The organism is Actinokineospora pegani, from assembly GCF_009745975.1.
In the GTDB taxonomy this organism is placed as follows: Bacteria; Actinomycetota; Actinomycetes; order Mycobacteriales; family Pseudonocardiaceae; genus Actinokineospora; species Actinokineospora pegani.
Genome location: NZ_WHOL01000087.1, coordinates 1 through 55,221 on the forward strand (window position 1 = coordinate 1; position 55,221 = coordinate 55,221).

The 55,221-nt window shown below is 71.5% G+C and carries 57 protein-coding genes and 4 pseudogenes (1 of these 61 only partly in view); 24 read left to right on the plus strand and 37 right to left on the minus strand.

Annotation, left to right across the window (positions count from 1 at the left end; translation table 11 throughout):
- The 4 genes from GCL84_RS15085 to GCL84_RS15100 form a co-directional block, all read right to left on the minus strand.
- Nucleotides 1-738, minus strand: a 738-nt coding sequence (locus GCL84_RS15085; protein WP_235925905.1) for an IS30 family transposase, incomplete at its 3' end; no start/stop codon positions are given.
- Between the two features lie 265 nt (nucleotides 739-1,003).
- Nucleotides 1,004-2,548 carry a GMC oxidoreductase gene (locus GCL84_RS15090; protein WP_156756108.1) on the minus strand — a complete coding sequence of 515 codons (1,545 nt, stop codon included), beginning with the start codon at nucleotides 2,546-2,548 and terminating at the stop codon, nucleotides 1,004-1,006.
- A 45-nt stretch (nucleotides 2,549-2,593) separates the two neighbouring features.
- Entirely contained in the window at nucleotides 2,594-4,240 is a 1,647-nt protein-coding gene (locus GCL84_RS15095) for a PHA/PHB synthase family protein (RefSeq protein ID WP_156756109.1), read from the minus strand.
- Complete coding sequence (locus GCL84_RS15100) at nucleotides 4,221-5,144, minus strand: alpha/beta fold hydrolase (RefSeq protein ID WP_197523267.1); 924 nt, start codon at nucleotides 5,142-5,144, stop codon at nucleotides 4,221-4,223. Before GCL84_RS15100 ends, GCL84_RS15095 begins: the two co-directional genes overlap by 20 nt.
- Before the next feature lie 444 nt (nucleotides 5,145-5,588).
- On the opposite strand from GCL84_RS15100, the gene GCL84_RS15105 reads away from it, so the two are divergent.
- The 4 genes and pseudogenes from GCL84_RS15105 (at nucleotide 5,589) to GCL84_RS15120 (ending at nucleotide 8,362) form a co-directional block, all read left to right on the plus strand.
- Nucleotides 5,589-6,911: a hypothetical protein gene (locus GCL84_RS15105; protein WP_156756111.1), complete on the plus strand. Its 1,323-nt coding sequence runs from the start codon at nucleotides 5,589-5,591 to the stop codon at nucleotides 6,909-6,911.
- A 462-nt stretch (nucleotides 6,912-7,373) separates the two neighbouring features.
- Nucleotides 7,374-7,667, plus strand: a complete 294-nt coding sequence (locus tag GCL84_RS15110; protein ID WP_156756112.1) for a transposase — start codon at nucleotides 7,374-7,376, stop codon at nucleotides 7,665-7,667.
- 72 nt (nucleotides 7,668-7,739) lie between these two features.
- Nucleotides 7,740-7,964, plus strand: a pseudogene (locus GCL84_RS30970) (IS3 family transposase); the annotation flags it as partial.
- Between the two features lie 137 nt (nucleotides 7,965-8,101).
- Nucleotides 8,102-8,362 carry an integrase core domain-containing protein gene (locus tag GCL84_RS15120; protein ID WP_156756113.1) on the plus strand — a complete coding sequence of 87 codons (261 nt, stop codon included), beginning with the start codon at nucleotides 8,102-8,104 and terminating at the stop codon, nucleotides 8,360-8,362.
- Nucleotides 8,363-8,391: 29 nt separating this feature from the next.
- Here the strand turns inward: GCL84_RS15120 and uppS are convergent, their stop codons facing one another.
- From uppS to GCL84_RS15135, 3 genes are read right to left on the minus strand one after another with little or no spacing between them, the layout of a single operon-like run.
- Nucleotides 8,392-10,221 (minus strand): polyprenyl diphosphate synthase, encoded by a 1,830-nt coding sequence (uppS, locus tag GCL84_RS15125; RefSeq protein ID WP_156756172.1) that lies wholly within the window; start codon nucleotides 10,219-10,221, stop codon nucleotides 8,392-8,394.
- A gap of 16 nt (nucleotides 10,222-10,237) precedes the next feature.
- On the minus strand, nucleotides 10,238-11,107 hold the full coding sequence (locus GCL84_RS15130; protein ID WP_156756114.1) for an ABC transporter permease: 870 nt from the start codon (nucleotides 11,105-11,107) through the stop codon (nucleotides 10,238-10,240).
- Complete coding sequence (locus GCL84_RS15135; RefSeq protein ID WP_235926273.1) at nucleotides 11,104-11,670, minus strand: ATP-binding cassette domain-containing protein; 567 nt, start codon at nucleotides 11,668-11,670, stop codon at nucleotides 11,104-11,106. Before GCL84_RS15135 ends, GCL84_RS15130 begins: the two co-directional genes overlap by 4 nt.
- A 414-nt stretch (nucleotides 11,671-12,084) precedes the next feature.
- Between GCL84_RS15135 and GCL84_RS15140 the strand changes: the two are divergent.
- Nucleotides 12,085-12,929: pseudogene (locus GCL84_RS15140) on the plus strand (IS630 family transposase); the annotation flags it as partial.
- Between the two features lie 313 nt (nucleotides 12,930-13,242).
- Here the strand turns inward: GCL84_RS15140 and GCL84_RS30040 are convergent.
- Complete coding sequence (locus GCL84_RS30040; protein ID WP_235926275.1) at nucleotides 13,243-13,455, minus strand: hypothetical protein; 213 nt, start codon at nucleotides 13,453-13,455, stop codon at nucleotides 13,243-13,245.
- 158 nt (nucleotides 13,456-13,613) lie between these two features.
- Between GCL84_RS30040 and GCL84_RS30640 the strand changes: the two genes are divergently transcribed.
- Nucleotides 13,614-13,742 carry a hypothetical protein gene (locus tag GCL84_RS30640; RefSeq protein WP_268891352.1) on the plus strand — a complete coding sequence of 43 codons (129 nt, stop codon included), beginning with the start codon at nucleotides 13,614-13,616 and terminating at the stop codon, nucleotides 13,740-13,742.
- Here the strand turns inward: GCL84_RS30640 and GCL84_RS15150 are convergent.
- Complete coding sequence (locus GCL84_RS15150) at nucleotides 13,732-14,589, minus strand: GlxA family transcriptional regulator (protein ID WP_156756115.1); 858 nt, start codon at nucleotides 14,587-14,589, stop codon at nucleotides 13,732-13,734. The genes GCL84_RS30640 and GCL84_RS15150 overlap by 11 nt on opposite strands.
- A gap of 224 nt (nucleotides 14,590-14,813) precedes the next feature.
- Between GCL84_RS15150 and GCL84_RS15155 the strand changes: the two genes are divergently transcribed.
- Nucleotides 14,814-15,608 (plus strand): alpha/beta hydrolase, encoded by a 795-nt coding sequence (locus tag GCL84_RS15155; RefSeq protein ID WP_156756116.1) that lies wholly within the window; start codon nucleotides 14,814-14,816, stop codon nucleotides 15,606-15,608.
- A gap of 109 nt (nucleotides 15,609-15,717) precedes the next feature.
- Here the strand turns inward: GCL84_RS15155 and GCL84_RS15160 are convergent, their stop codons facing one another.
- Both GCL84_RS15160 and GCL84_RS15165 read right to left on the minus strand, forming a co-directional pair.
- On the minus strand, nucleotides 15,718-16,371 hold the full coding sequence (locus GCL84_RS15160) for a response regulator (protein ID WP_156756117.1): 654 nt from the start codon (nucleotides 16,369-16,371) through the stop codon (nucleotides 15,718-15,720).
- On the minus strand, nucleotides 16,368-17,414 hold the full coding sequence (locus GCL84_RS15165; RefSeq protein WP_156756118.1) for a sensor histidine kinase: 1,047 nt from the start codon (nucleotides 17,412-17,414) through the stop codon (nucleotides 16,368-16,370). Before GCL84_RS15165 ends, GCL84_RS15160 begins: the two co-directional genes overlap by 4 nt.
- Nucleotides 17,415-17,609: 195 nt before the next feature.
- Here GCL84_RS15165 and GCL84_RS30045 point away from each other — a divergent pair, with 195 nt between their 5' ends.
- A complete protein-coding gene (locus GCL84_RS30045) occupies nucleotides 17,610-18,245 on the plus strand; it encodes a DUF2306 domain-containing protein (RefSeq protein WP_235926277.1) in 636 nt (211 codons plus the stop codon).
- Nucleotides 18,246-18,541: 296 nt separating this feature from the next.
- Here GCL84_RS30045 and GCL84_RS30975 read toward each other — a convergent pair.
- Nucleotides 18,542-18,958, minus strand: a pseudogene (locus GCL84_RS30975) (aminoglycoside phosphotransferase family protein); the annotation flags it as partial.
- A complete protein-coding gene (locus GCL84_RS15180) occupies nucleotides 18,958-19,569 on the minus strand; it encodes a hypothetical protein (RefSeq protein ID WP_156756120.1) in 612 nt (203 codons plus the stop codon). The gene GCL84_RS15180 and the pseudogene GCL84_RS30975, both read right to left, overlap by 1 nt.
- A 535-nt stretch (nucleotides 19,570-20,104) precedes the next feature.
- On the opposite strand from GCL84_RS15180, the gene GCL84_RS15185 reads away from it, so the two are divergent.
- The gene (locus tag GCL84_RS15185) at nucleotides 20,105-20,698 is read left to right on the plus strand and encodes a metallophosphoesterase family protein (protein ID WP_156756121.1); all 594 of its coding nucleotides are present in this window, start codon (nucleotides 20,105-20,107) and stop codon (nucleotides 20,696-20,698) included.
- A 984-nt stretch (nucleotides 20,699-21,682) separates the two neighbouring features.
- On the opposite strand, the gene GCL84_RS15195 is transcribed toward GCL84_RS15185, so the two are convergent.
- Both GCL84_RS15195 and GCL84_RS15200 read right to left on the minus strand, forming a co-directional pair.
- Nucleotides 21,683-21,964 (minus strand): hypothetical protein, encoded by a 282-nt coding sequence (locus GCL84_RS15195; protein WP_156756123.1) that lies wholly within the window; start codon nucleotides 21,962-21,964, stop codon nucleotides 21,683-21,685.
- Between the two features lie 64 nt (nucleotides 21,965-22,028).
- On the minus strand, nucleotides 22,029-23,249 hold the full coding sequence (locus tag GCL84_RS15200; protein ID WP_156756124.1) for a hypothetical protein: 1,221 nt from the start codon (nucleotides 23,247-23,249) through the stop codon (nucleotides 22,029-22,031).
- A gap of 152 nt (nucleotides 23,250-23,401) precedes the next feature.
- Between GCL84_RS15200 and GCL84_RS15205 the strand changes: the two genes are divergently transcribed.
- Both GCL84_RS15205 and GCL84_RS15210 read left to right on the plus strand, forming a co-directional pair.
- Entirely contained in the window at nucleotides 23,402-23,695 is a 294-nt protein-coding gene (locus tag GCL84_RS15205) for a hypothetical protein (protein ID WP_156756125.1), read from the plus strand.
- Nucleotides 23,696-24,123: 428 nt separating this feature from the next.
- Nucleotides 24,124-25,062, plus strand: a complete 939-nt coding sequence (locus GCL84_RS15210; RefSeq protein ID WP_156756126.1) for a dioxygenase family protein — start codon at nucleotides 24,124-24,126, stop codon at nucleotides 25,060-25,062.
- Nucleotides 25,063-25,159: 97 nt separating this feature from the next.
- On the opposite strand, the gene GCL84_RS15215 is transcribed toward GCL84_RS15210, so the two are convergent.
- The 9 genes from GCL84_RS15215 to GCL84_RS29300 form a co-directional block, all read right to left on the minus strand.
- Entirely contained in the window at nucleotides 25,160-25,795 is a 636-nt protein-coding gene (locus GCL84_RS15215) for an NUDIX hydrolase (protein WP_156756127.1), read from the minus strand.
- A 19-nt stretch (nucleotides 25,796-25,814) separates the two neighbouring features.
- A complete protein-coding gene (locus tag GCL84_RS15220; RefSeq protein WP_156756128.1) occupies nucleotides 25,815-27,071 on the minus strand; it encodes an adenylosuccinate synthetase in 1,257 nt (418 codons plus the stop codon).
- 1 nt (nucleotide 27,072) lies between these two features.
- Nucleotides 27,073-28,059: a hypothetical protein gene (locus GCL84_RS15225; protein WP_156756129.1), complete on the minus strand. Its 987-nt coding sequence runs from the start codon at nucleotides 28,057-28,059 to the stop codon at nucleotides 27,073-27,075.
- Between the two features lie 2 nt (nucleotides 28,060-28,061).
- Nucleotides 28,062-29,072: a protein kinase family protein gene (locus GCL84_RS15230; RefSeq protein ID WP_156756130.1), complete on the minus strand. Its 1,011-nt coding sequence runs from the start codon at nucleotides 29,070-29,072 to the stop codon at nucleotides 28,062-28,064.
- A 183-nt stretch (nucleotides 29,073-29,255) separates the two neighbouring features.
- On the minus strand, nucleotides 29,256-29,501 hold the full coding sequence (locus tag GCL84_RS15235) for a hypothetical protein (protein WP_156756131.1): 246 nt from the start codon (nucleotides 29,499-29,501) through the stop codon (nucleotides 29,256-29,258).
- A 329-nt stretch (nucleotides 29,502-29,830) separates the two neighbouring features.
- Complete coding sequence (locus GCL84_RS15240) at nucleotides 29,831-30,757, minus strand: universal stress protein (protein ID WP_156756132.1); 927 nt, start codon at nucleotides 30,755-30,757, stop codon at nucleotides 29,831-29,833.
- Nucleotides 30,758-31,223: 466 nt separating this feature from the next.
- Nucleotides 31,224-33,017 carry a thiamine pyrophosphate-requiring protein gene (locus tag GCL84_RS15245; RefSeq protein WP_156756133.1) on the minus strand — a complete coding sequence of 598 codons (1,794 nt, stop codon included), beginning with the start codon at nucleotides 33,015-33,017 and terminating at the stop codon, nucleotides 31,224-31,226.
- 42 nt (nucleotides 33,018-33,059) lie between these two features.
- Nucleotides 33,060-33,293, minus strand: coding sequence for a hypothetical protein (locus GCL84_RS15250; protein WP_156756134.1), 234 nt, complete (start codon nucleotides 33,291-33,293; stop codon nucleotides 33,060-33,062).
- A 105-nt stretch (nucleotides 33,294-33,398) separates the two neighbouring features.
- On the minus strand, nucleotides 33,399-33,734 hold the full coding sequence (locus GCL84_RS29300) for a DUF3040 domain-containing protein (protein ID WP_197523271.1): 336 nt from the start codon (nucleotides 33,732-33,734) through the stop codon (nucleotides 33,399-33,401).
- 480 nt (nucleotides 33,735-34,214) lie between these two features.
- Here GCL84_RS29300 and GCL84_RS15260 point away from each other — a divergent pair, with 480 nt between their 5' ends.
- The 5 genes from GCL84_RS15260 to GCL84_RS15280 all read left to right on the plus strand — a co-directional run bounded on the left by GCL84_RS15260 (nucleotide 34,215) and on the right by GCL84_RS15280 (nucleotide 38,102).
- Nucleotides 34,215-35,396 carry a sensor histidine kinase gene (locus GCL84_RS15260; RefSeq protein ID WP_156756136.1) on the plus strand — a complete coding sequence of 394 codons (1,182 nt, stop codon included), beginning with the start codon at nucleotides 34,215-34,217 and terminating at the stop codon, nucleotides 35,394-35,396.
- Nucleotides 35,389-35,823 (plus strand): roadblock/LC7 domain-containing protein, encoded by a 435-nt coding sequence (locus GCL84_RS15265; RefSeq protein ID WP_156756137.1) that lies wholly within the window; start codon nucleotides 35,389-35,391, stop codon nucleotides 35,821-35,823. The genes GCL84_RS15260 and GCL84_RS15265 overlap by 8 nt, the downstream gene beginning before the upstream one ends.
- An 83-nt stretch (nucleotides 35,824-35,906) precedes the next feature.
- Nucleotides 35,907-36,242, plus strand: coding sequence for a DUF742 domain-containing protein (locus tag GCL84_RS15270; protein ID WP_156756138.1), 336 nt, complete (start codon nucleotides 35,907-35,909; stop codon nucleotides 36,240-36,242).
- Nucleotides 36,223-36,813, plus strand: coding sequence for a GTP-binding protein (locus tag GCL84_RS15275; protein WP_156756139.1), 591 nt, complete (start codon nucleotides 36,223-36,225; stop codon nucleotides 36,811-36,813). Before GCL84_RS15270 ends, GCL84_RS15275 begins: the two co-directional genes overlap by 20 nt.
- Before the next feature lie 32 nt (nucleotides 36,814-36,845).
- The gene (locus GCL84_RS15280) at nucleotides 36,846-38,102 is read left to right on the plus strand and encodes a styrene monooxygenase/indole monooxygenase family protein (RefSeq protein WP_156756140.1); all 1,257 of its coding nucleotides are present in this window, start codon (nucleotides 36,846-36,848) and stop codon (nucleotides 38,100-38,102) included.
- Here the strand turns inward: GCL84_RS15280 and GCL84_RS15285 are convergent.
- Nucleotides 38,066-38,575 carry a hypothetical protein gene (locus GCL84_RS15285; RefSeq protein ID WP_156756141.1) on the minus strand — a complete coding sequence of 170 codons (510 nt, stop codon included), beginning with the start codon at nucleotides 38,573-38,575 and terminating at the stop codon, nucleotides 38,066-38,068. The two genes, GCL84_RS15280 and GCL84_RS15285, sit on opposite strands and share 37 nt — an antisense overlap.
- Nucleotides 38,575-38,796, minus strand: a complete 222-nt coding sequence (locus tag GCL84_RS15290; protein ID WP_156756142.1) for a hypothetical protein — start codon at nucleotides 38,794-38,796, stop codon at nucleotides 38,575-38,577. Before GCL84_RS15290 ends, GCL84_RS15285 begins: the two co-directional genes overlap by 1 nt.
- A gap of 275 nt (nucleotides 38,797-39,071) precedes the next feature.
- Between GCL84_RS15290 and GCL84_RS15295 the strand changes: the two genes are divergently transcribed.
- Entirely contained in the window at nucleotides 39,072-39,320 is a 249-nt protein-coding gene (locus tag GCL84_RS15295) for a hypothetical protein (protein ID WP_156756143.1), read from the plus strand.
- Between the two features lie 42 nt (nucleotides 39,321-39,362).
- Here the strand turns inward: GCL84_RS15295 and GCL84_RS15300 are convergent, their stop codons facing one another.
- A complete protein-coding gene (locus tag GCL84_RS15300) occupies nucleotides 39,363-39,803 on the minus strand; it encodes a hypothetical protein (protein ID WP_156756144.1) in 441 nt (146 codons plus the stop codon).
- A 103-nt stretch (nucleotides 39,804-39,906) separates the two neighbouring features.
- Between GCL84_RS15300 and GCL84_RS15305 the strand changes: the two genes are divergently transcribed.
- Nucleotides 39,907-40,689 (plus strand): class I SAM-dependent methyltransferase, encoded by a 783-nt coding sequence (locus GCL84_RS15305; RefSeq protein WP_156756145.1) that lies wholly within the window; start codon nucleotides 39,907-39,909, stop codon nucleotides 40,687-40,689.
- Here GCL84_RS15305 and GCL84_RS15310 read toward each other — a convergent pair.
- The gene (locus GCL84_RS15310) at nucleotides 40,679-41,566 is read right to left on the minus strand and encodes a universal stress protein (RefSeq protein WP_156756146.1); all 888 of its coding nucleotides are present in this window, start codon (nucleotides 41,564-41,566) and stop codon (nucleotides 40,679-40,681) included. The two genes, GCL84_RS15305 and GCL84_RS15310, sit on opposite strands and share 11 nt — an antisense overlap.
- Before the next feature lie 19 nt (nucleotides 41,567-41,585).
- Nucleotides 41,586-41,921: a cupin domain-containing protein gene (locus GCL84_RS15315; protein ID WP_156756147.1), complete on the minus strand. Its 336-nt coding sequence runs from the start codon at nucleotides 41,919-41,921 to the stop codon at nucleotides 41,586-41,588.
- Nucleotides 41,922-42,297: 376 nt separating this feature from the next.
- On the opposite strand from GCL84_RS15315, the gene GCL84_RS15320 reads away from it, so the two are divergent.
- Nucleotides 42,298-43,203, plus strand: a complete 906-nt coding sequence (locus GCL84_RS15320; RefSeq protein ID WP_156756148.1) for a universal stress protein — start codon at nucleotides 42,298-42,300, stop codon at nucleotides 43,201-43,203.
- A 178-nt stretch (nucleotides 43,204-43,381) separates the two neighbouring features.
- The gene (locus GCL84_RS15325; protein ID WP_235926279.1) at nucleotides 43,382-44,323 is read left to right on the plus strand and encodes a Leg1-related protein; all 942 of its coding nucleotides are present in this window, start codon (nucleotides 43,382-43,384) and stop codon (nucleotides 44,321-44,323) included.
- On the opposite strand, the gene GCL84_RS15330 is transcribed toward GCL84_RS15325, so the two are convergent.
- From GCL84_RS15330 to GCL84_RS15350, 5 genes are all read right to left on the minus strand, one after another.
- Nucleotides 44,305-45,564, minus strand: a complete 1,260-nt coding sequence (locus GCL84_RS15330) for an ABC transporter permease (protein ID WP_197523272.1) — start codon at nucleotides 45,562-45,564, stop codon at nucleotides 44,305-44,307. The genes GCL84_RS15325 and GCL84_RS15330 overlap by 19 nt on opposite strands.
- Complete coding sequence (locus tag GCL84_RS15335; RefSeq protein ID WP_156756149.1) at nucleotides 45,557-46,231, minus strand: ABC transporter ATP-binding protein; 675 nt, start codon at nucleotides 46,229-46,231, stop codon at nucleotides 45,557-45,559. Before GCL84_RS15335 ends, GCL84_RS15330 begins: the two co-directional genes overlap by 8 nt.
- Nucleotides 46,228-47,520 (minus strand): peptidoglycan-binding protein, encoded by a 1,293-nt coding sequence (locus GCL84_RS15340; RefSeq protein WP_156756150.1) that lies wholly within the window; start codon nucleotides 47,518-47,520, stop codon nucleotides 46,228-46,230. The genes GCL84_RS15335 and GCL84_RS15340 overlap by 4 nt, the downstream gene beginning before the upstream one ends.
- A gap of 5 nt (nucleotides 47,521-47,525) precedes the next feature.
- On the minus strand, nucleotides 47,526-48,443 hold the full coding sequence (locus GCL84_RS15345) for a hypothetical protein (protein WP_156756151.1): 918 nt from the start codon (nucleotides 48,441-48,443) through the stop codon (nucleotides 47,526-47,528).
- Between the two features lie 336 nt (nucleotides 48,444-48,779).
- Complete coding sequence (locus GCL84_RS15350) at nucleotides 48,780-49,298, minus strand: hypothetical protein (protein ID WP_156756152.1); 519 nt, start codon at nucleotides 49,296-49,298, stop codon at nucleotides 48,780-48,782.
- Nucleotides 49,299-49,440: 142 nt separating this feature from the next.
- On the opposite strand from GCL84_RS15350, the gene GCL84_RS15355 reads away from it, so the two are divergent.
- Nucleotides 49,441-49,941, plus strand: a complete 501-nt coding sequence (locus GCL84_RS15355) for a hypothetical protein (RefSeq protein WP_156756153.1) — start codon at nucleotides 49,441-49,443, stop codon at nucleotides 49,939-49,941.
- Nucleotides 49,942-50,033: 92 nt separating this feature from the next.
- Here GCL84_RS15355 and GCL84_RS15360 read toward each other — a convergent pair whose 3' ends face one another.
- The gene (locus GCL84_RS15360; protein WP_156756154.1) at nucleotides 50,034-50,510 is read right to left on the minus strand and encodes a hypothetical protein; all 477 of its coding nucleotides are present in this window, start codon (nucleotides 50,508-50,510) and stop codon (nucleotides 50,034-50,036) included.
- A 365-nt stretch (nucleotides 50,511-50,875) separates the two neighbouring features.
- Here GCL84_RS15360 and GCL84_RS15365 point away from each other — a divergent pair, with 365 nt between their 5' ends.
- Together GCL84_RS15365 and GCL84_RS15370 are read left to right on the plus strand one after the other, a co-directional pair.
- On the plus strand, nucleotides 50,876-51,451 hold the full coding sequence (locus GCL84_RS15365; protein WP_156756155.1) for a dihydrofolate reductase family protein: 576 nt from the start codon (nucleotides 50,876-50,878) through the stop codon (nucleotides 51,449-51,451).
- Nucleotides 51,452-51,467: 16 nt separating this feature from the next.
- Nucleotides 51,468-52,576: pseudogene (locus GCL84_RS15370) on the plus strand (thiamine pyrophosphate-binding protein); the annotation flags it as partial.
- A gap of 352 nt (nucleotides 52,577-52,928) precedes the next feature.
- On the opposite strand, the gene GCL84_RS15375 reads toward GCL84_RS15370, so the two are convergent.
- Entirely contained in the window at nucleotides 52,929-53,552 is a 624-nt protein-coding gene (locus GCL84_RS15375; RefSeq protein WP_156756156.1) for a DUF3159 domain-containing protein, read from the minus strand.
- A 190-nt stretch (nucleotides 53,553-53,742) separates the two neighbouring features.
- Between GCL84_RS15375 and GCL84_RS15380 the strand changes: the two genes are divergently transcribed.
- Complete coding sequence (locus tag GCL84_RS15380; protein WP_156756157.1) at nucleotides 53,743-54,411, plus strand: MerR family transcriptional regulator; 669 nt, start codon at nucleotides 53,743-53,745, stop codon at nucleotides 54,409-54,411.
- 64 nt (nucleotides 54,412-54,475) lie between these two features.
- Here the strand turns inward: GCL84_RS15380 and GCL84_RS15385 are convergent, their stop codons facing one another.
- Nucleotides 54,476-55,221, minus strand: partial view of a hypothetical protein gene (locus GCL84_RS15385; RefSeq protein ID WP_156756158.1) — the 3' portion only. Its footprint extends 148 nt past the window's final position; 746 of the gene's 894 nt are visible here — the last part of the coding sequence; the start codon falls outside the window, past its right edge; the stop codon is at nucleotides 54,476-54,478.

Below are 55,221 nucleotides of genomic sequence, written 5' to 3' on the forward strand. Positions count from 1 at the left end.
CCCGGTCGCCGTGACATCCTTGTGCAGAGCCATTTCCGACCCGCAGTCCCACGTCAACGACCGGCGGATCGTGGCCGGGAGATCGCCGACGGCGGCGATGATCGCCTGGGTCACCGTCAGCGAGTCCCGCCCGGTCAGCGGGACCAGGATGAGGAACCTGCTGGTGCGCTCCACCAGGGTCGCCACCGCCGACTTCCCGCCCTTCCCGATCACCAGATCCCCCTCCCAATGACCAGGCACAGCACGCCCGGCGACCTCGTCGGGGCGCTCGTCGATGTAGTGGGGCTCGCGGATCCGCGGGGCCGGGGCCGGGCGAGGCCCGGTCCGCCGGGTGCGACCGGTGCGCAAAGCGATCAACTCCCGGCGCAACGTCGCGACGGGTTGGGCGTAGACCCACTGGTAGATCGCCTCGTGACTCACCCGGCAAGGGTCCCCGGACGCGTCATCGCGTGCCAACCGGCCCGCGATAGATCCCGGTGACCAGCCACGACGCAACAACGACCACACCCGCGACCGCGTCCGGGCACACCGGTCGACCGCCATCGCCTTCGGCCGGGAACGGGCCACCGTCGCCGCGGCATCGGCCGCCACCGCCCGATACCCGTCCCGGCCACCATGACGACCCACCTCACGCGACACCACAGAGGCATCCCGACCGATCCGAACAGCGATGTCCTTGAACTCCAACAACTCCACCAGGCCCCGGGAGATCTCCTCCCGATCAGCCAACGTCAACATCTCCCGCACGACAGGGAATCCTTCCCCACCGAACACCAAGATCACATGCTACGACCGTCTGAACCTGCCCGGTCGTGTCACCGCTGAGAAGCCGTTGGTCATCGTAGTTCGGGCGTCGATGTTCATGGAGCGGTGAAGTTCGTTCTCAGGGTGTTGCGAATTGATCAGGTGATTATTCGGAGCATTGGTCACTGATGTCGGTGTTGTTTTGTTCGTCGGCATCGGGTTGCGGGTGGAGGTCGTGCCTGCCGTGGCTCGATGATCGTCAGTCGGTGAAGTCGCCCATGATGTGGTCCAGGCAGCGTTCCACGATGGCGGCGATGGTCAGGACGGGGTTGACGGCGGCGGTGGAGCCGGGCATGAGGGCTGAGTCGAGGCAGTAGAGGCCGGGGTGGCCGTGCAATCGGCCGTGCAGGTCGGTGGCCTTACCGATGGCCGCGCCGCCGAGGGGGTGCAGGACGAGGGGGTGTGCGGCGAACGGGTCGAGGAGGGTGGCACCGTCGGGTCCGGTGTGCGGGGCTGTGCGGCGCATGAGGTCCAGGACGTTCCGGTGGGTGGTGGTGTCGCTGCCGCAGCTCCATTCCAGTCGTGCCTGGCCGATGTGGGCGCAGTGGCTCCACTGGCCGAAGCGGTCCGGGATGCCGATGCCCGGGCAGACCAGCACCCGGGTGCCCACCGGGCGGGAGAGCCCGCCGTGGGTGATCATGGCGGTGCCGTCGTGGTTGCGGGCGAAGTGGGAGGGCGGTCCGCCCTGGTGGGCACTCTCGGGGTGGGAGTTGTCGACGAGGACGGGCATCTGGTCGCCGTTGGTTCCCCACTGGGCGCCCACGAACTCGTTGAGCCGGGGGAGTGCCCCGGTGGCGCGGGCGGTGACCAGCAGCCTCGGGGTGTGGGTGCCCCCGGCGGCCAGCACGAGGCGTTCACACACCACGCGGATGCGCTCGAGCACCTCGCCGTGGACGTCGAGGCGGTCGACGGTGACGTGGTAGCGGCCGTCGCGGTGCTGGCCGATGCCGGTGACCTTGTGCAGTGGTCGCACCACCGTCCGGCCGGTGGCCTCCGCCTCGGCCAGGTAGGTGCGGTCCACGCTGAGCTTGGCGCCGCTGTCGCAACCGGTGAACAGGTACTGCCCGATCGTGGCCGAGGGCCGTTTGGTGCCGTCGAGTTCGGCGCGGATGACGTCGAAGTCGATGCTGCTGACAATCTTCTCGGCGGGCAGCCCCGCCTCGACCAGGGCGGCGTGCCAGGTCTTGTTGGTGCGGTAGCGGGGGTGGAAGAGCAGGTCGTCGGGGAACGGGGCCGCGCGCAGGCGGCGCCGGGCGCGGGGGTAGTGGGTGCGGTCGAGTTCCTCGTGATCGATTCCGGACGGGAAGACGCGGTGGAAGGCGCCGGGGCTCGGCTGCGGCAGGATCGCGCCGTAGACCAGGGTTCCGCCACCGACCCCGGCCCCGCACACGGTGGTCATGTTCCGGTGCACCGAGACGTCCAACAGCCCGGTGGAGCGCGGGAGGGTGGAGGCGGCGACGGAACCGAGGACCGACGCGGGCCAGGGCAGGCGGCCGAGCAGCGGCGCCGGTGACGTGCGGTCCAGCCAGAGCAGTCGCTTGTCCAGTGACGGGAACCAGGGGAAGGTGCCGCCGTCCGGGGTGATCGGCCACCGGCGCCCCCGCTCCAGCACGAGGTTGTCGATGCCCGCCTGGGCGAGGCGGAAGGCGGTGATGCTGCCGCCCACCCCGGAGCCGATGATGACGACGCGGTGGCTCTCCTCGCGGTCCACGCCACCGCGACCGGCCGGCGAGGTGCTTTTCACTGTGGTCCTCCTGTGGGGTTGTGGTGGCCCGCCGCGGAACCGCGCTCAGCTGTGGATGTAGGCACCGGGAGCGGGTTCTCCGGCGGGGTGCCGGGCGCTCCCGGTCGGCGGCGGCGTGCGCTGCTCGCCGGACCGCTCGCGCAGCCACTCCACCCAGGGGTGCCACCAGGTGTCCTTGTGCTCGGTGGCACCGGCCAGCCAGGTCCCCGGGTCCTGAGCGGGTTGCCGGTCGCCCGTCCAGTACCGGGCTTTGCGGTTCGGCGGTGCGATGGCGCCCGCGATGTGACCGCCGGAGACGAGGTGGAACCGCACGTCCCCCGGCAGCAGGGAGGTGGTGCGGTAGGCGAACTCCCACGGGATGATGTGGTCGTCGCGCGCGGAGGTGACGAACACGTCCTGCTCAACCCGCTCCGGCCGCAGCCGCCTGCCCGCGAGTTCGAGGCGACCGCCGGCGAAGTCGTTGTCCAGGCAGGACTGCCGCATGAAGAAGTCCTGGGCGCGGGGGGTGACGTTCATCGAGTCGCTGTTCCAGGCCAGGATGTCGAACGCGGGCGGCTTCTCGCCCCGGAGCCAGTTCGCCCCCACGTACCGCCACACCAGGTCGTTGGCCCGCAGGAACCGGAAGAAGGCATCGATGCCGCGACCGTCGACGTAGCCGCGCCGGTCTGCAGCGCGTCCGATGGCGGGGACGACGAACCGCCTGATCACCTTCCCGCTGACGCTGTTGTCGGCGAAGTCGGCCGAGTCGGTGAAGTCGGCGATGGTGTTGAGCAGCGAGATGCACCCGATGCGGGGTCGCTCGTCCTCGGCGACCCAGGCGGCCAGCATGAGCGCCAAGAGGCCGCCCAGGCACGCCCCGGCGAGGTTGACCTCCTCCGTGCCGGTGATGTCCGCGATCACCTTCAGCGCCGGTACGAGGCCGTCGCGCACGTAGTGGTCCGGGCCAACGTCCCGGGAGGTCGCGTCCGGGTTCCGGTAGCTGACCGTGAAGACGGTGTGCCCGTGCTCGACGAGCCACTCGATGACGCTGCGCTGCGGCGCGAGGTCCAGGACGTAGTACTTGTTGACCCACGGCGGGCTGACCAGCATGGGGACGGCGTGCACGGTCTCGGTGCGCGGCTCGTACTGGATCAGCTCCATGACCTCGTTGCGGAACACCACCTTCCCCGGTGTCGCGGCCAGGTCCCGCCCCTTCACGTAGGGGGCGGCGTCGACCGCCGCGGGCAGGCCGCGGTTGCTCGCCAGGTCGGAGTGGAAATTGGCTGTGCCCTGCAGCAGGCTGCGCCCGCGGGTCTCCCGCGCCGTGCGGATGGCGGCGGGGTTGCCCGGCAGGAAGTTCGTCGGCGCGGCGGCGTCGACGGCCAGCTGTGCCAGGAAACGGGCAGTGGTCCGATCGTGCTCGCCCAGTGGCAGGGCGTCCACGGATTCCTGCACCAACCGGGAGCCCAGCAGGTAGGTCTGCCGTACCAGGTGGAAGTAGGGGTTGGTGTCCCAGACGGGATCGTCGAAGCGCCGGTCGCCCGCGGCGGGCTCGACGCGGGTGGCTCCCGGGGCCCGCCGCAAGGTGCCCGCGGTGGCCCGGGCGAGGTCGGTCGCGAAGCGCCGGTGGGCGTGGGCGAGGCCCAGCGCGGTCGTCCACGGCGTCGGGACCCGGTGCGCGCGGGCGCCGGGGTCAGGACTGGTCTGCGGCACGGGGTTCTCCCTGGGGGACGGCGGGGACGGGGTCGGTCCCGCTCGTGTCGTCGCGGACGAAGGGGCCGAGGTGGTCGAGGAATTCCTCCGGGGTGTCCAGGTGGGGGATGTGCCCGGCGCCCCCGATGACCGCCAACTTCCCCTCGGGGAGCCGCCAGGCCGCGAACAGCGCCTGCCAGACCGGCACCACGTCGTCCGTCATGCCCCAGAGCACCAGGGTGGGGACGGCGATGTCCCGGAGGCGGTCGAGCACGACGAAGCGCTGTCCCCGCAGGTCGACGCCCCGGCGGACGACATCGAACGACGTGCGCAGGAAGGTCCGCGAGAACGACAGTCGCAGCTGGTCGCGCCAGACCTGCCACGGCACCCGCCACGGCTGCCGGAACTGCACGGCGCCCAAGGCCACTCTCAGCAGTGCCGGTCCCGGCAGTAGCAGGGCGGTGATCACCAGTTCGGCGAGCGGGCCCGGGATCAGTGATTGCGCGACCACCAGCGGGGTGATCGTCCGCCCGAGGCCGTTGGCGTCGACCAGCACCAGGCGCGTGACGCGCCCCGGGTGCGCCAGCGCGAACTCGGCCGCGAGCAGCCCACCGTAGGAGTGGCCGACCGCGATGACCTCGTCCACGCCGATCACGTCGAGGAAGGCGGCGATGAAGGACACCATCCGGGGTGGGGCGACGTCCCCCACGGGATCGGTTTCGCCGAATCCCGGCAGTGACACCACCACCACGCGGTGGGTCGACGCCAGGGCGCGCATGACGCCCTGCCAATCCCGCCCGTTGCTGGCGTTCCCGTGCACCAACAGGAGCACCGGTCCCTCACCCGCTTCGCGGTAGAGGGTGGAAACACCCTGGACGGACACCCGCCGCTCGGATTCCACGCGTTCGGATTCTCTGGTTGTCAACTCGCCGCTCCTCAGCACTCCGACAGGAGTTCGCCTTCGATGGGAGGTCCTTCGAGCCGCACGAGATCCTGCTGCCGGGCTTCCCCATCACGGAAAAAGTGACGGCGAGGCCGCAGGGTCAGGGCGGATCTCAAACCCAGTAGACGTCTCCGCGACTGCACCCGCCATCCCCCTCGGCGGCCGTTTCGGTTGAACATGTTGAATTCCTTATCCGTATGACAAAACGGGAGACTATGCGGCCAAAAGATTGCGGCACGAATTGGTCGGAACCGGTGGCCGTTGATCGGGAACCCCTTGCCGGGGTGAGATCCACCACGCGGCCGGTGAGGACGTCACCCTGTTGACGGGTTGTCAGGCAGTCGTCCTGACACTTGACTGGAAAGCGGTGGTCAAATTGCAATCTGCACCTTGTGGCTCCACATCACACGTGAGGTTGGGGAGGGTATGGCCGCGCGGAAACGCGGGAACAACGAGGTGCTCCGTGCTCTGCTCAAGGAGGCGCGGTGGACGAGCCACAATTTCTCCATCGCGGTCAACCGCGTCGCGGGCGAGGCGGGCGTGTTGCTGAGCTACGACCGGACCACCGTGTCGCACTGGTTGTCGGGAAGTCGTCCGCGCACGCCGGTCCCGTCGTTCGTGGCCGAGGCGTTCTCCCGTCGCCTGGGGCGTCCTGTGTCCGAGGTCGAGACCGGGATGGTGGGTCCGCGGACGGACCGCGCGGGCCTGCCACCCGAGGGGGTGGGGGTGCGGGAGCTGCGCGGGCTCGTGCTGGCCGACCTCGACCCGGTGCGCCGGGCGCTGCTGCGGGAGCAGCCGTTCCGCCTCGACTGGGCGGTCGCCCCCGAATGGTCGAGTTCCCCGGACCTGCCCCGGGGCGCGCTCGGACTGGCCGAACGCGGGATCCTGGCCGGGATCGGTGCGATGACCTCCGCGTTCATCACCGCCGACCGATCCTTCGGTGGTGGTCACGCCCGGTTCGCACTCACCGCCTACCTGGCCACCGACGTCGCGGTGTGGCTGCGGGCCCACCGGATGGAGTGCAGCGGAGGAGCACTGCTGAGCGCGGCGGCCACCCTCGTCCACCTGGCGGGCTTCATGTGCTTCGACGACCTGCACCACCACCTCGCCCAGCGCTACTTCCGGATGGCGCTGGAGTTGACCGCGCAAGCGAGCGACCCCCTCGGCCACGCCGTCGCCCTGCGCAGCATGAGCGCGCAAGCGTGGTTCCTGGGCCACCACAGGCAGGCGGTCCAGACGGCGGAGGCGGCGCTCGCCCGCGCGGGCGCGCACGCCCCGCCCAGCACGCGGGCGGAACTGCTCGGCCAAGCCGCCGTCGCCCACGCGGCGCTGTCCAATCGCGACGAAGCCCTGGCCCGGCTCACCGAGGCCGAGGAGCACCTCGACGGCGCGCGGCAGTCCGACGATCCCACCGCCCGAGCGAACCTGGCGCACCACGCGGGCCAGGTGCTCGCCCTCCTCGGTGACCGCTCCGCGGCCCAAGGCGCCTGGCGGGCCTCACTGCGTCACCGCCCCGCCGACCAACGCCGTTCTCGCATGATCACCACGCACCGGCTCGCCGAACTGCACCTGCGCCGAGACCGCGTCGAGCAGGCATGCGCCATCTGGCAGGGTTTCGTCGACGAATACCCCTACATCCACTCGGCCCGCATGGATTCCGCCCACCGTGGCTTCCTGCGACAGCTCCGCCCGTACCGCGGCCACACCTGCGCCCGGCGCATCCTCGACCAAGCGGGGACCGGCCCGTGATCGACGTCCTCGGCACCGGCGGGTGTCAGATTTCCGTCCACGTGGGATGGCTGTCTTCCGGCGACGGCCGAAGGCAGCCGCGCGCTTGTGCGTGGTCGCACGTATGGCCCAGGCATCGACCGACACCGTGGCGGACCTCGTTGGCAGCAGCCAACAAGGCCTCCAACCGTGCCCGAAGCGGCTGAGGTCGCAACCGCACGACGTCGAGGTCTCCACATCCAGCAATAGAACTCGGCTTAGTACGACAACGACAGTTCGTGATGCCCGCGTCTTCTGTGATGGTTGATCCGGGCACGGGTTTGCTTGTTCGTCGCCATGTCGACCAGCGCAGGACATGGTCGACGGTGTGAGTGATGCGAATGACGAGCCGGTTCCATAGTCGGCGGATCTCGTTGATGTGAGGTTGTCCCCTTGAACCGGACACCCTGATTCCAGACAGAGGTCTGGGATCAGGGTGTCCCCGTGTCAGGCAAGTCGAAGTATCCCGAGCAGTTCCGCAGGGACGCCGTTGTGTTGGTCCGTTCGTCGGGGCGGCCGTTGCGGCAGGTCGCCCGTGAGTTGGGTGTGAACCACGAGACCCTGCGTAACTGGGTCCGCACCGCCGAACAGGCCCAGGCCACTGCGCCGGTGGGTGGCGTGTCGGCCGAGGAGCGCCAGGAGCTGCGGGAACTGCGCGAGCGGGTGGCCGAACTGGAGCTCGAGAAGGACATCCTGCGCAAGGCCGCCGCGTATTTTGCCAAGGAGATGGGTCGTTGACCCGCAGCCACCGGTTCATCTGGCGAACACCGCGCCGCTTTCGGCGTCACCCGGCTGTGCAGGGTCCTGGGCGTGCGACGTCCGGGCTTCTACGAATGGCTCGCCGCCACCCCGACCAGAACGGGGCGGGCCGAGGACGACGAGCGCCTGGCCGCCGAGATCGGCGAGGTCCACGCCGGTCACCGGGGCGCGTACGGGCGTCCGCGGATCGTCGTCGCGCTGCGCCGCCGCGGCCGCCGGGTGAACCACAAACGGGTCGGCCAGGTCATGCGCGAACGCGGGATCATCGGTCTCACCCGCAGACGGCGACGGTCACTGACCAGGCCCGATATCGTCGCGGCACCGGTGCCGGACCCGATCGGTCGGGACTTCACCTCCCCGGCCCCGGGCCGTCGCCTGGTCGGAGACATCACCTACCTGCCCACGCGGGAGGGGTGGCTGCACCTGGCCACGGCATCCGGCCGTCGGTGGGGCGGACCGGGTCGTGCTTCGACAACGCCGTCGCGGAATCGTTCTTCGCCACCCTCAAGACCGAGATCGGCACCACCGTCTGGGACACCCGTGACGACGCCCGACGGGACGTTTTCGCCTACCTCGGCTACCACAACCACAACCGTCTACATTCGACACTCGGCTACCGCACGCCGCACGAAGTCCGCGTCGCCTATCGTCAAGGCCTCGCCCTCGTGGCATGAAATCCAGTGTCCGGTCCCCGGGGACAACCTCAGTCGGTGGTGTTCTGCGTTGGCGTGGCGGCGCCGTAGCGGCGTTGGCGTCGGCTGTACTTGGTGATGGCTTGCCACAGGTCGCGTCGGTCGACGTCGGGCCAGAAGTCAGGGGTGAAGTACAGCTCCGCGTAGGCGGCGTGCCAGGGCAGGAAATCGGATGTGCGCTGTTCGTTTCCGGTGCGCCACAGCAGGTCCACGTCCGGCATGTCGGGGTGGGGAAGATGGCGGGCGACGTCGTCCCGGCCGACGAGGAAGGGCACCACATCGCCGTCGCTGGCGGCTTGGGCGAGTGCGGCGGCGGTGCGGGTGATCTCGTCGCGGCCGCTGTAGTCGATGCACATGGTGAGGGTCAGTCCGGTGCGGTTGCGGGTGCGGCGCTCTTCGCGCACGAGGGCGTCGACGAGATCCTGCGGCAGCCTGTCCGGGCGGCCGGACCAGCGCTTGCGGATGTCTAGATCACGCAGGGGGCCTTCGACGAGTTCGTGGTGGATCATCTCCAGGATCGTTGCGACCTCCTCCGGGTCGCGTTTCCAGTTCTCGGTGGAGAACGCGTAAAGGGTCAGGTGGCGCAGACCGATCTCCAGGGCGCCGTGGATCACCTCGTGTGCGGCGGCGGCGCCGACGCGGTGGCCGTCCTGGCGGACCAGGCCGCGCTGCTGGGCCCAGCGGCCGTTGCCGTCCATGATGATCGCCACGTGGTCGGGCATCTTGGCGGCAGCGATGTGCGGGGGCCGGGCGCCGTCGCGGTGCGGGGGCGGGGGCCGCAGCGCGGTGTCGTCGGCCGTTGGGCCCGGATCGCTCGCCTTCACCACCGCCGCGGCAGGTCGGGCCGCGGGCACGGTCAGCGGGGTCAGGTTCCAGGCCAGGGCAGTGCGGAGGCGGGCGGGGAGCAGCACACGGAGGCGGGCAGCGGCGGACGGGCGGGGCGGGCGGGCGAGCAGGGTGGGGCCGGCCGCGTCGACGGCGTCGAGTTGCAGGCGCATCAACGCGGCCGCCGTGTCGAGCACGATGGCGGCTCCGGGGTGCATTCCCCTGGTCATGGCGGGCCCGGTCAGCCATCGGCGGGCCAGGGCGGTCAGGTCGGCGGTCAGGGCCGCCACGGCCGGAGTCCAGCGGCGCCGGGTCAGGTCCGCCTCCGCGCCGGGGAAGGACTCCATGGCTTCCCGTGGCACAAGCAGGTGGCCCTGGGCGAGGTCGATGCTCAGGTCGGTGAGGGTGTCGGTGAGCTGGGCACCATCGATGAAACGCCGGTAGTCGGCCTGCCGGTCCAACCGCAGGGGCATCGGCGCTCCGGCCTGGTCGAACAGGTGCCGCACCTGCTCGACCCAGGGCACCAGTCCCTGGTTGCACCAGGTCCGCCACTGGGCCCAGTCGGTGAAGCGCAGACCGCGGGCGTCCTCCCGCGTCGTGGCCATCGCGCCGTGCAGGCTGGACAGGTCCAGTCGCCACCGCGCCGCCGTGTCCACCAAGGCGTTCCGGACGGGATCGGTGCTCGCGCCCACCGCCAGGTCGTGCGCGAGGGCCTTGGTCCAGGCCTCGACACGAGCCGCGCGCAGGGCCGGTTCCACATCTGGCTGGTCCGCCAGGTCGTCCAAGACGCTGGCCGCCGCCCACAAAGCCCAGCACGCCGGACGCAGCACGGCCGGCGCAAGCTGGATGATGGCGTGGATGGCGGGATCGTGTACTCGGGTGGTGCGGCGGCACAGTCGGTACGCCGCCCGCAGGACGGGATCCTCGCTTGTCAGTGCGCTAGCGGTGACTCGGCCGTGCCGTGCGGGTGTGGCCGTCTCGAGGGGTGCGGCGGTGGATTGCGGGTTTGTGCGCATCTGGAGAACCTGGACCTCAGGGTGCTGTCGTGTCGGTGGCCGAAGCCGGTGAAACGTCGGCTCGGCGCGGCGAGAGAAGAGAGGAGCCGCCGCTGCCCGGCTCACGCTTGGGGTTTGGCGCGGTGACGAGCAGGGTGCTGCGGGTGCTGCGGTGGAAGCTCACCAGCGCGATCAGGGCCGCTACCGCGAACCAAGTGAGCTGGATGCCCAGGTAGGCCGGTACCGGGCTGGCGGAGAATCCCGCCGCTGTGGCGGCCTGCATGGCCCCGTAGGTGGGCAGATAGCTGATGATCGGGTTGTCGGCCCCGGAGCTCAGGATCGGGTTCTGCAGCGCCAGGTCGATGATGCTGGTCATCACGATGGCGAACATCCCCTCGACCTCCCGGCGCAGCACCGACCCGAAGCCCACGCCCAGAGCGCCGTAGGTGAGCCCGGCGCAGAACAGCGCGGCGGCGAGCAGCAGCGGCTGCCGGGGCGTCCACGCCAGGCAGGTGACCGCGGTGGCGTAGGCGGCGACCACCGCCGAGACCAGGGCCAGCGCGGTGACCTTGGCCAGCACGAGGTGGGTCCGGGGATAACCGGCCATCGCCAGCCGGTGGTCGAAACGGCTGCCGGAGAACGTGGCGGCGAACATCATGAAACCGGTGATCAGGGTGACCGCGTTGAGCGCGCCGCTGATCTCCGTCAGTTCGTTCCCGCGCACCGCCAGCGTCTCCCCCGTGGCGCGAAGCCGCATGTGCGCCGGAGTGTCGGGCATCGCCAAGTAGGCCAGAGAAGTCCACAAGGGGATGAACAGCGCTACGAGAACCAAGGCGAACCGGTTGCGACTGTGCTCGATCAGCGCGAACCGCGTGGCCGTGGTGAACCAGTTCAGGTGGCCCCTCACGCGGATACCGCCTCGTCCAGGCGGAGCAGCCCGCCGTCCAGCCGCCACAGCTCGTCCAGGCGCTCGGTGTCGTAAGCCAGGTGCGAGACGATCAGCACCGAACGCCCCGCGTCGCGCAGCCGTGCGGCGAGATCCCAGAACCGCTGGTAGGTGTCCCAGTCAAACCCCTGATACGGCTCGTCCAGCAACAGCACTCGGGGATCGTGCATCAGCGCCAGCGTCACGTTCAGCTTCTGTCGCGTCCCGCCGCTGAGCACCCCGACGCGCTCGTCGGCGTATCCGGTGAAGCCGAGCACGGCCATGACCTCTTCGGCACATCGCAGTTCGGCGAGGCGGTAAGCCCTCTGGAAGAACTCCAGGTGCTGCCGGACGGTCAGGGTGTCGTTGAGGACCACGTGCTGCGGGCAGTAGCCGAACGGGCCGCTGTGACGGACTGTGCCACGAGTGGGCCGCAGCTCACCGGAAAGGATCTTCAGCAGAGTCGACTTCCCGGCACCGTTCTCCCCGACGATCCCGCACAGCGTGCCCGGCCGGAGCCGCAAATCGATGCCCCGCAACACCACACGCCGACGATAGGCATGCCGCACACCCCTGACCTCCACGCTCACTTCCCTACATCCGGACCGACCATGACCGAACCGTCCAACGATCATGGTTCGGAGAAGACACGGGCATTCACACGAATGGGTCAGCATCGGCGTCTGACGGCACGACTCCGCATAACTCGACAGACGAGGCAGAACGGCATCCTCTGGCAGCCCAGCGGTCACGGATCACCGTATCTGCGCCTTGAGGTACCACGTCGCTGTCAGCAGGCCGCGCCAGGAAGGCCAGGCAGAGCATCGCCCCGGATCGGAGGGGGAGATAGTTGCTCGGTCAACAGTTGAGGTACGCTCGGTTTGCGTCGTAACGTCAATGGACCTCCGGTGTGCCGGTGACTATCGTCTTGAGTCGTTGATTCGTTGTAGGTTGTTGTGCTGGCTCGTCGTGGACCCGCGTTGCCCGAGTTGGTGTTGACCGATCTCGAGCGGTTGACTTCGCAAGGCGGGGGACGTCGTCGTTCGACCGCGCAGGCGTTGGCGTTGCGGTCACGGATCGTGCTGACCCGCGCCGAAGGTCTGTCCAACATGGACGTCGTACGGCGGTTGGGTGTCTCACCGCCCACGGTGAACAAGTGGCGCCGCAGGTTGATCGAGAACCGCCTGGACGGCTTGTCCGACGAACCCCGACCGGGTGCCGCGCGCACGATCACCGACGCGCAGGTCGAACACGTCGTGGTGACCACGCTGGAACAGGCGCCACCGAACAATGACTCGCACTGGTCCACTCGGTCGATGGCCGCGGCCACGGGCATGTCACCGGCACGTCGCACCCACGACTACGTCCGACATGGCACCACGAGCCTGTTCGCGGCACTCGACATCGCCACCGGCACAGTCATCGGCCGCCACCAGCGCCGCCATCGCCACCAGGAATTCCTGAAGTTCCTCAAGACCATCGACGCCAACACCCCGCCGGAGTCGGATCTGCACCTGGTGTGCGAGAACTACGCCACCCACAAGACTCCGGAGATCAAGACCTGGCTGATCCGGCATCCCCGTTTCCACCTGCACTTCACCCCGACCGGTTCATCCTGGCTCAATCTGGTCGAGCGGTGGTTCGCCGAGTTGACCAACCGCAAACTCCGCCGCAGCGTCACCGAACTCGAAGCCGACGCAACGCGTGAATCGCAGCCCGGAACGAAAACCCGAAACCATTCGTCTGGACAAAGACCGCCGACGAGATCCTCGACAACCTGGCCCGATACTGCCGCGACGCCGAGCACTACCAAGATGAGGAATGCTCGCCAACTTTTCCGTGGCTATCGTTCAAGTCTAGTCGCAGTACACCCGATCCACGCCACGCGGTCCACACCTTTCCCCACACGGAGGAAGGGGCCTCCCGGCGATCCCGGAGGCCCCCTCCCCCGACGAGCCTCGCACCGCATCGGTCACACGCACGTCACCGCACTGAACGCCCGGAGGGCCCCGCATGACTGACACCGTTGTGTTCCCGCAGGACCGCACCTGCCCCTACCAACCCGCGCCGGGTTACCTGCCGCTGGCCGGGTAGCGGCCACTGGCCCAGGTCGCCCTCTACGACGGCAGGCGCGTCTGGGCGGTCATCGGCCGCGACGTGGCCCGCAAGCTCCTGGCCGACCCCCGCATCTCCAGCGACCGCACCAACCCCGCGTGGCCCATGATGTTCGCGAGCATCGCCGCCACCGTCAGCGATACCCAGCAGAAGGTCATGAAGATCATCACCGCGCTGGTGGGCGTGGACGGCCCGGTGCACAACGCCCGGCGCAAGATGCTGACCCCCAGCTTCACACTCCGGCGGATCAACACCCTGCGCCCGAAGATCCAGACCGGACTCCCTCGGCTGGCACCGCTCCTCGGTCCGCGACCACGTCTCGTTCGGCTTCGGCGCCCACCAACGCCGCGGGCAGAACCTCACCCGCGTCACCATGGAGATCGCTCTCAGCACACTGCTTGATCGGCTGCCCGACCTGCGCCTCGCGGTCCCGGCGGAACAGGTCCCGTTCAACCCCATCGCGGGCTTCCAGGTGATCACCGAACTGCCGGTCACCTGGTAGGCAGGTCCGGCGGCGGGGTCTTCGGGGTCGAGCCGCGGAACGCGTCGCGGTAGGACCGCGGGCTGGTGCCGGTGTGGGCGAGGAAGTGCCTGCGCAGCGAGCCGGTCGAGGTGAAGCCCGCCGCGTGGGCGACCTGGGTCACGGACAGGTCGGAGTCCTCCAGCAGGGCCCGCGCCCGCTCGACCCGCCTGCGGGCGATCCAGCCCGCGAGGCTGTCGCCGGTCTCGGCGCGGAACCGCCGCTCCAGGGTCCGGGGGCTCATGTGGGCCCGCGCGGCGACCCCGGGCAGGGTCAGCGGCTCGGTGATGTGCTCGGCGAGCCACTCCAGCACGGGCGCGAGCGGGCCGGACGTCGGCCGGAGGGGCGCCTTGGCGTACTGGGCCTGGCCGCCGGTGCGATGCGGCGGGCTGATGAGCATCCGGGAGACGTCGTTGGCGTACGACTGGCCGTGGTCCCGGCCGAGGACGTGCAGGCACAGGTCGGCGGAGGCGAGCATGCCGCCGGAGGACAGGACCTGCCCGTCGTCGACGTACATGGCGTGTTCCAGCAGGTGCGCGCGGGGGAAGGCGGCGCGGAACTCGTCGGCGAGGGCCCAGTGGGTGGTGACCCGCCTGCCGTCGAGCACGCCCGCCTGGCCGAGCACGAAGGCGCCCGCGCACAGCGACACCAGCCGCGCGCCGTCGTCGGCCGCCTTCGCGACCGCGGCCAGCACCGCCGGGTCCTGCGGCTCCCAGGGCGATTCGAGCCCCGGCACGACGACGGTGTCGGCGCCGCTGATCCAGTCGACCGGCTTGAGGTCGGCGATCGTGAAACCGAGGGACGTGGGCGTGCTCGCCCGCCCGCACACGCCGACCTCGTAGGGCGCCTCGGTTCGTGGCGGATCTTGGCGAACACCGAGGGGCGGCGGCCGAACACCTGGACGGCCACGGCGAGGTCGAGGACGAACGTCCCGCCGAGCACGACCATCGCGACCCGATGGCGCCCCAACTCCCCACCTCCTTGACCGGATTCGCTCGAAGTATGGCGTCCAGCGCGGTGCGGGCCTGCCCGCGCCCCCACGATGATCGGCGCATGAAACCCGACACCATCGTGCTCGTGCACGGCTTCTGGGTCACCCCGCGCAGCTGGGAGCACTGGATCACCCACTACGAGGCGAAGGGCTACCGGGTCATCGCCCCCGGCTACCCGGGCTTCGAGGTCGAGGTCGAAGCTCTGCGCGCCGATCCGCGGATCATCGTCGACGTCACCGTTCCCGCGATCATCGACAGGCTGGAGGGGATCGTCCGCGAGCTCGACCGCCCGCCGATCATCATGGGCCACTCCGCGGGCGGCGCGTTCACCCAGATCCTGCTCGACCGCGGCCACGGCGCCGTCGGGGTCGCCCTCAACTCGGCGCCCACCGAGGGCGTGCGGGTGGTGCCGCTGTCACAGGTGAGGTCGACGTTCCCGGTGTTGCGGAACCCCGCCAACCGGCACCGGGCCGTCGAGCTGACCCCGGAGCAGTGGCGCTACGCGTTCACCAACACCTTCGGCGAGGAGGAGTCGCGGGCCCTCTACGAGCGCTACCACATTCCGGCCAACGGCGGCATCCTGTGGGGCAGCGTGCTCGCCAACTTCCGGCCGGGACCGCAGGAGACCTGGGTCGACTACCGCAATGACGACCGGGCGCCGCTGCTGTTCGTCTCCGGCGGCGAGGACCACATCATGCCCCCGGCCGTCCAGCGGTCCAACAAGGAGCACTACAGGTCCGACACGATCACCGAGATCCGCGAGTACCCCGGCTACGCCCACCTGCTGCCCGCCCAGGAGGGTTGGGAGCGGATCGCCGACGACGTCCTGGCCTGGGCCGTGGAACACGCCCGTTGACCACCACTCCCGTCGGCGGACCGGCCTCCTTGGTCGCGGTCGGCAGGGGAACGTGCGCACCGACCCGGTGTCCGATCCATCCCGCGCGCGTCGGTGGCGTCGAACAGGGTCACGGACCGCTTGCCCGGTAGGCGAAGCCCGTCCGGTAGGCCCACACGACGGCTTGGGTGCGGTCGCGGACCTCCAGTTTGGCCAGTACGTGTTTGACGTGGGTCTTGACCGTCTCCACCGAGAGTTGCAGCGTTCGGGCGATCTCGGTGTTGGACTGCCCGGCGGCCATGGCGCGGAGCACGTCGGCTTCGCGGTCGGTGAGCCGGGCGGCGCGCGGGAGGTCGGGGCCGGCGCGGGCGGTGTGCGAGTCGAACAGCCTGCGGGTCACCGAGGGTGCCACGACCGCGTCGCCCGCGGCCACCGCGCGGATGCCCGCGACGAGTTCCTCGGGGGTGGCCCGTTTGAGCAGGAACCCGTCGGCGCCCGCGGCGATCGCGTCGTCCACCACCTCGTCCAGGTCGAACGTGGTGAGCACCAGGACGCGGGGGCGCGGTCGGGTGGCGACGAGTTCGCGGGTGGCGGACACGCCGTCGCGGACCGGCATCCGCACGTCCATCACCACGACGTCGGGCCGGTGCGCGGCGGCCGCGCGCACCGCCTCCCGGCCGTCGGCGGCCTCGCCGACGACGGTGATGCCCTCCTCGGTGTCGAGCAGGGCCCGCAAGCCCTTGCGCACCAGCGCGTCGTCGTCGGCGAGCAGGACCCGGATCACCGCCGGGCCTCCGCCGGGAGGGTCGCCCGCACCCGGAAGCCGCCCTCGAACGGACCCGCCTCCAGCTCGCCGCCCGCCAGCCGGGCGCGCTCGCGCATGTTGGCCAGGCCGTGACCGGGCCTGCCCGGGGGGAGGTGCCCGCCTTCGTTGACGACTTCCAGCACGGCGGTGTCCGCGACCCGCCGCAGGTGGATGTCGATCCGGCCGGAATCGCTGTGCCGCAGGGCGTTGGTGATCGCCTCCTGCGCGATCCGGTGCAGCGCGCGGGCGGGACCCGCGCCCAGCTCGACCCGCTCCGCCCGCAGCCGAGGCTCCCGGCCCGCGGCCCGGACGCGCTCGGCCAGCGCGGCCAGCCCGGGTGGCGGCTGCTCGGTCCGCACGGCCCGGACCAGGTGGTCCAGCTCGCCGAGCGCGTCCCGGCCGACGGTCTCGATGTGCCCCAGCGCCTCCCGCGCGAACCCCGGGTTCTCGTCGAAGACCCGGCGCGCGACCCCAGCCTGCATGACCACCACGTTCACCGCGTGGCCGAGGGAGTCGTGCAGTTCGCGCGCCAGCTCGGTGCGCTCCTCCGCGCGTTGCCGGGCCTGCTCGGCGGCGGCGGCCGCGCCACGGCTGCGCACGGCGTCGCCCGCGACCACGGCGATCAGGAAGGTCATGGTCACGCCGAACACCGTCTCCGCCTGGACCGCCCCGCGGTCGAACACCAGGTAGCCGACCACGGCGGCCAGGGTGACAGCCACCGCCACCGCGCGGTACCGCCGGGCGCACGCGCAGAAGCAGGTGAACAACGCGACCCACGTCGCCCACGGCACCACCGTCGGCGGGTACCCGGCCGCCGCGTTGGCCACCACCAGCAGCGCCGTCGCGACCAGCACGGGGATCGGCGCGACCCACCGCCACAGCAGGCACCCCGCGGCCACGACCGCGAAACCCACCCCGAGCGCGTCCACCGCCCGGTGGGGCGGCCCGGCGGAGGTGAGCACGCTCGCCACGGCCGCGACGACCACGAGACCACCGGTCTGCCAAAGCTGGAATTTCCGCACGGTCCATCCTGCACCGACAGCGGCTGCCACGACCAGCCGCGGTCGCCCTCCGCGCCTCCCTCGGAAGAGGGAGGCAACTGCCCCAGCGCGAGGGGCGAGCCGGGGCCGCCGGACTCCTAGCGTTGCGGCACCGACGAGAGGGAGTGGCGAATGGCGATGACGGCGGCAACGACCGGCCCGACCCGGTGGCGGTCGATGGGGTTATGGTGGCTCGCGCTGACGGCCGCGGCGATCGCGGTGTTCGCCCTGCTGCCCTACGCGACGCAGCCGTTGAGCGACCTCGCCGCGGCCGAAAACGAGCTCGCCGCCAACTACGCCGACCGGCCCGGGTGGCTCCGGGGAGTCCTCTACGCCCACATGACCGGCGGCGGGCTCGCGCTGCTGCTGTCACCGGTCCAGCTCTCCGCCCGCGTCCGGGCCCGCGCCCCGCGCCTGCACCAGTGGACCGGGCGGACGGCACTGGCGGGCATCGCGGTCGGCGCCGTCGCGGGCCTCGTGCTCGCACCGCACAACGTGGCGGGTCCGATCGGCGTGGCCGGGTTCGGGCTGCTGGCCGCGCTGTGGCTGACCTTCGCGACCCTGGGGTTCCGGGCGATCCGCCGCGGCGCGGTCACCGCCCACCGGCGGTGGATGATCCGGGCGTTCGCGCTCACCTACGCCGCGGTGACCCTGCGGCTCTGGCTGGTCGTGCTGGTGCCGCTGACCGGCGAGTTCCTCACCGCGTACCGGATCGTGCCGTTCCTGGCCTGGGTCCCCAACCTCGTCGTGGTCGAACTTCTGCTCCGCCGACGGCGGGCACCGCACCGCGAGCGCGGTCGGACGGTGGTGTAGGGCGGCTGCGCTCCGGCGTGGCCTGCCACCTCGACCTGGGACAAGACCCCCGGTGCCATCGATCTCACCGGCCGCGCGTTCTCCGCTCCCCCGGCGACAGAATCACGATCCGGCCTGCATCCGATTCGAGCGGGACGCGTGGGCCTCGCCGAAGGCGTTGGGGGAATGCGGCGGTGGGCTACGGGCTCGGCATTGATCTCGGCACGACCTTCACCACGGCCGCGGTCGCCCGGGAGTCGGGGGCGCGGATCGTGACCGAGCCGGAGCCGCGGCCACGCACTACTCGGTGGCGCGCAGGGTGCGGGTGCCGCGTGCAACCTGGCGAGGATGCCTGCGAGGACGCCCATGGCCGCGTCGTCGTCCTTGGCCTGGTTGAGGGTGCGGGAGGCGTCCAGGCGTTCCAGCAGCATCGTGGTGGTGGTCGGGTCGTGGTCGAGCAGTCGCACGATTCCCTGGCCGTTCCAGGCCGTCAACCCGGCGATCGCGGCCTCGGACTCCTCCTTGGGCATCTGGAGCTTCAGAACCGCCTGCCGTCCGTCCGCGTCGCGCACGGGCAACACCAGCGACGCCTCACCGGAGGCCACCGGCCCATCGGGTGCGACGCCCCACCGCTCGAGCGCCTCGGTGACCAGGTGCGGCAGGCCTGCGATCCAAGCGCTGCCCGCCTCGCCGCTGCGATGGTATGAGGCGACCAGAGCCTCGGGGAGGTCCATCACGGTCGGAGCCTGCGGGCTTTGGCGAAGTGGGTTCTGACGTTGTCTGTGAGGCGCTTGAGGTTCAGCAGTTCCAGCGCGGCTCGGTGTTCGGCCTCCTCGCCGACGGCTGCCCCGGTGGTGGCGACGTGGGTGAGCAGCGCGGCCAGTTCGCTGGGTGGGACCTCCTCGAAGGCGCGGGGGCCCAGGTTCCGCGAGCGCACCTCGGGGTGGTCGGGCAAGCGGTAGACGCGTGGCTTGATCCCGTTCTCGTCCAGAGGGTTGTCCTCGACCAGGAGCCGCTCCCGCACGGCCTGGGCAATGGCCTTGTTCAGCTCGCTCGCCGCGAGCTTGGTGACCCTGTGGGCGCCGGAGGCCCGCACATAAGCGGTGTGCAGCCTGCTCCCGAGGACGGGCCCCTCGGCTTCGACGACCCGCACCAGGCCGTCGACGAGCTCTCGTCGCGAGGCTGTGGCGATCGTGACGACGGTGCCCTCGAACTGGGAGTACGCCTGGAGCAGGGAGTCAGTCCGCACCTCGACGGCAGGGGCCACGTCCTCGGGGACGAGGAGTTCGGGGTCGACGACCTCCGGCTCTCCTTGTTCGACTGCCGCGGGCTCAGCCGGCGTCACCGCGTCTGGTTCGACCAGCACTTGTTGCGGCGTGGGGGGTTCCGACCTCGACGGAGCCGGGACATCGATCGCGGAGGTCCAGCCCGAAGGGTGGATGTCCAACCGGTGCAGCGCCTCCCAGAGGCGCGCCAAGACCGCGGGGCGGTCGAACAGCCGGACTGCCCGGTCGACCGCCCCACCGCGTGAACCCGCCCCAGCCGCACCTGTGTTCATCACTGCCCACGCCCTTCTGCACCAGTACCGATCACGCTGCACATCGGCGGTGGCGGCCAGGGTGATACAGCCGAGTTCGCGCGCGGGCCCCACCAGGTCCGACCCGACCACGAAGATCACTCGATCGTGTTCGCGCCGGTGTAGCGCACGGTGGGCGTAGCGCGATTCGATCATCATGACTGCTATGATCAATCGCCGCGCGGCGGACTGAGGTGCCTCGAACCGTCCATGCTGGCGACATCCATCTCGACAGCCCGGGTACGCGGACCGGGAGACGACCACGCGACTGGTCGCCGCCTTCTGCCGGGCCCTGGAGAACCTCGTGTCCCTGGCCGTCGTACGCGAGGCGGACGCCGTCGGGCTCGCGGGGGGCATCTACGACGAGGACATCCCGGTGGTCATGGCCGCGGGCAACCACGACGCGGAGAGCGTGATCCGCAGGAGTGTCCGGCTTCCGGACAACGTCACGGTCTTGGACGCCGATCAGGCCGAGACGGTGCGCCTGGAAGACCACGGTCTCGCGGTGCACGGACAGAGCTTCGCCACGCGCGCGGTGACCGGGAACCTGGTCGTCGCCTACCCCGGCCGGATCGACGGCTTGGCGAATGTGGGGGTGCTGCACACGGCGGTGGAGGGCGCGGAAGGCCACGACACCTACGCGCCTTGCAAGCCCGGTGGGCGTGCGCCCGCGGAGTTCGTCGCGCTGGATGTCGCCAGGTGGGCGTCGGATCCGGTTCGTCCGCCCCTAACGCGTCGACCAGACCGCCAGGCGCAAGGTTCATCCGGTGGACGCGATGCGGACGCCTACAAGCGGCGCCACGTGGTCGAGCGGTGCTTCAACAGGCTCAACAGTTCCGCGGACAGGCCATTCGCTCCATCAAACTCCCGCATCTGTCGAACCCGGGGGTGGTCGTGATTCATCGTCAACAGCAGGGGCTCGATCTCCGCCAGCACGGCTCAGGTGCAAGTTACGTGGTTGGTCGTCAACCTCTGCGGCGAGGCCACCGTCTCAGGAGAAGAAAATCTCTTCGGGGTCACGGGTAAGCTGTTCGGACAACACAAGATCGGCATCTTGAACCGCAGAAGCTACCTCCGAATCGGGTGGGCGTGGAAGGGCAAGGCAAGCCCATTCACGGCCACAGTGATATCTGGCCTTGGGGGCCGAGATGACAAGTCGGCCAGACACCCTTGTCCGCCGAGCGCGGGAGGTGATCGAGCGTGCCGGTCGACAGCGATCGATCACGGCCACGGAGAACCGACTCGGAGACGACGTACTTCTCACCGTCAGCGCGGGTTCCACTCGGAGGCACGTGCTCTCCGTGCGCGTCCAGGAAGGTGGTGCCCTCTTGGACGTGGACGGATCTCAAGCCCTGGAATTCGCCGCCGAAGACGATGGGGACGTGACAGACCTCCTTCGCGTCGTCAGTGCCTTCTGCGTCGGCCAGCTCGAGGCGGCGGTCGGGAGGCTGGACGGGAAGTACCACGCCTTCCGAGTGGGTGATCTCCGCCTGACCATGTCCAGAAGCCCGTTCCGCGGAGTTGGCCAAGGTTCGTGGACTTGGCAGCTTGTGGACTGAGTTCCAAGCGGGGGCAAGACTCGTTCTCACGTGATCGATGGCGGTGTGGCGTGATCTGTTTCCGCGGAGCTGTTGGTTTCGAGGTTCGACGTCCGTTCGCGGGGTGACGGAACGGCGCCGTTGGATGACCGGGTGATGTGCACCGCTTTCGTGCAACGGGTTGAGGAGCCACGTCCTGGCCAACCGCGCCGAACTGCCTTTGGTCGTCGGGGCATCCGCAGCCAACGGCAACGACCACTTCGGCCTGCCCGTCCTCGGCGGGGCCACACCCCGCGTGCGCACACCGGGCGGGCACAACGTTCCGCCCGCCGACCTCGGATTCCTCACCCCTCGCCCACGAGGACCACGGCGGCGTCGGTGCGAACGACCGGGATGCCGACGGCGGTCAGCTTGTTGAGGTGGGCCTTGTGCTTGAAGCCGGTCTGGATACGCGTTCTGTCCGGGATCGAGGTCGAGACCGCGTCGGGGCTGTGCGGCGGCGGGGTCGAGGGGGCGGTGGTGTCGGCGGTCGCCGGGCCGCTGGTGGCGCCGCGTCCAGGGTGGGGCGGGGGCGAACAGCAGGCCACGCGCGTGGACCAGCGGCAGCGGGCGTCCGGGAAGGGCACCGTTGCCGTCGCGCTCGATCGCCGCTGAGTGGGTCCACGCCGTCGGCGTGGACCCACGGCTGGGTCAGGCGTCGTGCCAGGCGCCCGCGTTGGTGATGTAGGCGCCGGTGGGCTTGGTTGGGTCGCCTGCCTCGAGGACGTTGAACTGCTTGGTGGCGTCGTCCCACTTGGCGAAGCAGGGGAACGTCGGCGACTCGTGCTTGCGGTAGGCCAGGACGATCTCGTTGACCGTCTGCGTCGCACCCGCGCCGAGGATCACGTTGTGCTGCAACGCGTTCGTGCGGCGGCCGTCGATGTCGACCTCGTCGGCGATGGTCTCCGCGGCGCCCTTGGCCCGCTGGACGCGGCCGGTGACGCCATAGCGGGCGCGCACTGGGGCGGGTGGGCCCGCGCCGTCGTCGACGAAGATCGTGTGCATGTCGCTGCCCTGTGCCAGGCGGATGCGGGTGAGGGCGTTGCGGTAGCCGCGCAGCGTCGGCGCGTCCGGCTCCTGTAGGGAGGAGATGGCGTTGAAGACCTGCGCGTTGGTCTCGCTGGGTACCGGCATGAACACCACGACGGCGTCGCCGTAGTGCTTGAGCTGTTCGAAGACGGTGGGCTTGGAACCGTCCAGCAGGGAGGCGCTGAGGTCGTGCAGGCCCAGTGCGTCCTTGTGGTTCGCGCCGGTCTTCGGGTCGTTGAAGTTCGCCGGGTCCATCCGCGCCAGCAGGCCCTTGACCGACCGGTCGAGGGTGATCTTCACCTGCTTGGTGGGGTCGCGGCGGGCGGCCTTGTTGACGATGGAGAACTCGCCGCCGCGCCCGTCCGCGCCGATCTGCCGGGCGGAGAGGCGGTTGGCGGCGTAAGCGCTGGCCCAGGTCTCCCTGGCCTCGGCGGCCTTCAGGTCGGCCCACCACTTCGCGATCTGCGCCTCGCGGGCCTCCCAGGTGGCCCCGGCTCCGCCCAGGGCTGCCATGCCCTGCTGGAGCAGCCGCTGTTCGACGGCCCGCTGCGCGTCGGCGCGCTCCCGCGCCACCCGCTCCCGCTCGGCGACCTTGACCGGGTCCTGCCGGTCTTCGACGTCCTTGCGCAGCTCAGCCTTCTGCTCGGAGGTGAAGTGGAAGGTCTCGACGTCCTTGAGCATGTCCCACACCTCGAGCAGCTCGGGGAGGCTCAGCTCGCTGGTCCACCCCTTGTACTGGGGGATGTACTGCTTGGTCCGCTCGTCGTACTCCTGGAACCCGGTGGACAGGATCTCCAGGAACCGGGGGGACTTGGCGTCCCCGATGGCGGCCTTCCAGCTCACCCGTGAAATCTGCACGTGCTCACTCCGATCCGATCGGGTTCGCTTCCCTCGGAGGGAGATCGGCTCCCGGGAAGCGACCGTTACGAGGGCGGCGCATAACGGCCACCGGCGGCCGGAGACCAAGTCCGGGGAGCGGTGACACGCGCCGAGTGGTGCCGCTGTTCGACCTGATGGCCGGGCTGATCGACGTCGACCCGGTGAGCCGCATGGCCGCGGGCGCCCACTTCGGCAGGCCGGGGCTGGTGCTTGATCGACGAGCGGTCGCCATCGCGGGCACCTCGGTGGCGGGCGAGGTAGTTGGCCAACGCAGTTCCTTGCTGTTCAAGCGGTCCACGTCCCCGCGCTGCCGTGACGAGTCGCACCTACTGGCCGCGCGGTTCGCTCAGCCAGGCGGGAACGCAGCGTGGCCAGGGTCGGCGCTCGGCTGTCTCCTGCCCCCCGGATGATGGGCGGGCAGTGCCGGATCGGTCACGGGGTTCACCCACAAGGGGTGGCGAGTGGTGGTGGACCGCCCCGGCCGGGTGCGCGCCGTCGTCGCGGTCGGGTACACGGGGTTGACCATGCCGCTCAAGCGGTTTCCGCTGCGGGTGCCGCGCCGTCAACAGCGGCGGCGCGCACTGAACCCGGGTGTCGGCCGAGCGGCGGCAGTCGCTGTCGGCGTGCATAGGTCCGGTGACGGGGGACGCGGGCGTTGCGGAACAAGCGCTCGGCGCCGTGGACCGCCATCCTGCCGGTGATGTGGTGCTCGGGCGCAACCTCCGGACGCGGCCCGGGATCGCCCACCGGGGGTCACACGAACGAGCGCCGCTGGCTGCGGGGGCGGTGGGGCGGCCGGTAGCGTCGTGGGCTCACGCTGCCGAGCCACGGGGGTCTCATGGTCCGCGAGCCGCCGACCTACCAGGGGCGGGCGTTGCCCCGGCCGGCCGGGGAGGTCGTCGACCAGGGGTTGGGGTTCGACATCGGCACGCTGATGAGCAGGCGGCGGTCGCTGCGGGTGTTGGGGCTGGGGGCGGCGGCGGCGGTGGGGTTGGCGGCGTGTTCGGACGGCTCCGACACCGCGAGCACGCCGACCTCGTCCTCGACGGCGGCGGACAACGGGGAGATCCCCGATGAGACCGCTGGGCCCTATCCCGGTGACGGGTCGAACGGGCCGGATGTGTTGGAGCAGAGCGGGGTCGTCCGCAGCGACATCCGGTCCAGTTTCGGTACCGCGTCGGCGACGGCGCAGGGGGTGCCGATGGCGCTGGAGCTGACGATCACCGACCTGGCGGGCGGCGGGGCGTTCGCGGGGGTGGCGGTGTATGTGTGGCACTGCACGCGGGAAGGCGGGTACTCGCTGTACAGCTCGGGGCTGGAGGACGAGAACTACCTGCGCGGGGTCCAGATCGCTGACGCGTCGGGGAAGGTGCGGTTCACCAGCGTCTTCCCGGCCTGCTACTCGGGTCGGTGGCCGCACATCCACTTCGAGGTCTACCCCGACCAGGCGTCCATCACCGACTCCGCCAACGCGATCGCCACCTCGCAGGTCGCTCTCCCCCAGGACGCGTGCGACGAGGTCTACCAGCAGACCGGTTACGAGAGTTCGACCACGCACCTGTCGCAGGTGTCCCTGGACGGCGACAACGTCTTCGGCGACGACGGCGCCGCCAGGCAACTGGCCACCGTGACCGGCGATGTCGCCTCCGGCTTCACCGTCTCCCTCACCGCGGGCGTCGACACCGGCACCACCCCGACCGGCGGCGGGGCCCCGGCTGGGAGCGACGGCAGGCCCGACGGGGTACCGCCCCCGGGTGGTCCCCCGCCGACCAGTTGATGTTGTGGTGGGGCGCCCGCGCCTTGACGGATGGGGCCTATGTGGACCTCTGCCGGGGAACGTCGAAGAGCCAGCGGCGCAGCCGCCTGGCAGCTACCTAGGAGCTCCACCTCCACACCAGAGGCGGGCGGCCGCCCTTGGGCAGGGCCGCGGCGTGCTGGGCGGTGCGTTCGAGGCCGGGGACTCGGTCCATCGTGCGGCCCAGGTTGGCCGGGTAGGGGCGGTCGCCGGTGAGGGACTCGGTGACGTCAAGCGCTTGCGCGGTGGTGAACTCGCCGCTGAGCAGGCCCGCGGTGAACTGGGTGTCCCGCCACAGCTTGTCGGCCAGCAGGGGGCGGCAGTCGGCGATGATGCGGTCGTGGTCGAACGCCAGTGGTGGCACGGCGTCCAGCGGTGTCCACGTGGTGGTGCCGTCGTCCGGGCGGGCGGGGGTGACCGTGGCCCACAGCGCGATCGACAGGGTCGGGCCGCGGGGGTCGCGGGAGGGCTCGTCGAACATGGCGAGCTGGCCGGTCGCGGTGATGGCCGCGGCGGGGACGCCCAGCTTGCCGGTGACGGCGCGCCGGGTGGCGTCGCGCAAGCGCTCGCCCTTGCCCAGCAGCACGCCCGGGAGCGCCAGGTCGCCCGCGAACGGGGCCATCGCGCGCGGCGCCACCCCCAGCAGCACCGCGTGAACGTCCGGGTCGAAGCGCAGCACGAGGACGTCCACCGAGACCAGCGTCGACTCGATCATGGTGCGATTCTGCCGCACGTCAGCGGCGCGCCGGTGTCCGCACGGTGTAGTCCGTCCGGGCGGGGCCCGCTCCGGTGACGAGCACCGGGACGTCGAGCAGGTCCTCGAGGAATCCCACCGGATCGGGCAGGGGCTCCAGGACGGGGGTGCAGCCCGCCACGAACTCCCCCAGGTCCGGCCGGGGCCCCAGGTCGGCGCGGTGGCCCGTGCCGGTCCGGTAGGCCGTGGCGACCTCGAGGTCCCGCGCGTCCAGGTGCGTCACGGCGAGGCCGTCGACGCCGCCGCAGGCGGCCACGGCGTACCGCAGCAGCACGGTGTCCAGGTGACCGGCCCGCCACGCGCCCTGGTACTCGCCCGTGCCGTTGTGGCGCTCGGGGAACCGGTCGAGGACACCGCGGTCCTCGGTCGGCAGCGGGCCCGCGCCGTGGCGCGTCTGGTAGGTCCGCGTCACCCCCAGCACCCGCGCGTCCCGACCCGCGAGCAGCGCCCTGGCGTTGCGCGGTGTGACGGTGGACCACGTGGTGTGCGGGTGGAAGCCGTGCGTCTCGTCGAGGAGGACGCCTTGCGCGCCCTCGAAGACCAGCCGCCCGGCATCGGCGAGCCTGCCCGCCTCGTCACCGGTCGTGGTTCGCACGGTGTCCGCGAACGCCCGGTAGAGCGCCACGAGGTCGTCGACCCCGGGGCCTGCGCCGATCAGCGGCTCGTAGAACCGGGCGAGAGCGTCGAGCTTGCGCCGCAGCGCGACCGGGTTCGCGCAATCGCCCACCGTTGGTGGAGGGCCAGGAACACCCCTCGCCTCCTGGCCCTCCACCACGTCACCCGGCTGGGCCCCCCGCTCGGCCAGCAGCGCGTACCACGCGGTCTCGCCGATGCCCTTGCCGCACGACCCGTGCCGGTCGCGGCCCCTGGCGTCCTCCCGCGCCCGGTTCGCGGCGACGTGGAACGGGGTCGTCAGCAGCGCGTCGGCGTCGATCGACACCAACCGCAGCGGGTCGGCGACGCCGAGCGCCGCCAGTTCCCGCGACTCGGTCGCCAGCGCGATCGGCTCCACCAGCACGTGGCGGGACAGCCAGGTCGGCACGCCCGCGAGCGTGCCGGACCCGAACTGGCTGAACGTGTGGTGCCCGCCGTCCACGACCACGTTGTGCGCGGCCTGCGCGCCCCCGTTGAACCGCACCACGGTCGACACCGAGCCGTCGGCGCACAGCGCGTCGACCACCGCTCCCTTGCCCTCGTCGCCGAACCCCAGCCCGACGACGACCACGTGCTCGTCCACGTCAGCTCAGCGCCACGTCGTCGGGACCGTCGATGCCCAGCGGGGTGGCCGACTTCGTCAGCGACCTCGCGCCCGCGCCGACCGAGACCAGCGCCTTGCCGACGGCCCTGCTCTCGGTGACCGAGCCGATCTCGGCCAGGTCCACCAGCGCCTGGTCCAGGTCGACCACCCGCTCCTCCAGGCCGATGGTGGCGGCGATCAGCTCGCACACCGCGCCGGGGTCGTCGAGCTTGAGGAAGTTCTGGCCCAGGATCTGGCGCCAGTGCTCGCCGATGGCCTCGTCGTCGTAGTACGAGGACTGGTTGGGCAGGATGAAGTACACGTGCCACTTGCGGGCCAGTTCGCGGTACACCGACACGGGGTCGATGTCCTGGGCGACGTCGTCGCCGATGACCCGGCGGATGTGCCGCGCCTCCAGCCGGGGCTTGTTCAGCTCGTCGCCGATGAGGAACAGGTAGCCCTTGCGGCCGCGCTTGCGCCACGCGTCGGTGACCACGTGCCGCGCCACGAAGTACGCGGCCAGCTCGTAGGACTCGCTCTTCTGCCCGCCGCCGTTGCCCTCCAGGAAGATGTCGCGCAGCTGCTCGTCCATCCGGTTGTCCGACTCGAACTGGCCGACCTGCAGCGGCACGCGGTCGCTGTCGGCGTCACCGATCCCGCCGAACATCAGTTGCGGGTCGGTGAGATAACCCTTGCGTTGCAACAGTCCGTGCAGCTTGCCGAGCTTGCCCTGCATGATCTTCGGCACGCTGCCCATCGAACCGGTCACGTCGAACAGCACCGCGATCGGCGTCGAGTCGGCGTGGTCGGGCGAGTCGCGGCACTCGCGCGCCGCCACGCCCAGTGGGTCCAGCGAGGGAGCGGCCTTCCAGCTCGACGACCGCTTCCCCTTCATCGCCGCGGTGTAGCCGAAGTCGGCGATCCCCCTGGCCGCGCGGAAGGTCTTGGCCGCCGCGTAGGCGTTGTCGTCCCACTTGCCGTGTCCCATGGTCATGCTCCTGTCGTCGCGGGAAGGGCGAACGGGCGGAAAACCCGTGCGCCGTAGAGGTCTTCGAGCAGTTCGTCGTACTCGCCCAGCAGGTCGACGGCGTCCGGGCGCCGGGACGGCCGGTCCTGCGTGCACCCGCGGGCGAACATGGCCTGCCTCTTCTCACCGGCTGCCAGCAGGTCCAGCATCAGCGTGTGCGCCATGTGGACGTCCGTGGCGGCGGTGACCGGTTCTCCCCCGAGGACTTCCGGCGGGTAGCTGATGGACTTGCTGGTCGCGAGCAACCGCTGCCCGGTCTCGACGGCGAACGACCACCCGGCCAGCACGATCCCGTGCTCCTCGGGGTGCACCAGCACGTTCTCGGCGGTGACCGCGCCGTGCACCAGCCCGAGCCCGTGCGCTCCGGCCAGCGCCTTGAGCAGCCTGCGGTGCATCCACGCGTAGTCGCGGCCGTCCAACCCGCGGGGGAACGCGCGCCGCACGTCGGCGAGCGTCACGAACCCGTCCACCAGCGGGTCGAGCACCGTGAACGCCCGCTCGCCCCGGTCGAGCCCGCCGGAGGAGTCGAGCAGGCGCGGGTAGTAGGGGCGCAGCCAGCGGTGTCGATCGGTGAACCGCTCAAAAGTCCGCAACGCGTCCCACTCGCCGTGCAGCAACGGGTTCAGCACTGGGTCGCGCACCACCTTGACCACGTGCGGGCCATCGGTCTCGTACACGTTGGCGACGCTGCCGACGGCGAACGGTTCGCCGATCCGGTAGACCCCGGTCGCCGTGCGCAGCTCAACCGTCGCGCCCCGCGTCCACTCGTGGTGCATCCGGGTCAGCTCCGCGGACGCCGCGTGCGCCCGGGCGTCCCCCTCGCCGGTCACGTCCGGGTGCAGGACGGAGGCCAGCGCCCGGTACAGCCGCCGCGCCTGCGCGCGCCGCGCCGGATCGGTGGTGGGAGGCCCGAAGAGCCCGGCGGCTGATCCGGCCCGCTCCACCCGGTCTAGCGCCTCTTCCCTGGTGAACATGGTTTGAGTCTAGAAGACTCAAACCTGCGGCGCAACTGTCCGCCGTCCGGTGTGACCCACGCCGGTATGCCGGAGCGGGTGCGCCGCCCACGGGCTGTCGGGAGCAGGCGTTCGATCAGGAGTGTTGCTTCGCAGACCGTCAAACGGAGGCGCAGTGGGGACCTGAACTGTCCGACCGGCCGCTCAGGTGCGGGTAGCCCGACGAGCGCACACACCGCTGACGGCGGAACCGAGCAGGAGCACGGCCCCGACCGCGATCGCGCCCGGCGCGGACAGCGCCCCGCCTGCCCCGCCGAACACCAGCCACGCGCCCGCCGCGGCCACCACGAGGTCGAGCGCGGGCAGTTCGGTCGGAGCCATGGCCCGGACCAGCCCCAGGATCAGGACCACGCAGCCCAGCCCCGCCAGGGCGAGGTCTTCCGTCGCCATGCTCAGGTCGTCGACCGCCAGGGGCGCGACGAGCAGACAGATCCCCGTTGCGAAGACTGCCGCGCCCGCACCGGCCGCCCAGCGCCTGGCGCGCGCCGCGGACCGCGGTCCGACAGCGGGTGGACGGGCGTCGAGTGGGACGGGCACGTCCGCCATGGTCGCCGTCTTCGACTTCAGCGGGCGATCGGCGGGTTTGCGATCGCATGACGGACCGCGGGGTGCTGTCCCGTGGGCCCCACACTAACCCGGCGCTGACGCCGAGGCAGCAGCCGGTGACCACCAGCTCGAGCAGGGCACCCGGCTCGCCGACGCCGCCAACCCGCGCGGTGTCAGGGGGCGCCCCGTTCCTCCTGCGCTCCTGTGCGGACCACCGCCACAGGGCACGGGGCGTGGTGGACGACCGCGTGGCTGACCGAGCGGGTGAGCAAGCTGCGCAGGGGCCCGACGCCATGGCTGCCGACCACCAGCAGCGCCGCGTGCCGGGCTTCGTCGGCCAAGGCGTCGGCCGGGGCGTCGAAGCGGAGCACGCGGTGGACCGGGACCCCGGGGTGCCGTCGACCCGGTTCGGCCAGCGCCTCGTCGAGGAGCCGCTCACCGGCGTGGTGCTCTCCCCCCGGGTCGTCGTCCTCCTGGTGCACGAGGTCCAGCCTGTCGCCGGGCGGACTGGTCCGGGTGTGCACGGCCACCAGTTCGAGCCCGTGCCGCGCGGCGAAGTCGAAGGCGAACTCGGTCGCGCCTGCGCAGGCGCCGTCCGTTCCCACCACGACCCGGCCTCCTCCTGGCGCCGGGTCCTCGGTCCCGCGCACCACGACCAGGGGGCGGTCGCACGTGCGCAGCAGCTCCGAAGCGGTGGAGCCCAGCAGCGCCCGGGACACGGCCCCGCGCCCGGACGAGCCGACCACCACCACGTCGTCGCCGCCCGCGACCTCGGGCAGGGTCTCAGCGGCCGGGCCGGACGCCACCGCGGTCGTGACCTCGATCCCCGGGTGGTCCTGCCGGACCCTGGCCGCGACGGTCGCGAGCCGGTCCTCGGCCTCGTCGCGGACCGCGCGCTCGTCCAGCACGGTGCCGGTGGGCGGCATCGGCCACGTCATCAGGGGCGGTTGGTCGACCGGCGTCCGGTCGACGCACTCGACGATGGCCAGTCCGACCCCGCGCTGGGCCGCCTCCAGGGCGGCCCAGTCCACGGCGTGCCGGGCGCCGTCCGAGCCGTCGTGACCGACGACCACCTGTGGTGCTCGTTCATCGACCCGCATGTCACTACCTCCGGGAGTCTCGGGAGCGTGGGGCTGGTTGTCCGGCCCTGTCGGGCAGGGCCGCGGCGAGGGGGTGGGCCAGGTGGACGGCCTCGCGGCCGCCGGGGAGCGGGACCCGTTCGGCGCGGGCTTCGCTGATTGGAAGCCGAGGTCCCCGGCGGAGGCCGCGGCAGCCGGGGTCGAGGTGCTTGGCGGTGCGCGCCAGCACCCGTTCGGCGGTCTTGAGTGGGCCGGTGGAGATCTGGGTGGGTCCACAGCAGACGACCTCGTCGGGGGCGGTCACCCGCGACCCCGCGTGGTCGAGCAGCAGGACCGCGTCGAGTCCGGACGCCCGGGTGGCGAGCCTGCGCAGGCCGGAGCACCGATCGAGCCCCGCTCCGGCGTGCCATCGCCCTCCCGGTCCGGTGCGGGGACGCGAAAGCCTCGGCTCACGCCTCCCGCACCGCCGGGCAGGCGGGAGGCCACGTCACCGGCCCGAGCCCGGGAGCAGCTCCCGGAGCTTGGTCTTGGCCCCCTGCGCGATCAGGTGCAGCGCCGACGGGTCACCCTTGAGCACGGCCTGCGTGACCGACTTGACCTGCTCGAGGGTCGCGTGCGGCGGGATCGGCGGGACCTCGGGGTCGCAGCGCACGTCGAGCACCACGGGCCCGTCCGCCGCCAACGCCCGGTCCCACGCGGGGCCGAGCTGGTCGGGGTCGTCGACGGTGACGGCGTCGAGGCCCAGCGAGCGGGCGAATCCGGCGTAGTCCACGTCGGGCAGCGACTGCGACTGCTCGAACTTCGGGGACCCGCCCATCGCGCGCAGCTCCCACGTCACCTGGTTGAGGTCGTTGTTGTGGAACACGCACACCACCAGCCGCGGGTCGGACCACAGGTGGCGGTAGTGGGCGATGGTGATCAGCTCGGCCATGCCGTTCATCTGCATCGCACCGTCGCCGACCAGGGCGATCACCGGCCGGTCCGGGTGGGCGAACTTCGCCCCGATCGCGTAGGGCACACCAGGGCCCATCGTGGCCAGCGTCCCCGACAGCGTGCACCGGATCTCGTCGCGGACACGCAGGTTGCGGGCGTACCAGTTGGTCGACGACCCCGAGTCGCCGGTGACGATGGCGTTGCCGGGGATGCGCGCGGACAGCTCCGACACCACCCGCATGGGGTTCACCGGGTCGGCGGTCAACCGGGCCTGCTGGTCCACGGTCTGCCACCAGTCGGCGACGTCCTTCTCGATCTTGTCCGGCCACGACCGGTCGTCCTTGTGGCGCAACAGCGGCAGCAGCGCGTCGAGCGTGGCGGCGGCGTCGCCGACGAGGTTGACCTCCGTGGGGTAGCGCAACCCGATCATGCGCCCGTCGGTGTCGATCTGCACCGCCCGCGCCTGGTCGAGCTCCGGCAGGAACTGGGTGTAGGGGAAGTTGGACCCGACGATGAGCAGCGTGTCGCAGTCGCGCATCAGCTCATAGCTCGGCCGGGTGCCCAGCAGCCCGATCGCGCCGGTGACGTACGGCAGGTCGTCGGGCAGCACGTCCTTGCCCAACAACGCCTTCGCCACCCCGGCGCCCGTGGTCCGCGCCAGTTGACGCACCTGCTCGGCCGCGCCGCGCGCGCCCTGTCCGATCAGGACGGCCACCTTCTGCCCGGCGTTGACGACCTCCGCGGCGCGCTCGATCTCGCCCGCGGGTGGCACGCTCGTCGACCACACCCCGCTCGGCGGGCTCGACGGGACCTGTTTGAACGCGTGCTCCGGCGGGCTGTACCGCTCCTCCTGCAGGTCGGAGGGGATGATCAGCGCGGTCGGGGAGCGGGTCGCCTGCGCGGTCCGGATCGCCCGGTCCAGCGCGTTGGGCAACTGCTCGGGCACGTTGACCTCGACCAGGAACTCCGAGGCCACGTCCTTGTACAGCGCTTGGAGGTCCACTTCCTGCTGATAGGACCCGCCCATCGCGCTGCGCTCGGTCTGCCCCACGATCGCCACCACCGGCACGTGGTCGAGTTTGGCGTCGTAGAGCCCGTTGAGCAGGTGGATCGCCCCCGGCCCCGAGGTCGCCATGCACACGCCCACGTTGCCGCTGAGCTTGGCGTACCCGACCGCGGCGAACGCCGACATCTCCTCGTGCCGGGACTGGACGAACCGCGGGTGGTCGTCAGCCCGGCCGAACGCGCTGACGATGCCGTTGATCCCGTCGCCGGGATAGGCGAAAACCTGCTCGACGCCCCACTCGCGCAGCCGCCGCAACAGGTAGTCGCCGACAGTCTCGGCCATGAAGTCTCCTCGTGCCCGGTTAGCGTGCTCGGGTAGCGGCTGTCAGCCCGCGAGCCTGCGGGCGAGCAACTTCTTGCCCTGCTCCGCCCCCTTCCGGCTCTCGCCCTGGGCGCGCCGGAAGAAGTCGGCCAACTCGCTGTCGCCTTCGGTCTCGGCGTCGGCGATGTAGGTCTCCAAGCGCAAGGCGTTGCTCAGGCACGCCTCCACGAACCAGATGATGTTGTAGTCCTTGTCCTGGGTCCCGGTGACGTTGCCCGTCTCGGTGCCTGTCGACATTGTTCCTCCATTGTTGGACATCACGTTGCGATACCCGGCGGTCGGGCGCTCAAACCTGGTGCGGGCACGGTCCGACTCTCGTCGAGCGGACTCCTGGACCACGGCCTAACCGGAGAGGACTGGACCTGGCGGCGTCCCGTCCTCGGGGCCGGGCCCGTGCTCGTCCCGCGGTCTGCCCCGTTCGGGACGGGCGGTGGGCGCGGGCAGCACGAGCGCGGCGACCGCCCCCGCCATCGCGCACACGGTCAGCAGTGGGACGGAGCCCACCAACCCGCTGGCGGCCGCCAGTGCCGCGCCCGCGACGAGCGCCGTCCGGGCGCCGGGGTGCGCTGGCGAGGCGGCGCGGAACGCGGCCACGAAGTCCGGGGCCTCGCGGTCCAGTTCCCGCTCGATCGCGCTCAACCGGCGCTCCTCGTGCCTGCTCAAACCCGCGAAGTCCACCGGACACCGCCTCCTTCTCTGGTCGTCTTCCCTGGCTGCCCGTCCCGGCGCGGACCAAACCGACCCGGCGCGGCTGTTGTCGAGGCGGGCGACGGGCAGCAGCACGACCGCGGGCCCCGGCCACGGCGTCGACCGCGTTCTGCGGTCATCGATGCGGGCCTTCCCGGCGTGGTCGGCGGCCAATCCCCTGTCACACGACCGCAAAGCGATCGTCAGGCTCCCCACCGGGACGACGGCCACCGGGCGGAGCGGCCGATGGCACGGACGGGGGTCGAGCGGTGGTGGCCACGATCGTGTTTCAGGAGTTCGGGACGCCTTCTGTCGGTCACGACACGCGTTCCGACCAGCGGTCTTGCGTTGGAAACAGGTGACGGCAGGTCGCCGAGCGGAGCCGTTCGGCTACCTTCCGTCTTGACCGTGACCTGTACGTGACTAAGGTTGCGCGGTATTGACCGACGACGACGTCCGACTGGAGCGCGCATGGTGAGCCGAATGCGGTCGCTGCTCGACCAGTACCGCAGGCAGGGCGCCGCATCGCTGCTGGGCCAGGCGCGGAGCACCGTCGCCGAGATGCTCGAACCCCGTGCCGCGGCTGCCGGGCCCCTGGTGCCCATCGACGCGCCCGCGCAGGCCGACCGGCCGCGTGACGACGTGCTCGCGGCCGTGTGCGCCGGGATCGCGTTGCGGGACTTGAACCTCGTGGACTCGCTGCTCGCGGAGCTGGAGCAGATGGAGGCCGAGGAGTCCGACCCCGACGCGCTGGCCCAGCTCTACCGCCTCGACCACCTGGCCACCCGGCTGCGCCGCAACGCGGAGAACCTGCGAGTCCTGGCCGGGCAGGACGCGGGCGCCGCCGGGGACGAGACGGCCTCGCTGGTCGACGTCATCCGCGCCGCGATCTCCGCGATCGAGCAGTACCAGCGCGTGGAGGTGGGCCGGGTGGCCCAGTTGGCGGTGGTCGGCTTGGCCTCCGACGACGTCAGCAGGCTGCTCACCGAACTGCTCGACAACGCCACCGCGCAGTCGCCGCCCAGCTCCACGGTCACGGTGAGCGCCCACATCACCGAGAACGGCAGCATCCTGCTGCGCGTGGAGGACGCGGGCATCGGCCTGCCGACCGAGCGGATGGCCGAGCTGAACACCGAGCTGAACGCCGCGCCCGCCCTCGACAGCGCCGCCATCGAGCACATGGGGCTCGCGGTGGTGCGGCGGCTGGCGGAGAAGCACGGCGTGCGCGTGTGGCTGGGCCGCCGGTCGCCGCACGGCACGACCGCGTCGGTGCTGCTGCCCGCCGAGCTGGTGCGCGAGGCGCCGCAGGTGTCGTTCGCCCGCACGGCCCCAGCGCCGCGCACCTCGAGTCCCACACCGCGCGCTCCCGCCCCCGCGCCGCGGACAGCCGCCCCGTCCCGTCCGCACGTGGTCAGGGCGCGCCGGGAGGTGGCGCCGGGGGACGACGGCGGCGTGACGCTGAGCGGCCTGCCCCGCCGCGTGCCGTCGAGCCTGCGCGGCGCTGCGGCGCGCGCGGTGCCGCAGCCCGAGCGCCGGGAACCGGAGGGCGGCGAGCGGTTCTTCGCCGACCTGGCGGACTTCGACGCGGGCGAGCAGGCCGCCCGCGGCACCCTCCCCGCAGCCGAGCGCGAGGACCACCCGAGCAATGACTGACCAGTCCACTCGGCCGGACTTCGGCTGGCTGATCAACGACTTCACCCGACGGGTGCACGGCGTCACGCACGCGCTGATCCTGTCCTCCGACGGGCTGCCGCTGGTGGCCTCCGACACCGTCGGGGTGGACGCCGCCGAGCAGCTCGCGGCGATCTCCAGCGGCATGCTCAGCCTGGCCCGCAACGCCGCCGCCGTGTTCGACAAGGGCACGTGCGAACAGATCGTCGTCCGCCTCAGCGGCGGGTACTTCCTGTTCATGGACATCGGTGAGGGCGCGGGCCTCGGCGTGCTGACCTCGCCTGCGTGCGACATGAAGGTCATCGGCTACGAGATGACCAAGTTCGTCGACAACGCCGGGCACGCGCTCACACCGCAGTTGCGGGCCGACATGCGCCGCACCGTCACCGCGCGGCGTCCGGGCACGTGACCGCTGAAGGAGAAAGACCCGCAGTGACACCCAGCGCTGTGACACCCACGCCCCCTTCGCCCAGTGCCGTGCCGCCCGGCGCCATGCGCAGCACCAGGGTCCGCCCGTACGCCATCACCCGCGGCCGCACCCGGCCGAGGCACCTGCTGCTGGTGGAGACCCTGGTGTCGGTGCCCCACTACGACCCGCAGGCCAGCTCCCAGCTCATGCCCGAGACGCAGGCGCTCTACGAGCGGGCGCGGCAGCGCACGTCGGTCGCCGAGCTCTCGGCGCACCTGGACATCCCGCTGGGCGTCATCCGCGTGCTGCTCAGCGACCTCGCGGCCCAGGAGATGGTGTTCATCCACCCGACTGGTTTCGAGTACGAGTACGACGCGCACCTCCTGGAGAGGATTCTGGATGGGCTCAAGGGCGTGTGACGCCGTGCCGTTGACGATCTCGGCGAAGATCGTGGTCGCCGGTGGGTTCGGGGTCGGCAAGACGACGTTCGTGGGTTCGGTGTCCGAGGTGCCGCCGATCAACACCGAGGCGTGGATGACCGAGGCCGCCGAGGGAGTGGACCCCGTCGACCCGGAGGGCGACAAGACCACGACGACGGTCGCGATGGACTTCGGCAGGCTGACGCTGAGCGAAGACCTGGTGCTGTACCTGTTCGGCACGCCGGGCCAGCCGCGCTTCTGGTTCATGTGGGACGACCTGTCGCGCGGCGCGCTGGGCGCGGTCGTGCTGGTCGACACCCGCCGCATCGCCGAGTCGTTCGCGGCCATCAACTACTTCGAGAACGACTCGGACCTGCCGTTCGTCGTCGTGGTGAACATGTTCGACAACGTGCTCGCGCACGACCTGGACGAGGTGCGCGACGCGCTCGCGATCTCGCCGGACGTCCCGCTGGTCACCTGCGACGCGCGGGACCGCGCCTCGGTGGGCGGCGCGCTGAGAGCACTGGTCTCCTACGCGATGGACCTGAGCCTGTCCTTCGGACCGGTGTGAGTGGACGCCCTGCGGTGGAAGAGGTGGCAGCAATGCGGAAGGTGTTGATCGTCGGCGCGGGCCAGGCGGGCCTGCAACTGGCGCTCGGGTTGGTGGACGGGGGGTACGACGTCACGGTGATGTCCGCGCGGACCCCGGAGGAGATCCGGGGCGGGCGCGTGCTGTCCACGCAGTGCATGTTCGGCCCCGCGCTCCAGCACGAACGCGACCTCGGCCTGAACCTGTGGGAGGAGCAGACGCCGGACGTGCACGGCATCGGCCTGTCGCTGGGCGTCCCGACCGAGGGCGGCGGTGTCCAGCGCGTGCTCAACTGGATGGGGCTGCTCGACGAGATCGCGCAGTCGGTGGACCAGCGCGTGAAGATGGCGGGCTGGCTGGAGCTGCTGGAGGACCGCGGCGGCAGGGTCCTCTACCACGGCGTGACCACCGCCGACCTGGACTCCCTGACCGGCCTGTACGACCTGGTCGTGGTGGCGGCGGGCAAGGGCGAGCTGGTCCAGTTGTTCGACCGGGACGCCGAGCGGTCCCCGTACCGGACGGCCCAGCGCATCCTGTCGGTGGCCTACGTGCACGGCATGGCGCCCCGCCCCGAGCACCCGGACGTGCGCGCGGTGCGGTTCAACGCCGTGCCGGGCGTCGGCGAGCTGTTCGCCATCCCCGGTTCCACCTTCAGCGGGCCGTGCGACATCCTGTTCTTCGAGGGCGTCCCCGGCGGGCCGCTGGACTGCTGGCACGACCGGCCGGACTCGGCCGAGCACCTCGACCGGATGTTGCGCCTGATGCGCGAGTTCATGCCGTGGGAGTACGAGCGCTGCGGTTCGGTCGAGCTGACCGACGCGCGGGCCACGCTGACCGGCGCCTACCCGCCGGTGGTGCGCAAGCCGGTGGGCAGGCTGCCCTCGGGCGGCCGGGTGCTCGGCATGGCGGACGTGGTGGTCGCCAACGACCCGCTCACCGGCCAGGGCTCGAACAACGCCGCCAAGTGCGCGGCGTCCTATTTAGACAGCATCCGGGCGCGCGGCGACCAGCCGTTCGACGAGGAGTGGATGTCGGGCGCGTTCGAGTCGTACTGGGAGCACGCCCAGCACGCCACGCTGTGGACCAACGCCATGCTCCAGCCGCCGCCCGAGCACATCATGCGCATCTTCGACACCGCGACCGAGGTCCCGGCGGTGGCCAAGCGGTTCGTCAACGCCTTCGCCGACCCCTCGGACCTGCAGCACTGGTTCTTCGACCCGAACCTGGCCGACCGCTACCTGGCCTCGGTCAGCCCAGGAACCGGTGGGTGACTCGGCGGATCGGAGTGCGCGGGGGGCGCGTTCGGAGCCGTCGCATGGCGGTTCCGCCGCCGTGGTGCGGGGTGCTGCGCGGGGTGCTGCGCGGGCTGCCGGGGTCTGACGACCTCGTCCTCCCCGCACCCCGCCGGGCACCGCGGGAGCTGTGAGCAGAGCACCACCGGCCCGGAGTTGGAGCGTACCTCGAACGACCCGTCGGCGCGCGGGGCCACGGTGACCACGATCGGGCTAATCGTGGTCACCGTGGCCCCGGTGTCGCGGTGGGCGTGGTCCTTGGTGCGTCGGCGGAACGCGGTCGCGGCGATGGCGCACAAGGCCGCCGACCACAGCAGGCCCAGGAGGGAGTAGCCCCAGGACGCCTCGGTGGTGAAGCCCGCGGTGGCGCCTGACTGCATGGGGCCGTAGGTGGGGGCGAAGCGCACGACGCCCTGGTCGGGTGATGGGTTGGTGATTGGGGTTCTGGACATCACCTCGACCAGGCTGACAGGCCGCGACCGACAGCACGCACCCGTCGAGCAGCACCGGGTGCCCGACCGGCGTCGGCGGTGGTGGCGGTGATCGAGTGGAAGGCCGGGCCGGTGTCCAGGCCGATCCGGTGGAACGCCGCGCAGAGGTCGTCGGGCGCCGCGGGGGCGTCCCGGGAGTTCCAGCGCCGGGGGCGGGTCGACCGGTCCCTCGCAGCGGACACCCCAAGCTGAGCTTGCTGGGGGCCAAGCTGGCCGGGCTCGTCCTCATCTCCGTGCTGACCGCGGTCTACGCGACCATCGTCATGGACCTGTTCTGGGAACCGCGCCCGCCCCCGCTCATCGCCTTCAACCTGTCCACCAGCGCGCTGACCTACGGCGGCCTGGGCATGGTCCGCCTCCTGCCCACCTACGGGCCGCCGCCGTCGCCGGGTTCACCGACGGCGGCGCGTTCGGCCACGCCCTGCTCGGATCGCTGTGGCTGCTGGTCTTCGGCCTGGTGGGCGCCACCGCCTTCCACTGGCGCACCAAGAACCACGCCGACCACAGCACGGCCGCCGAACCGCGGACAGCCGCGGTCGTCATCACCACCCGCGCGGACGGCACCCTGCTCGTCGAGTCGACGGTGGGCCCGATCGTGCTGTGCTCGCGACTCCCCCGCTGCCCCACCGACTGCGACACCTCCGTGCCGCGGCCACGCTCCCGCCGATCGCGCGCGGAGCGGACAACGGCGATCGAGGTGTCCTGACCGCGCGCCGCGCCCGATCGGACGAGGGCGGCGGTCCCCCGGTCAGCGGCGGCCGGTGGCCAGGATGACGAGGAACTGGCCGCCACCCGCCTCGACGTTCGCGGTCACCGGCAGCCCAGGCACCAGCCGGGAGAACCGGTCCACCAACCAGTCCGCGGCCTCCCGGGCGTCCTGCTCGGTCGGGCAGCGGGCCACCATCTCACGGCCGCCCTTGCGCTCCAACCGCCCGGCGACGGTGATCAGCGGCGCGGGCTCGGCCACGTGCAGGCGCTCCGGCCAGGCGATGACCACCTTGACCGCGCCCTTGCGCGAGTTGCACCCGCGGTGCGCGAGCCGCTCGACGACCTTGGCCTTCCGATCGGCGGTCCGGCTGTCGACGCTGGGGCCCCGCGCGTCGTTCACCGACCTGTCGGGGTCGACCGGCTCGTCGCACACCCAGCACCGCCAGCCGTCGCGCTCGGCCACATCGTCGAGGAGAGTCACCCGGTCAACCTAGCCTGCTCGGCCGCCGCGCCCCGCGCCCAGGTGAGCGCCACCGGTCTCCGTGGTCTGCTCCGCCACGAGACCGCGCGAATAGGCTACGGCGATGGACCGCCCAACCGACGAGCCCGGGAGCTCCGCCGAGACCGCGCACCGGGCACAGGTGAACGACTACGACAGCTTCGCTGAGGCGTACTCGGCGGAGAACGAGAACAACCTCGTGAACGCGTACTACGAGCGGCCCGCGATGTTGGCCCTCGCGGGCGAGGTGACGGGTCGTCGGGTCCTGGACGCCGGTTGCGGCTCGGGCTCCCTGTCCGCCGCGCTGCGCGACCGCGGCGCGGTCGTCACCGGCATCGACGCCAGCGCCGCGATGCTGGCGTTGGCGAGGCGGCGCCTCGGTGTCGACGCGGCCCTGCACGTGGGCGACCTGAACGGGCGCCTGCCCTTCGCCGACGGCGCGTTCGACGACGTGGTCGCGTCGCTGGTGCTGCACTACCTGCGCGACTGGGGGCCCGCGCTGGCCGAGTTGCGGCGGGTGCTCAAGCCCGGTGGGCGGCTGATCGCGTCGGTGGACCACCCTTTCGTCGCCTACACGATCCAGGACCCCCGGCCCGACTACTTCGCGACCACCAGCCACACCTTCGACTGGACGTTCACCGGGAGACCCGTCCCGATGAGGTTCTGGCGCAGACCGCTGCACGCGATGACCGACGCCTTCACCACGGCGGGCTTCCGCCTCACCACCATCAGCGAGCCGCAACCCCACCCGGCCGCCCATGAGCTGTTCCCCGCCGACTCCCACGGCCTCTCGACCACACCCACCTTCCTGTTCTTCGTCGTCGAGGCGCCGCCGTCGGCCACCGGTTCGGGCGGTGTCAGTCGTTGACGTCCGGGCGCACGACTGCGACCGGGCAGCCCGCGTGCCGGACCAGGGCCTGGCTGGTCGAGCCGAGGAGCAGCCCGGCCAGGCGGCCCCTGCCGCGGGAGCCGACGACGACGAGGCAGGCGCGCTGGGACAGGTCGACCAGCAGCGAGGCGGGCGAGGCCCGGGACACCACCCGCTCGACGGTGATCCCGGGGTGCTCGTCCCGCCAGGGCCGCAGGGCCCGGCTGACCACGTCCTCGGCGTTCGCGGCGACCGGTGTCCAGTCGATGCCCGGGTACCCGCCGGGGCTCAGTCCGTCCATGGCGAACCCACCCCAGGCATGGGCGACGGTGACGGCGGTGTCCTCAACGGCGGCCTGGGCGAAGGCGAAGCGCAGCACCGCCTCGTCGCCGTCGCCACCGTCCACCCCGGCCAGGACCCCGGCACCACCGTGCCCGTCGCCGCGCACCACCACGACCGGGGTCGAACCCCGCGCGGTGAGACCGGCGCTGACGGACCCCAGCAGCAGTCCGGAGAACCCACCGACGCCCCGGGAGCCGAGCACGGTGAGCGCCGCGCCCTCGCCCGCCGCGCGCAGGGTCGGGACGACCTCGCCCTCCAGGACCTCGGTCGTCACCGCCACACCGGGCGCGGTGTCGGCCACGACCACCTCGGCGGCGTCGAGCACCGCACGGCTCTGGGCGTCCATGTCCGCCCGCAACTGCCGGCCGACCGCCGGGCTGTCGGGGTAGCCGCTGACCGGCCACTGGTGGACGGAGACGATTCGCAACGCGCAGTGGCGGCGATCGGCCGCGCGGGCAGCCCAGCGCAGGGCGGCGGTCGAGGACTCCGAGCCGTCGACGGCGGCGAGCACCGGCGGACCGCTGGCGGGTGTCACCAACGGGACCACCAGCCGGTCATATCCTCTTCCCCACGCTGAGCAGCACGGCGGAGTCCTCGAGCGCGTCGAGCGTGTGCCGGGCGCTGGGCACGACGATCACGTCGCCCGGCGACCCGTCCCAGTGTTCGCTCCCCGCGCTCAGGCGCACCCGCCCGTGCAACACGTGCACAGTGGCCTCCCCCGGGCCGTCATGCTCGTCGAGCCCGTTGCCCGCTGCCAGCGCGATCAGGGTTTGCCGCAGCACGTGTTCGTGTCCGCCGAACACGGTTCGCGCGCTGCGTCCGCTGGACGCCTGCCGGGCCAGTTCCAACTGCTCGCGGGCGATGGCGGTCAGCGACATCTTCTCCGACATGGTCGAACCTCCCTGGTCACCGTTCGGTGGACGTGGTGGCGCCGACGGTGTGCACTGGCTCCAACCGCATTCCCGACGATACGCGCCCACACAGCTTTCGCCGGGCGGCCGGCACGTGCGGGGCGGTCCCCGTCTCGCCGTGTCGGATCGCCCGTGGCGGAGTAAGGTTGTGATGTCGAGAGCGACTCGCCCTGCACTGTGCGCCTTGTGGGCGATGCTCGCGGTTGAGGCGGCAACCTGGACTTGCCGATGTCCACCGGCGGCACCGGCGAGAACACTCCCACTGTGCGCGGTCGCCGTGGACCGGCTCGGCTTTCCTGGGCGTCATCGCGGTTTCTCCGCGCACCGCCGAACCCCACCACCACGAGGAGTCCCCATGCGTCCGATCCTGCCCCCGTCACCTGTTCTCGTGGGCGTCGACGGTTCCGCCTCGGCGGAGCACGCGGCCAAGTGGGCGGCGGTGGAGGCGGAACGCAGGAAGGTGCCGCTGCGGCTGCTGTTCGCGCTCAACCTCGCCATCTACGCCCAGGCGCGTGGTTTCGGCGTGCCGCGCGACTTCCTCGAGGTGATCAAGGCCGATGGGCACCGGGTGCTCGACGAGCTGCGCGACTCGATCGGCGGCGCGCACCCCGCGCTGGTGGTCGAGACCGAACTGCGGGACTGCGACGCCGTGCCCGCGCTGGTCGGCGAGTCCGCCACGGCCTGCCTGGTCGTGTTGGGCTCTCGGGGTCTCGGCGGCTTCAGCGGCATCCTGGTCGGGTCGACCGCGGTCGCCCTGGCTGCGCGCGGCCGCTGCCCGGTGGCGGTGATCCGCGGCGGGGCCGACGACGCGGGGCCGGCACCGGCCGGGCCCGTGGTGGTCGGTGTCGACGACACGCCCACCGGTGAGGTGGCGTTGGCGGCGGCGTTCGACCAGGCGTCCTCGCGCGGTGCCGACCTCGTGGCCGTGCGGGCCTGGCAGGTCTCCTCGATCGCCGTCCACGCGCACGCCCACCAGTACACAAAGGACTGGTCCGCGATGGAGGACCGTGAGCGCGAGTCGCTGGACGCACGGGTGGCGGGCTGGTCGGAGAAGTACCCGGAGGTGGCCGTGCGCCGTGTCGTCAGCCGCCACCGGCCCGTGCGCGGCCTGCTGGAGAACTCGGTGGACGCGCGACTGCTGGTGGTGGGCAGTCGCGGGCACGGTGGTGTCGCAGGCGTGCTGCTGGGTTCCACCAGCCAGGCTTTGATCTACCACGCGACCTGCCCGCTCCTCGTCGTGCGCGCCACCGATCCGCGGTGACACGCGGCTTCACCGGACCACGATCCGATGAAGCGTCGCGGCCGACTGTTTACCGACTGTGCCTGAACCCCGCACAGCGGACCTCGGATGCGAGAAAATGGACCCCAAAGGGTGATCGCGTGCTCGCCCAACCGCGTGGTGATGGACAGCGTCCGTAGTCGTGCGGAGAATTTTGGTCATGGCCCACCCCGAGGAACTGGCGACCCTGGACCTGCACTCGGTCTGGACGACGGCCGACGAGCTGACGGCGGCGTTCGACCCGTTCCGCTTCGAGCAGCGGATGGCCGCCTACCGGCTGATGATCGAGAACACCAACCAGGCGGAGGGGTTCGGCGCCGACAACCGGCACAACCCGCTGTGGGGCCTGATGTTCCAGCACCAGTGGCAGTTCCGCACTGGCAGGCTCGGCTTGGACACCGTGCGGGACGGGCGGATCGACCCGGACTCGCCGTGGGGCTACGGGAACTACACGCTCAGCGTCGTGCCGTGGCTGGGGGCCGTGGCCGCCGGGGTGGTGCCCGACCTGCCGGTCGCCGACCCGCCGCGCCGCTCGCGGTTCCGGTACGTCACGGGCGGGGTCGTGCCGGAGGAGCTCGTCGCCGGGGTGGCCGACTGGCGCGCCTACTTCGCCCTGGTGAGCGGGAGCGGGTCGGCGGACCCGGAACCGGCGCGGCTGGCGCTGTGGAAGGCGCACAAGACGTGCTTGGACGTGGTGGTCGACGCGCTCGCCGAGGTCGACACCACGCCGTGGCCCGAGCAGGAGGTCACGTTCCTGCGCGGCTGGTGCCGGATGGTCGACTACCTGTGGGCGGCGGCCTGGCCGACCGATTTCGCCTTCATGACCGCGCACGGCCTCGACGTGCTGCCCGAGACGCTGCTCACCACGCCCGAGGACGTCCGCGCGCTGCCGGACAAGGCCCGCGGCAACGTCGGCAACGTGATCCGGCTGGCGACCACGCCGAAGTGGCGCTACGACCTCAACCTGTTCCTCTGGAAGCGGATCATGCGGACCCGCGAGGCACGCGCCCAGGTGCTGCCGCTGCTCGACGCGGTGTTCAACCCTCGACCGGAGAACGCCGCCCAGCGCCGCAAGCTGATCGGCTACCTGCTCCGCCCCTGATGCCCCCGTGGTGGGGCCGTCAGCCCCGCAGCGCGGTCACCCGCTCGGTGGAGGCCGCGCGCAGGGCCGGGTAAGCGCCCGCGAGCAACCCGACAGCGGCGCCGATCAGCGGGGCCGGGTAGACCGCCCCGAGTGGCAGGACGGCCGTCCAGTCCTTGATCAGTGCCACCGCCAGCACCGTGAGCACGCCCAGGCTCGCCCCCACCAGACCGCCCACCAGGCCCAGCGCCCCGGACTCGGCGAATGAACTGCGCGGCGATGTGGTGTCGACGCGCGCCCAGCGCCCGCCGCAGCCCGATCTCCGGGCGCCGTTCCATCACCGAGACCAGCGTCGTGTTCGCGATCCCCACCGCGCCGATCACCAACGACAGCCCCGCCAGCAGGACCAGCAGGCTGTCGACGTCCCCGGTGACCGAGTCCCGCAACGACCTCGGGTCCGGGGGCGCGGTCGCCGACAGCGCCGACGGGTTGTCCGGTCGCAGGGCGAGCGGGAGCTGCGAGGCGATCAGCGGGGCACTGCCGAGCGCCGTCTCGACCAGCATCCGCGCCGGGTCGTCCGGCGAGGGCAGCCCGTAGCGGGCTTTGGCCGTCTCGGTGGGGATCACCACCCCCAACGCCAACTGCGGCAGGCGTTCGGGCGTCCCGACAATCCCGATCACCGTGTACGCCTGGTTCCCCACGAACACAGCGGGCTGCGCGTCCAACCGGGTGATGCCCAGTTGCGCGGCCGCCGCCGACCCGAGCAGCGCGACCTGCTCGCCCCGCTCGTGGAACGGGTCGAGCAGCGTTCCCGTGACCACGGACGCGTGCGCGGCCCGCAACGCCCCGGGCGAGGCCGCGTAAACGTCCAGCGGCCGCGTGTCCCGTGGCGTGGGAAGCGCTCGCGCGCTGACCGAGGTCCCCTGCGGCAAGGGGACTTTCCAGTACCGGCCGGCGGCCACGACCCCGTTGAGCGCCTCGACCCGTGCGTCCGCGTCCGCCGGGAAGCTCAGGACCGGGTCGGTGGTCCGCGTCCTGGCCGCCGCGTCCTCGACGGTGACCTCGGTGGCGCCCAGGACCGAGAAGCGCGCGCTGATCTGTCCCGCCGAGGTGGCGGTGAACCCGAGGATCGCCACCAGCGACGCCGTGCCGATCACCGTGCCCAGCATCGTGAGCAGGGAGCGCGCGGGGCGTTGCAGCAGGCCGGTCAGCGCCTCCGCGGTCAGGTCTTTGAGGGCCAGGTGCGAGCGCCGGTCAGGCATGGCAGGCGAGCCTGCCGTCGCGGATCGACACCACTCGGGTGGCGCGGGCGGCCACCTCCGGGTCGTGGGTGATCATGATGATGGTGTGGCCGTCGGCGTTGAGGGTGTCGAACAGGTCCAGCACCGAGGCCGATGTCGCGGTGTCGAGGTTTCCCGTCGGCTCGTCGCACAGCAGCAGCGAGGGGCGGGTCACCACCGCCCGCGCGATGGCCACGCGTTGTCGCTCGCCGCCGGACATCGTGGTGGGGAGGGCGTCGGCGCGGTGGGGCAGGCCCACCCGGTCCAGGGCGGCTTGGGCGCGAAGGCGCCGGTCTCGGCGCAGGTCCCGGTTGTAGAGCATGGCCAGTTCCACGTTCTCCGTGGCCGTTCTGTGCGGGAGGAGGTGGAAGGACTGGAAGGCGAAACCGATGTCGGTGCCTCGAACGGCGGTGCGGTCGGCGTCGGAGAGGGTGCTGACGTCAGCGCCGTTGAGCTCGTAGACGCCGCCGGTCGGGGTGTCGAGGAGACCCAGGAGGTGCAGGAGGGTGGACTTGCCGGAGCCGGACGGGCCGACGACCGCGACGTAGTCCCGGGGGTGCACGCGTAGATCGGTCTCGCGCAGGGCGTGCACTGGTGGGGTGCCGGGATAGGTGCGGTGCACGCCGCGCAGGGCGATGACCGGGCTCACCGGCCGACCACCACCTTGTCGCCCTCGGCGAGCGCGCCGGAGACCGGGTCGACCTCGACGAAGCCGCCGCCGGAGCGGCCCGCGCGCACTTCCACGGCGTGCTGCGCGCCCGACGCGTCGACCACGACGACGTGGGTGCGGCCGTCCGCCGAGGAGGTGACGGCAGCCGACGGGACCGCGAGGACCGGGCCCGCCGTCGCACCGGAGCGGAGGGTGAGGCGCACGTCCTGGCCGATGAGCCCGGGGTCGAGCGGGGCGTCCGGCACGATCGTGGCGGTCGCCTGCCGCTGTTGGCCTTCGGCCGTGGACGTGTCGCCCGCGGGTTGCTCGCCCACCGCGCCGACGGTGCCGGTGCCGTGGAAACCGGTGACCTCGGAGTCGATCTCGGCGGTGCCGCCGGGCTTGACCTGGTCGCGGTCGGCCGGGTCAAGCCCGGCGACCACTTGGAGCCTGCCGGAGGACAGCGTCACCAGCGGCGCCTCCACCGGGGCGCCGACCTCGGCCGTGGACGCGGTGACCCGGGCCGGGAAGGTGGGCAGGAACGCCACCTCCGCCGCGGGCACCACCGGCCCGGACCTGGCCTGCGCCTCGGCCAGCGCCCGCCGCGCGGTGGCCAGGTCGGCCGCGGCGTCGGCGACCGCGTGCCGGTTGGGCTGTGGGGCGGCCTCCCTGGCGTCGCGCAGGGTGCGCTCGGCCTGGGTGCGGGCCTGCTGCGCGGCCTTGACCGCCGTGTCGTCGCCGGTGGTCAGCGAGCTGAAGCCGAGGTCGTCGTAGAAGTCCCGCACGGCCTCCTTGGTGGCGGCGCCGAACTCGCCCGCCGGGTCGCCCGTCGAGGGGTAGCCGAGGTCGTCGAGCGCGGCCCGCAGCGCTGCGATGTCGTCGCCGGTGGCCCCCGGCCGCATGTCGCGGTAGGCGGGGACGTCGCCGCGCAGCGCCACCAGCGGGCGGCCCGCCACCTCGACGACCACCTCCTCGGCCGCCACGGTGTCCCCGGTCCGCTTGCGAATCCCGGACACCAGCGGCTTGGCGGCGGTCTCGGTCGCGGTGGGCGCGGGCGTCACCCGCACATCCTCGGCCCCGGACACGGTGCCGCGGACCACGAGCACGGAGCCGACGACCCTGCGCTCCACCGCCGCGGTGAGCGTGCTCGGCGCGACCGGACCTTGCTCGGCCGCCACCTGCGCGGGCGATTTCACGAACCGCGCGCCGACGACCCCGCCCGCGGTGACGAGCACCAGTGCGCCGAGCACGCCGAGCAGGAGGCGCTTGCGCTTGCTGTCCGGTCCCATGCCGCTCACCCGCCGTTGGCGACGACCCGCTCGGCCTCCTCGACCACCAGCCGCCACGCGTTCTTCAGCTCCTCCAGGGCGGGCGCGTTGCGGTCGAGGAGGGTCTGCTGGTAGCCGGCCTGCACGGCCAGCCAGGTGCCCGGCAGATTGGTCCGCTGCTTGCACGCCACGTCCGTCACAGCGGTGGTGATCTCCTGGGAGCCGACCGGTTTCGGCCACTGCTGCCTGGCGGGCTCGGCGGGCGAGCGGTACCGGAAGCCGGACTCGGCCATGCAGGCGCTCCAGTCACCGGTGACCCCGACGACGCGGCTGTCGGCCCGGGTGAGCTGGTCGGACTGGTGGAGGAGCTTGCCCGGCAGCTCCTTGTCGAGCTTGTCGTACTCGGGCACGCGCACGAACGCCGTGTCGAAGCAGCCGGTGCCGTCGGATGGGGTGCCGACCGAGGTGAACCCGTAGAGCGCCTTCATCCACGCCTCCCCGTGCTCGCGCACCTGCTGGTCGAAGTCGGGCATCGCGCCCGCCCGGGCGAGCTCGTCCCCGCTCACCACCCCGGGTCGGGAGTACCCGGACTTCCTGGCCTGGTCGGAGTCGTTGAGCCCGTAGTCGGGCAGCGGCGCCGAAGACCCGGCCTGCCCGCCGCCACCGCCCGGGGTGTGGGAGAACCCCTTGTCCCGCATGCACTTGGTGACCAGCAGCGCGGACGCCTTGGTGAGCACCCCCTCGTTGCCCGCGGCGAGCTGGACGTACGGGGCGAGCGGCAGCTCCACGTCGGCGGCCGAGACCGGCGCGGGTGGCACCGACGCCGGGAGGGACGGCTCGGGCACCGGGGGGTTCTCCGCGGCCTGGTCCGGCGGACCGCTCGAACACCCGCCGAGCACCAGCGCGGCAGCCAACAACGATCCCAGTAGAGGGAGTTTCCCCATGACGGAACTTTATCAGTCTCAACAAGCCGGGATCTTGGAATCAATCGCAAAGATTTCGGCCGTTACGGGCCTATGTCTGAAAACAGCGCCTCACGACGCGATCGCGGGCGCCGCCCCAGCAGGTGGTGATGGCAGCCACCGGGGCGGCGCAGCCGCTCGACGATTTCCCGCGTCCGCCGCCGGATCTCCGGCTCGCGCCGCTCAGCGGCCTGCTGGGACAGGTACGGCGCTATCACCGCGTGGGTCCGCCGGTGGTCTCGCCGCGTACCCCTCGAGATCACGCTCCACGCGCTCGAAGATGTCCGATTGAGCCGGGGCCGCTCCACGGGTGTGGGTCTACAAGTCCGCGAACTCGGAGAGCGGCTTCGGGTGGTACCCGTACCGCGCCGCCCTCGTCTCGATCCGCTCGAACTCCGACTGCGGGAACGGGCGCGGGTAGTCCTCGATCATTCCGCTGGCGTCGACGGCCGTGACCCGAACGCGGCGCAGGGCCGACGCGAGGGCGATCGTGAAATCGGCCAGCTTCACGTGGACGCAGAACAGTGAGTCGCCGCGTTCGGCGCTCCAGATCTCGGAGAACTCGCTCCCATCGGGATGGCGGAAGTCGTGGACGGCCACGCTGACCCCGCCGGCGGGGTCTGCGACCAGATCGATGAAGTGCCCCTCGTGCACCGGGCCCTGCCACCGGCAACTGACCGACTCGGCGCCGTCGAGCAGGGTGTTGACGCATCTGAGCAGCTCCGGGAACCGGTCACTCGCCCAGTGGTTCTTGATGCTCACCGAGCGGCCGTCGAACGCGAGGGCGAACGTGCACCACCCGCGCGAGAACACCACCGCCAAGTCGATTTCGGCCATATCGCGAACCCCCCGTAGTTGGCGTGAATGCCGACGTCGACCAGCTTAGCCCCGGCAATGGGACACGCGACGACGCGAGATCCGCGCCAGCCAACGGTTGTGGGATCGCTATGCTCCGACCCCACCTACGATTGGTCCGCACATGTCGGAGATCCTGGCCCAGCACCACTTCCAGACGTTCCCCACCTACGGCCTGCTCGAGCTGCGCGACGCCGACAGCGACGTTCTCGACGATCCCGGCGAGATGGTGGGCGAGGCTATCGCGAACATCGCAGCCACCAGGTGGCACCACCTGTGCGTGTCCACCGTGCACAGCGAACTCCAGGTGACCGCCGACCTCGTCCTCTGGGACAGCGCCCCGCGACTCTCCCCGCCGACCGACGACGACCAGGGCCTGTTGCACCCGGGAGACCTGGAAAGCCTTACCGGACTGCTCACCCTTTCCTCGCCCACCGGTGACTGGACCGAGTTCACCCTTGTCACCGGCCCCGGCGTGTACACCACCGCCATTGAGCACCAGGGGCGGGCCGCCGCCACACAACGCCGCGACAACCCTCGCGAGGACCGCTCCAGCGCCGCTGAGCACTACACCATCCACCTTTGGCGCACCGCTGATGTCGTGCCGGACGATGACGACTGCTGAACTCCACGGAGCAGGCTGTGCGTTTGAACCGTGCCGGGCACTGGTGGCGCATCGCGTCTTGGCCATGCGCCGGCCTGCACGGGGTTCGTCGGCTACGCGGCGCCTGAGTCGCAGGCCCGACCGCTCCCCTGCGCGCTGATCTCCCTGGCCGCCCGCCTAGGGTCTTCCGCGTTGAGGCGGATGTGTTTGACCTGCCTTGTCCCGCCCTTCTTGAGGGTGAACCCGTGCGCGGATTCGAGAGTGATGGTGACGTTGGTGTCAGACGTCACCGAGCAGGCGATAGTGCTGTCATCGACGAACCGCGTGCCGAATCCAGCACTTGTCCGAGGCTCGGGGCGGACTGTGGCCACCGCGGTCAACGGGACCACGAGATCTCCCAGGACACCGGTGCGGATCACCAGCGCGTCATCACGGAGTTCGTGCGGTGTGGTCCGCCAGACCAAGCCCAGGCCGACGTACGTCCCGAGGGCGATAACCTCCAAGAGGAGGTGCGGAAGCGACCAGGCTGGCGGGATGACGCTGGCGATCACCACCGCGGTGAGGACCTCCACGCCCGCGAACACGAACACCGTCCGCTGCGGTCCTGCCGAATGCGGTATCGGGGCGCAGACAGGCACTGCGACACGGCGTGTGACCACGCGGAGCAGAGCCTCGAAAACGATGAGCGGTGCTGCGCGCTTTCGCGGCAGGAAGGTCGGACCATCGACAATTTCCCCGTGTGACATCTTGCCCCATCCCCCAGATGGCAACCGCCACCAACCTTACCATGACGAGACCGACTCGGTTTGCTGGCGAACAGCGCCGCCGACTCGCCGAGCACGGCCGCCACCTCGACCGCCTGCCCGTCCTGGTGCGCGGGGTCGGCGGCGCAGGTCATGTGCTCTGCTTCATCAGCAGGGTTTGTTGGTCCAGCGGTTCACCAGAGGAGACTTCCATGGCACTCGTCATCTCCGACATGTCCATGTCGCTCGACGGATATGTCACCGGCCCCAACGACAGCCGCGAGAACCCGTTCGGCGACGGTGCCCGCTCCCTCCACGACTGGCTGTGGAAGGACCCATCGGACGAGGACCGCGCGATCATGCGGGAAGCGCTCGAGACCTGCGGCGCGGTCGTGATGGGGCGCAAGTCGTTCGCCAAGAACGAGGGCGATGGCGGTTGGGGCGACGAGGGTCCGGTGCCCGGGCTGCCGGTCTACGTCGTCACCCACCACGAACCTGCCGAGAGGTACCCGGACGTCTACCGCTTTGTCACCGGCGGGGTCGCCAGCGCCATCGAGCAGGCCAAGCAGGCGGCGGGCGAGAAGAACGTGGGGCTGCACGGTGCGACCATCATGCAGCAGGCCCTCCCGCTCGGGCTGGTCGACGAGATCGTGGTGCACGTGGTCCCGCTCCTGATCGGCGGTGGGTGCCGGTTGTTCGACCTGCTCCCGAACGCGGTCCACCTCGAGCGCACCGCGGCCGTCGCCACCCCTGCGGTGACCCACCTGCGGTACCGCGTCGTCCGCTGAGGCGCGCACGGGGTTCATCGGACGTGGGGCGGTTAGCCGGTGCAGACGACGAGGAGGAGACACGGCGGAGACCGCCAGCGACCGCCTGCTCAGCCGGCTGCGGGACTGGGGTGTGACCCAGGTGTTCGGCTACCCCGACGACGGGGTCAACGGGATCGTCGCGGCGTTCGGCCACGCGGACGACCGGCCCAGGTTCGTGCAGGTGCGCCGCGAGGAGATGGGCGCGTTAGCCGCGGCCGGCCAGGCCAAGGTCGGTGGTGAGGTCGCCGTCTGCCTGGCCACCTCCGGGCCGAGGCCATCCACCTGCTCAACGGCCTCTACGACGCCAAGCTCGCCCACGTGCCCGTGGTGGCCATCGTCGGGCAGACCGAGCGCAGCGCCATGGGCGGGTCGTACCAGCAGGAGGTCGACCTGCAGGCGCTGTTCAAGAACGTCGCCTCCGGAAGGTCAACGTGCCGGAGCAGTTGCCCAACGCGCTCGACCGGGCCATCCGCGTGGCGCAGGCCACCGGCTCGCCGATCGCGCTGATCATCCCGGCCGAGGTGCGGGAGCTGCCCCACAGCGCGCCGACCCACGACTTCACGATGGTGCCGTCCAGCCCGCCCGGGTCGGAACTGGCGCGGGGGGCCGAGGTCATCAACGCCGGGTCGAAGGTGGCCGTGCTGGTCGGGCAGGGCGCGCGGTCGGCCGCGCCGCAGGTGCGGGCGCTGGCCGAGGCGACCGGGGCCGGGGGCGTCAAGGCGCTGCTGGGCAAGGATGTGCTGCCCTACGTCACCGGGTCGATCGGCCTGCCGGCTACGAGTTGATGCGCGACTGCGACACCCTGGCTCATCGTCGGCTCGAACTTCCCGTACTCGCGGTTCCTGCCCGAGTTCGGCCAAGCGCGCGCCGTGCGGATCGACGTGGATGGCCGCAACGTCGCCGACTGGTGGGAGACCGTCGACCGGCTCGCTGTCGGGCACCCTGGCCTTTATGTGCCCGGCCGTCCCCTACGCCATCGGCGCCAAGTTCGACCACCCGGACCGGCCCGTCTTGGCACTCGTGGGCGACGGCGCGATGCAGATGAACGGCATGGCCGAGCTGATCACCATCGCCCACTACCGCCGCCTTCGCCCGCTCCCTCGGCCTCGACGGCGTCAACGTCGACTCCCCCGACGACCGCGGCAGCGCCTCCGGCGTTGTAGCGCAACGACAACCGGCGCGGCCAAGATACCTAGCGATAGCAAGACGAGAAGCACGATGCCCGCCGCCTCACCGCTGGGAAACAGCAGTCGCATCAGGAACCACCAGGCCGTGTACGAGACCAGGTACCAGAGCGACAGCAAGATGCGTCTGCGCCACTTGGACCTCTTGTCAGCGACCACTGTCAGCCCCCCACTTGATTTCCCGTCTCGTCAACGTAACAACGCCCGGAGGTGGCCGCACAACCCTCGCGCGGGGGACCGGACAACCGCACCGATTAGTCGTGAGTGGACGGTCAGGGCCGCGGGACCAGGCGCTTGGCGGTCCGGCGGAACGCCCAGAGGACGACCAGGGCGGCGAGCGCGGTCAGCGGGGTGCCCATGGCGACCTTGGCGACGGCCAGCCAGGTGGTGGAGTCCGCGACGTAGAGCCACTGCTTGACCGCGAACCGGGCGCCGAAGACGAGCGCGGCGAGCAGCGTCGCGACGTCGTGGGCGCGCAGGGCGACGGGGTCGGCGCGCCAGTCGTGCTCGCCGCCGTGCGCCAGGTTCCACACGACGCCGGTCAGCGGGCGCCGGGCCAGCACCGAGGCGAGGGTGACGACGAACCCGGCGAGGGCCGCCCAGATGCCGATGACGAAGAAGTCCTTGGCCGACCCCGTCACGGCGACGACCCCCACGGCGGCGCCGATGCCGAGCAGTCCCCCGACCGCCGAGGTGAGGCGCTCCCCGCGCAGCAGCCGGAAGCCGGTCAGCGCCAGGCCGACGGCGAGCGAGGCCCAGATGGTCACCGCCGGCGGCAGGAAGGCGTTGGCGCTGACGAAGACGACGACCGGGACCGTGGTGTAGACGAACCCCATGGGCCCGCCCATCTGGTCGAGCACGGTGGGCTCGCGCTCGGTGGATTCCTGCCGCGCCATGGCTGTGCGTCCTCTTTGGTCGGTGCGTGCTCGATGATCAGCAGAAGGCATGCCGCCGCGGCACACTCAAGCGTGCCGTGACGTGGGCCACAAGATCGCAGGTTCGGCTTGCGCCTGCCGCGACGGCACGGTTTCGACTGGCGCACGGCGGCGCGACCGCGTCGGCTGTCGACGGGACGAGGTGACGACCATGGCGTGGAGCACGCGTGAGATCGCCGAGCTCGCGGGCACCAGCCTGCGCGCGGTGCGGCACTACCACGACATCGGGCTCTTGGCGGTTCCCGAACGGCGGGCGAACGGCTACAAGCAGTACGGCGTCGCGCACCTGGTCCGCGTGCTCCGGATCAAGCGGCTGAGCGAGCTGGGGTTCTCACTGGGCCAGATCGCCGACATGGACCGCGACGACGAGCAGCCGGAGCAGGCGCTGCGCACGCTCGACGCCGAGCTGGGCTCCACCATCGAGCGCCTGCGGCGGGTGCGGGGGGAGCTCGGGGCGGTCCTGCGCGATGGCGCGCCGACGGACCTGCCCGCCGAGCTCGCCCCCGCCGACGAGGCGGGGCTGTCCGGCGCCGACCGGTCGTACATCGTCGTCCTGGCCGGGCTGCTCGGGCCGCGGGGCCGCCAGGCCTGCGCCGACCTGCTCCGCGAGGGCTCCGGGGACCCGGCGGGCACCGGGTTCGACGCCCTCGCCGCCGACGTCGACGAGTCCACGCGCGCGGGCCTCGCCGAACGCCTCGCGCCGTTCGCGCTGGCGGTGCTGGGCGAGGGCCCGGGCCCGCGCGACCGCTACAACCCCGCCCAGCTCGACGTCATCCGCCGCGTCAAGGAGCTGACCAGTCGGATGTCCATGAGGGCCTGACCGGGTCGATGGGCGCAGGCCACCCGCTGGGGGTCGTGCGAACCCGGTCGTGCCGGGGGCGGTCTCACAGCCTGATGCGGCGGGGCATCGCGCCTAGGGCCAAGAGGACGACCACGGGCAGCGCGAGGAAGACCACCGCCTCCAGCGCGGTGGGAATCCTGATCGAACCCGTGAGCGCGGTGGCCAGGAGCGCGGTCATGACGGGGAGCAGCAGCACCAGCGCGGCGCGGCGGCCGGTGCGCGAGCGGGGGCCGCAGGCCGCCAGGGCGCCGACGACCGCCACCGCGGGCGCCAGCCACTCGGCCACGGTGTCACCGAAGCCCAAGACCCCCAGGGAGGTGGTGGCGAGGACGGTCACGGCCAGGACGAGGACGGCGCGCGTGCCCACCTGCTCCCGACCCCGCTCAGCCCCGGCCGCCCACGTGAGCGCGACCGCGGTCAGCACGCCGGTCAGCACCCACCCCGCCCGCGGACCCCACCACCACACCGGGCCGACGAACGCCAACACCACGAGCCCGGCCGCGCCGACCCACGCCGCCACGGCGGCGGCCCGCCGCAGCCGGCACACGCTGAGCGCGGCCACGACGGCCCAGACGCCCCACACCGGCGCGTCCGGGACCTGCTGGGTCCACGGCATCTGCCCCAGCGCGCCTGCCCGCACCCACCACGCCAGCTCGTGCAGCGCGGTCGTGGCGCCGGCCAGCATCGCGATCGGCCCCAGGAGCGCCACGACCGCGAACACCTCACGCACGTCGACGCCGCCGTCGACGGCCACCACCCGCCGCAGGTGCAACTGCACGGCGCCGCGCA

Excerpts from the sequence above, each read along its gene's own strand:
- GCL84_RS15215 (WP_156756127.1), bottom strand. The coding sequence starts at position 25,795 with ATGATCGAGTCGACGCTGGTCTCGGTGGACGTCCTCGTGCTGCGCTTC.
- GCL84_RS15230 (WP_156756130.1), bottom strand. The coding sequence starts at position 29,072 with ATGTTCACCAGGGAAGAGGCGCTAGACCGGGTGGAGCGGGCCGGATCA.
- GCL84_RS15340 (WP_156756150.1), bottom strand. The coding sequence starts at position 47,520 with ATGGGACCGGACAGCAAGCGCAAGCGCCTCCTGCTCGGCGTGCTCGGC.
- GCL84_RS30045 (WP_235926277.1), top strand. The coding sequence starts at position 17,610 with ATGGGGTTATGGTGGCTCGCGCTGACGGCCGCGGCGATCGCGGTGTTC.
- GCL84_RS15275 (WP_156756139.1), top strand. The coding sequence starts at position 36,223 with ATGGGCTCAAGGGCGTGTGACGCCGTGCCGTTGACGATCTCGGCGAAG.
- GCL84_RS15280 (WP_156756140.1), top strand. The coding sequence starts at position 36,846 with ATGCGGAAGGTGTTGATCGTCGGCGCGGGCCAGGCGGGCCTGCAACTG.
- GCL84_RS15330 (WP_197523272.1), bottom strand. The coding sequence starts at position 45,564 with ATGCCTGACCGGCGCTCGCACCTGGCCCTCAAAGACCTGACCGCGGAG.
- GCL84_RS15305 (WP_156756145.1), top strand. The coding sequence starts at position 39,907 with ATGGACCGCCCAACCGACGAGCCCGGGAGCTCCGCCGAGACCGCGCAC.
- GCL84_RS15260 (WP_156756136.1), top strand. The coding sequence starts at position 34,215 with ATGGTGAGCCGAATGCGGTCGCTGCTCGACCAGTACCGCAGGCAGGGC.
- GCL84_RS15355 (WP_156756153.1), top strand. The coding sequence starts at position 49,441 with ATGTCGGAGATCCTGGCCCAGCACCACTTCCAGACGTTCCCCACCTAC.
- GCL84_RS15235 (WP_156756131.1), bottom strand. The coding sequence starts at position 29,501 with ATGGCGACGGAAGACCTCGCCCTGGCGGGGCTGGGCTGCGTGGTCCTG.
- GCL84_RS15270 (WP_156756138.1), top strand. The coding sequence starts at position 35,907 with ATGCGCAGCACCAGGGTCCGCCCGTACGCCATCACCCGCGGCCGCACC.
- GCL84_RS15105 (WP_156756111.1), top strand. The coding sequence starts at position 5,589 with ATGGCCGCGCGGAAACGCGGGAACAACGAGGTGCTCCGTGCTCTGCTC.
- GCL84_RS15265 (WP_156756137.1), top strand. The coding sequence starts at position 35,389 with ATGACTGACCAGTCCACTCGGCCGGACTTCGGCTGGCTGATCAACGAC.
- GCL84_RS15240 (WP_156756132.1), bottom strand. The coding sequence starts at position 30,757 with ATGCGGGTCGATGAACGAGCACCACAGGTGGTCGTCGGTCACGACGGC.
- GCL84_RS15375 (WP_156756156.1), bottom strand. The coding sequence starts at position 53,552 with ATGGCGCGGCAGGAATCCACCGAGCGCGAGCCCACCGTGCTCGACCAG.
- GCL84_RS15350 (WP_156756152.1), bottom strand. The coding sequence starts at position 49,298 with ATGGCCGAAATCGACTTGGCGGTGGTGTTCTCGCGCGGGTGGTGCACG.
- uppS (WP_156756172.1), bottom strand. The coding sequence starts at position 10,221 with ATGCGCACAAACCCGCAATCCACCGCCGCACCCCTCGAGACGGCCACA.
- GCL84_RS15325 (WP_235926279.1), top strand. The coding sequence starts at position 43,382 with ATGGCCCACCCCGAGGAACTGGCGACCCTGGACCTGCACTCGGTCTGG.
- GCL84_RS30640 (WP_268891352.1), top strand. The coding sequence starts at position 13,614 with ATGGAGATCGCTCTCAGCACACTGCTTGATCGGCTGCCCGACCTGCGC.
- GCL84_RS15285 (WP_156756141.1), bottom strand. The coding sequence starts at position 38,575 with ATGTCCAGAACCCCAATCACCAACCCATCACCCGACCAGGGCGTCGTG.
- GCL84_RS15345 (WP_156756151.1), bottom strand. The coding sequence starts at position 48,443 with ATGGGGAAACTCCCTCTACTGGGATCGTTGTTGGCTGCCGCGCTGGTG.
- GCL84_RS15155 (WP_156756116.1), top strand. The coding sequence starts at position 14,814 with ATGAAACCCGACACCATCGTGCTCGTGCACGGCTTCTGGGTCACCCCG.
- GCL84_RS15380 (WP_156756157.1), top strand. The coding sequence starts at position 53,743 with ATGGCGTGGAGCACGCGTGAGATCGCCGAGCTCGCGGGCACCAGCCTG.
- GCL84_RS15225 (WP_156756129.1), bottom strand. The coding sequence starts at position 28,059 with ATGGGACACGGCAAGTGGGACGACAACGCCTACGCGGCGGCCAAGACC.
- GCL84_RS15245 (WP_156756133.1), bottom strand. The coding sequence starts at position 33,017 with ATGGCCGAGACTGTCGGCGACTACCTGTTGCGGCGGCTGCGCGAGTGG.
- GCL84_RS15365 (WP_156756155.1), top strand. The coding sequence starts at position 50,876 with ATGGCACTCGTCATCTCCGACATGTCCATGTCGCTCGACGGATATGTC.
- GCL84_RS15250 (WP_156756134.1), bottom strand. The coding sequence starts at position 33,293 with ATGTCGACAGGCACCGAGACGGGCAACGTCACCGGGACCCAGGACAAG.
- GCL84_RS15210 (WP_156756126.1), top strand. The coding sequence starts at position 24,124 with ATGGTCCGCGAGCCGCCGACCTACCAGGGGCGGGCGTTGCCCCGGCCG.
- GCL84_RS15315 (WP_156756147.1), bottom strand. The coding sequence starts at position 41,921 with ATGTCGGAGAAGATGTCGCTGACCGCCATCGCCCGCGAGCAGTTGGAA.
- GCL84_RS15320 (WP_156756148.1), top strand. The coding sequence starts at position 42,298 with ATGCGTCCGATCCTGCCCCCGTCACCTGTTCTCGTGGGCGTCGACGGT.